The sequence below is a fragment of the Paenibacillus sp. FW126-R14 genome (assembly GCF_058789495.1).
On sequence record NZ_JBYTBS010000060.1, the window covers coordinates 1 to 45,447 of the forward strand.

General features: G+C 48.6%; 31 protein-coding genes, 1 pseudogene and 1 riboswitch. Of the genes and pseudogenes, 6 read left to right on the forward strand and 26 right to left on the reverse strand.

Annotation, left to right across the window (positions count from 1 at the left end; translation table 11 throughout):
• Positions 1–198: 198 nt before the first annotated feature.
• The 14 genes from AC3WRW_RS27475 to AC3WRW_RS27540 all read right to left on the reverse strand — a co-directional run bounded on the left by AC3WRW_RS27475 (position 199) and on the right by AC3WRW_RS27540 (position 24,131).
• Positions 199–1,002: a polysaccharide deacetylase family protein gene (locus AC3WRW_RS27475; protein ID WP_492549414.1), complete on the reverse strand. Its 804-nt coding sequence runs from the start codon at positions 1,000–1,002 to the stop codon at positions 199–201.
• 82 nt (positions 1,003–1,084) lie between these two features.
• Positions 1,085–6,001: a sugar-binding protein gene (locus AC3WRW_RS27480; RefSeq protein ID WP_492549442.1), complete on the reverse strand. Its 4,917-nt coding sequence runs from the start codon at positions 5,999–6,001 to the stop codon at positions 1,085–1,087.
• A gap of 158 nt (positions 6,002–6,159) precedes the next feature.
• On the reverse strand, positions 6,160–7,728 hold the full coding sequence (locus AC3WRW_RS27485) for an extracellular solute-binding protein (protein ID WP_492549415.1): 1,569 nt from the start codon (positions 7,726–7,728) through the stop codon (positions 6,160–6,162).
• Between the two features lie 207 nt (positions 7,729–7,935).
• Positions 7,936–10,233, reverse strand: a complete 2,298-nt coding sequence (locus tag AC3WRW_RS27490) for a helix-turn-helix domain-containing protein (protein ID WP_492549416.1) — start codon at positions 10,231–10,233, stop codon at positions 7,936–7,938.
• A gap of 93 nt (positions 10,234–10,326) precedes the next feature.
• Positions 10,327–11,193 carry a carbohydrate ABC transporter permease gene (locus AC3WRW_RS27495; protein WP_492549417.1) on the reverse strand — a complete coding sequence of 289 codons (867 nt, stop codon included), beginning with the start codon at positions 11,191–11,193 and terminating at the stop codon, positions 10,327–10,329.
• A gap of 21 nt (positions 11,194–11,214) precedes the next feature.
• Positions 11,215–12,132: an ABC transporter permease gene (locus AC3WRW_RS27500; RefSeq protein ID WP_492549443.1), complete on the reverse strand. Its 918-nt coding sequence runs from the start codon at positions 12,130–12,132 to the stop codon at positions 11,215–11,217.
• A gap of 52 nt (positions 12,133–12,184) precedes the next feature.
• The gene (locus tag AC3WRW_RS27505) at positions 12,185–15,478 is read right to left on the reverse strand and encodes a glycosyl hydrolase (protein ID WP_492549418.1); all 3,294 of its coding nucleotides are present in this window, start codon (positions 15,476–15,478) and stop codon (positions 12,185–12,187) included.
• 143 nt (positions 15,479–15,621) lie between these two features.
• Positions 15,622–16,527, reverse strand: coding sequence for a fumarylacetoacetate hydrolase family protein (locus AC3WRW_RS27510; RefSeq protein WP_492549419.1), 906 nt, complete (start codon positions 16,525–16,527; stop codon positions 15,622–15,624).
• 45 nt (positions 16,528–16,572) lie between these two features.
• Positions 16,573–17,337 (reverse strand): SDR family NAD(P)-dependent oxidoreductase, encoded by a 765-nt coding sequence (locus tag AC3WRW_RS27515; protein ID WP_492549420.1) that lies wholly within the window; start codon positions 17,335–17,337, stop codon positions 16,573–16,575.
• Between the two features lie 24 nt (positions 17,338–17,361).
• Complete coding sequence (ilvD, locus tag AC3WRW_RS27520; RefSeq protein ID WP_492549421.1) at positions 17,362–19,080, reverse strand: dihydroxy-acid dehydratase; 1,719 nt, start codon at positions 19,078–19,080, stop codon at positions 17,362–17,364.
• A gap of 18 nt (positions 19,081–19,098) precedes the next feature.
• Positions 19,099–20,586 (reverse strand): M81 family metallopeptidase, encoded by a 1,488-nt coding sequence (locus AC3WRW_RS27525; RefSeq protein ID WP_492549422.1) that lies wholly within the window; start codon positions 20,584–20,586, stop codon positions 19,099–19,101.
• 39 nt (positions 20,587–20,625) lie between these two features.
• Complete coding sequence (locus AC3WRW_RS27530; RefSeq protein ID WP_492549423.1) at positions 20,626–21,951, reverse strand: aspartate aminotransferase family protein; 1,326 nt, start codon at positions 21,949–21,951, stop codon at positions 20,626–20,628.
• Between the two features lie 91 nt (positions 21,952–22,042).
• Entirely contained in the window at positions 22,043–23,032 is a 990-nt protein-coding gene (locus AC3WRW_RS27535) for a sugar phosphate isomerase/epimerase family protein (RefSeq protein ID WP_492549424.1), read from the reverse strand.
• Positions 23,033–23,066: 34 nt separating this feature from the next.
• Positions 23,067–24,131: a Gfo/Idh/MocA family protein gene (locus AC3WRW_RS27540; protein ID WP_492549425.1), complete on the reverse strand. Its 1,065-nt coding sequence runs from the start codon at positions 24,129–24,131 to the stop codon at positions 23,067–23,069.
• Between the two features lie 180 nt (positions 24,132–24,311).
• Between AC3WRW_RS27540 and AC3WRW_RS27545 the strand changes: the two genes are divergently transcribed.
• Complete coding sequence (locus AC3WRW_RS27545) at positions 24,312–25,154, forward strand: helix-turn-helix transcriptional regulator (RefSeq protein ID WP_492549426.1); 843 nt, start codon at positions 24,312–24,314, stop codon at positions 25,152–25,154.
• A 332-nt stretch (positions 25,155–25,486) separates the two neighbouring features.
• On the opposite strand, the gene AC3WRW_RS27550 is transcribed toward AC3WRW_RS27545, so the two are convergent.
• From AC3WRW_RS27550 to AC3WRW_RS27580, 7 genes and pseudogenes are all read right to left on the reverse strand, one after another.
• On the reverse strand, positions 25,487–26,161 hold the full coding sequence (locus AC3WRW_RS27550) for an ABC transporter ATP-binding protein (protein WP_492549427.1): 675 nt from the start codon (positions 26,159–26,161) through the stop codon (positions 25,487–25,489).
• Positions 26,162–26,227: 66 nt separating this feature from the next.
• On the reverse strand, positions 26,228–26,929 hold the full coding sequence (sigK, locus tag AC3WRW_RS27555; protein WP_209856171.1) for an RNA polymerase sporulation sigma factor SigK: 702 nt from the start codon (positions 26,927–26,929) through the stop codon (positions 26,228–26,230).
• Between the two features lie 223 nt (positions 26,930–27,152).
• Positions 27,153–27,986: an aldo/keto reductase gene (locus AC3WRW_RS27560; protein ID WP_492549428.1), complete on the reverse strand. Its 834-nt coding sequence runs from the start codon at positions 27,984–27,986 to the stop codon at positions 27,153–27,155.
• A gap of 42 nt (positions 27,987–28,028) precedes the next feature.
• Positions 28,029–28,595: a TetR/AcrR family transcriptional regulator gene (locus tag AC3WRW_RS27565; RefSeq protein WP_492549429.1), complete on the reverse strand. Its 567-nt coding sequence runs from the start codon at positions 28,593–28,595 to the stop codon at positions 28,029–28,031.
• 143 nt (positions 28,596–28,738) lie between these two features.
• Entirely contained in the window at positions 28,739–31,663 is a 2,925-nt protein-coding gene (locus AC3WRW_RS27570) for a fibronectin type III domain-containing protein (RefSeq protein WP_492549430.1), read from the reverse strand.
• A gap of 15 nt (positions 31,664–31,678) precedes the next feature.
• Positions 31,679–34,156, reverse strand: a complete 2,478-nt coding sequence (locus tag AC3WRW_RS27575; RefSeq protein WP_492549431.1) for a DUF4832 domain-containing protein — start codon at positions 34,154–34,156, stop codon at positions 31,679–31,681.
• Between the two features lie 385 nt (positions 34,157–34,541).
• Positions 34,542–35,334 (reverse strand): annotated as a pseudogene (locus tag AC3WRW_RS27580) (Rpn family recombination-promoting nuclease/putative transposase).
• A gap of 314 nt (positions 35,335–35,648) precedes the next feature.
• Here AC3WRW_RS27580 and AC3WRW_RS27585 point away from each other — a divergent pair.
• A complete protein-coding gene (locus AC3WRW_RS27585) occupies positions 35,649–36,095 on the forward strand; it encodes a GNAT family N-acetyltransferase (RefSeq protein WP_492549432.1) in 447 nt (148 codons plus the stop codon).
• A 1-nt stretch (position 36,096) separates the two neighbouring features.
• Here AC3WRW_RS27585 and AC3WRW_RS27590 read toward each other — a convergent pair whose 3' ends face one another.
• Positions 36,097–36,351 (reverse strand): PQ-loop domain-containing transporter, encoded by a 255-nt coding sequence (locus tag AC3WRW_RS27590; RefSeq protein WP_492549433.1) that lies wholly within the window; start codon positions 36,349–36,351, stop codon positions 36,097–36,099.
• A gap of 201 nt (positions 36,352–36,552) precedes the next feature.
• Positions 36,553–36,954 carry an RrF2 family transcriptional regulator gene (locus AC3WRW_RS27595; protein WP_492549434.1) on the reverse strand — a complete coding sequence of 134 codons (402 nt, stop codon included), beginning with the start codon at positions 36,952–36,954 and terminating at the stop codon, positions 36,553–36,555.
• 112 nt (positions 36,955–37,066) lie between these two features.
• Positions 37,067–37,236: riboswitch (M-box (ykoK) riboswitch) on the forward strand.
• A 319-nt stretch (positions 37,237–37,555) separates the two neighbouring features.
• Here AC3WRW_RS27595 and AC3WRW_RS27600 point away from each other — a divergent pair.
• The 3 genes from AC3WRW_RS27600 to AC3WRW_RS27610 all read left to right on the forward strand — a co-directional run bounded on the left by AC3WRW_RS27600 (position 37,556) and on the right by AC3WRW_RS27610 (position 41,527).
• A complete protein-coding gene (locus AC3WRW_RS27600; RefSeq protein ID WP_492549435.1) occupies positions 37,556–39,280 on the forward strand; it encodes an ABC transporter permease in 1,725 nt (574 codons plus the stop codon).
• 12 nt (positions 39,281–39,292) lie between these two features.
• Entirely contained in the window at positions 39,293–40,591 is a 1,299-nt protein-coding gene (locus AC3WRW_RS27605; protein ID WP_492549436.1) for an ABC transporter ATP-binding protein, read from the forward strand.
• Positions 40,592–40,762: 171 nt separating this feature from the next.
• Complete coding sequence (locus AC3WRW_RS27610; protein WP_492549437.1) at positions 40,763–41,527, forward strand: polysaccharide lyase family 7 protein; 765 nt, start codon at positions 40,763–40,765, stop codon at positions 41,525–41,527.
• A 78-nt stretch (positions 41,528–41,605) separates the two neighbouring features.
• Here the strand turns inward: AC3WRW_RS27610 and AC3WRW_RS27615 are convergent, their stop codons facing one another.
• Positions 41,606–42,103 (reverse strand): hypothetical protein, encoded by a 498-nt coding sequence (locus AC3WRW_RS27615; protein WP_492549438.1) that lies wholly within the window; start codon positions 42,101–42,103, stop codon positions 41,606–41,608.
• Between the two features lie 265 nt (positions 42,104–42,368).
• Between AC3WRW_RS27615 and AC3WRW_RS27620 the strand changes: the two genes are divergently transcribed.
• Positions 42,369–42,836, forward strand: coding sequence for a cysteine hydrolase family protein (locus AC3WRW_RS27620; protein WP_492549439.1), 468 nt, complete (start codon positions 42,369–42,371; stop codon positions 42,834–42,836).
• A 258-nt stretch (positions 42,837–43,094) separates the two neighbouring features.
• Here the strand turns inward: AC3WRW_RS27620 and AC3WRW_RS27625 are convergent, their stop codons facing one another.
• Positions 43,095–44,336, reverse strand: a complete 1,242-nt coding sequence (locus AC3WRW_RS27625) for an MFS transporter (RefSeq protein WP_492549440.1) — start codon at positions 44,334–44,336, stop codon at positions 43,095–43,097.
• A 5-nt stretch (positions 44,337–44,341) separates the two neighbouring features.
• The gene (locus AC3WRW_RS27630; protein WP_492549441.1) at positions 44,342–45,256 is read right to left on the reverse strand and encodes an ArsR/SmtB family transcription factor; all 915 of its coding nucleotides are present in this window, start codon (positions 45,254–45,256) and stop codon (positions 44,342–44,344) included.
• Positions 45,257–45,447 lie beyond the last annotated feature (191 nt).

A 45,447-nucleotide genomic window follows, 5' to 3' on the forward strand; every position in this document is an offset into this window, starting at 1 on the left:
TTATAGAATATACCCCCTTATTTTTAGATCAGCTCCAAAAATATGGAAACCGCCACTGGTGTTATTGCACGTGTTGAGCATCCATCATCCTAATGATAACAACCGCCACTTCTGCACGGGCACTGAAAGCCTTTGGCTTCGCAGGAAGCACTGACGACTCACCTTAATAGATATAAATTTATCTATTCCAATCCAAACTTAACTCGTAAATGCGATTTGACTGCCGCCTTTGATTTCAACAATATGATTGTCGACTTGAAGCCATACGGATAAGGCGGAGGGATTATACACGAATTGACAGGAAGCTGAGAATTTAAGATTTTGAAATGCTTTTAGATAATCGACAATCTCAATATTCGTGGCATACCAGATATCCAACCTGTTCCCGATAAACTCACAAAAACTTTCTATCAAAGGCCAATTATGATCGTCATCGAACTCATAGCTGTGCCCCCATACATACATCATGTACAAATATTGCGTTTTATTTAAATTTACAAATATTTCCGCAAGATTCATCAAATCTGCCTTATGATGGCAGGTAGGCCCCCACTCCAACAAATCGTCAGGCATCGCAAATTGCCCCGTGCTGTGCACGGTTCTGGCATACTCGACTCCCAAATAAGGCAGCATCTCTTTAATGGCTTTGTTGTAAGAACCGTTAGGATAAGACATGCCTCTTACTGGATAACCAATCACTTTTTCCAACTTTTTCCTGTCTTCGAAAATTTCTTCTACGATTTGTTCCTTCGGACACCTGGCAATCGTAGGATGCGTCAACGTATGAGTGGAAACCTCATGTCCACGATACAGCGCTGCGACTTCCTGCTCCGATATGCGGTCACCTGAGCCAAGCATCCCCGAGTTGAGATGAAACGTTCCTTTCATGCCATACTTATTGAAAATTTCCACCAGCTTATAATCCGCCGTTTTACCGTCATCATAACTCATTGTCAACACTTTATGCTTTCCATGAGGAAAAGCCATCATGATTTTAGGCACTTCTCCAGCCCCTCCCCTTCATTATTTACTGCTATAAACACCTGCTCCCCATCAAGGGAGCAAGTGTTCAGGAATCTTTTTATCAACTGTTTACGATCACAATGAGTTTCCCGCTAACCGTAGCTCCAGCATAATTAGAGAGTTCAACTTGGTACTCATACGTACCTTTCGGTTTATTGCGGATCGCCTTTGTGACCGACTGCGCGCTCGGCGTATGATCGGCGAGCTGCTGCGTATCGATGAGTATGCCATTCTCATACAGGCGGTAATTCGTACCATTCGTACCCCACCACATATTCATACTGACGTTGAAGTTTCCGTCGCCATCCCAATTATCATGCGAAAGAACGGGCACCGCCGGTGCTGCTTGGGTAACCGTTACCGTATGCACATCGCTTCGTGTTGTACCCGATGCGTTGGAGAGCTCCGCATAATAACGGTAAGTACCATTGGGTCGGTACGTAACGGATGTGACGGTAGTTTGCGCATTCGGCGAATGCGCTGTGAGGGTCTGCGTATCGATCAGTACGTCATTCTCGAAAAGCTTATACGTACTGCCGTTATTTCCCCACCACATGTTCATCGTTACCGAGTACTTGCCGTCCAGAATTCCCGTATCGTACCCATTATCATCCGACAACACCGCTTTTCCAGGAGCATCCTGAGGATTCGGTTTCGGCGAAGGCTTCACCGTAACGCCCCCATTCCCCTCACTATGAAGGTAATATGTGGCATCATTCTGATTAAACGAAACTTGAACCGGATAAACCTTTTCCTGATTCTCGTTTGCTTGCAATTGGATGGTATAGTTTAGCAGCGCTATCCCATTCGCATCGGTAACAGCCGTTCCGATCGTATTCCCGTATACTGCAAAGGACACCGTTTCCCCGGCAATCCCTTGCCCATTCCTATCCTGCAGTGTAGCCCTTAATGCTACGGAATCGTTTAGCTTTCCTTCCGCGTTAGAAGCTGCCAATACCGTACTATCGTACAGTTTGAAAGGAATCGTTTGCTCAGCAAGATTCCCTGCCTGATCAACAGCTTGCACGTATAAGGTATGGTTCCCTTTGCTAGTCACGGGGGTGCCAGATGTCCAGACTTCCTCATCCAAAAGCGTGCGAACGGTTTGCAAGTCACCGTCTTCATCCTCGGCTCTCACGACTGGAATGACTTGATCCGTGTAGTTTCCCCCTGCCGTTACCCCTTCGATGGTGATGACGGGAGGCGTTGCCGCTTTGATCCATTGAACCGTTCTGAATTTCTTGGGATCTTTCGTTTCGCCAATGCCGGAGCCCCACTCGATATATCCTTTGCGACCAGCACCGTCGTTATCGTTAACAAGCAGCGAGAAGCTGAAGACTCCCTCTTTTTCCGGCTTGATCGGGGCAAGCTCTGACCATGGCAGCGCAAGCTCATAGACCGTAACCTTCTGCACGTCATCTCGCGAAATCTGCAAGGAACCGTTCGTTATAAGCTCCCTGACGCTGGTATTCGGCGAAAACCAACGAAAGATTTGCGGCCCTTGCGGGGTTTGGGATAGCCCAATTTCATACCACCCCGGATTCTCTCCAGGCAACCCTGCCATCAACGCAAACTGAACACTGTCGTTTTTCCAAATATCCGCTCCGCTTGCAGATGCGTAATTCACATCATCCATGATTTTCGCGGTCAAATAGAAATGATCGGCATCCCAGTTCACCCATACACTGCCGCTTAAATCCGAAGGGCCTGCATAATTTTGCATTTTTACCGTTCCTTGCGATAATTGGGCGACTGGCGGCGACGCAATGATCGCGGGGTCAGCCACGCCGTCAATCTGCAGGGTACCAGGAAGGATCGGATTGAAATCCAGCTTTCCGCCATAAACGAAAGATTCTTTTCCGTCGAATTGCACAGTCACTTGGGCTTGATTGCTGACGCCGTAATCAAACCCGCTGAGCCCAATGTCAAACGTCCTGGTCGTATCTGGAGGTACCACATCGTTCACATTCTGCATACCTGACTGCGTGCCAAACTGCCAATCGGCTTTCCTGACGGCTAGCCCTTGCTGCTTGGAATAGTTCTGAATTTGGATCCTCAATGCTTCCGCTTTCGTATCCACATCCTTAATAACAGGGATGATCCTTACACGATAGGAAGGGAGAGTCTGAACGGCATGCTTCAGTCTTCCGATTCGATTTCCATTCACGGTCAAGTCACCTGTTATATAGCGAGTGCCTTCCTTGCTGAGTCCAGGCAGGACGAATGGCTGCGACGTAATCTGACCCGCTCCCGCGTACAAAGCATACACGGAGCCTTCCACCGTAAATAAAGAAGTGATCGGCGATGCGGATGTATTATTCGTTTCCACTTTCAGCAGTACGGGCTCGCCAGTTACCGCCTCTGTCCCTGTCACAGCGAACGTCGCATTGGGCACGATGCCGTCAATGTCACTTTGGATATAGATGGGCTCCGAGGTTAATGTCATATACACTTTGCCGTTAAGCGGCGTAAAGGTTTCCGTATTCCCCATGATATCCGTGACTTGAATCGGCACATTGGTTTGAATCGCCGCCTGTATCGGGGTATTGGCCCAGACCACTCTAAGCTTCTGACCGTTTTTAACAAACTTGTAGCTGTATATATTCGAATCCGATGCCTCCCGCTCGACGAATGAGGCGCCTATCAATTGTCGGGTCATCGCCGCATAAGCCGCATAGGATGGCTTCGGCGCGAATTGACCTTTAGGATCGTCCTGGTACCGTATGAGACCAAAATTATTTTCACCATAATCAGCCTGCATGCCGTCGTTCATCAAATCGTACCAGAATATTTTCTCGACCCCAGCTCCCAGCGCCTGCACATAAGCCCGCACCAAATAATCCATTTGCGTTTTTTCGGGTACGCCTGTGCCCGTCGGCCAGCCGACTTCCGTAATCCAGACCGGTTTGTCTTGGCCTTGATTATATTGCCGGATCAAGTTCTTGGCATTAAGCACGTCTTGCAGCATGCCATCAGGTGTCTGATTGTACGGATGAATCGACACTGCGTCCATATATTGCAGCCCGCCTAGCCGGAATACCTCCTCCATCCAGGGGATGTCAACATTGGATGCCATGCCGACAACCGTAACGTCCGGTCTGGCGGCTTTCACCGTCTCATAAGTTTTCTTCAGCAGCTTGAAATAATAGTCGGGACGGGAGTCGGCAGGACCGTTTCCTCTGTCGCCGAAGCCACCGTTGAATTCATTATAGACTTCCACCCATTCCATCTGATTGCCGTACAAGTCCAATAAAGCCTTGCCGTAATTGGCAAATCCCTCACGGCCTTCATCCGAGTAAGGGGTGCTGTCCTGGTCATAGAAGGGATTCGTGAAATCGAACGTGATGAACGGCTTCAGTCCGTCTTGCTGTGTTTTCCGCATAAAAGCGTCACGGCCTGGCGGCTTCTGATATTTCCCTTTTTCGTATTCCACATCTACCCAGGTGATTTCGTCACGGAAATTTTTGGCCCCGGCACGTTTCAATAACTCGCTTAACTCCGGCGTCCATCCGTTGTTGGTTCTTGCCAGATGCGTAGACACGCCGAATGGAGAGTTGTTCACAAGGGTAGGGTCACCGGCGGGTAATCGAGCAAACGATATTTCCTGGTTTGTAATGATTTGACCCGCCTTTACAGCATCAACCGACAGCTTAAAATACCCTAACTGCTGAACGGGAATCGTCAAATTCAGCTGCCCGTCCTGCACCGCATTGCTGCCTTCCAATACGTTATGATCGAGATGATCGTATACACGCCAACTTACCGTGTCTCCCCTTGTTGCGAGCGGAAAGGATGCCGCCTCATTCGTCAGAAAGACATTCCCCATGCGGGACTGCTGGATCGACAAATCGGGGAAGGAGGATGTGGTCACAATGTTGTCCAAGCGAACCTCTCCGCTCGTTTTGCCCCCGACTAAGCCTGACTTCTCTGTGATAAAGCCGATGGCCTGGGCAGGACCATGCCACACACCGTCGTTCGCCCCGTTATAATGCAGATAGCCCGTGCCGCCGTTAAATTTATAAACATCAATTTTTTGCCAACTGCCATTCGGGGTCACGGCGATTTTCTGTTGATGCACCTGTCCCGTCGAATCCCTCATCAGCAGCAGGATGACAGAAGCATCCGTTGTCTTCACCCAGAATCCAAGCTTCTTAATCTCCCTCGGAGAAAAGCTTCTGCCCAGCGAAACCGCTTTGCCGTTAGGGCCAAAATCCATCGTCAGCTTGCCCGAAAAGCTTCCCTCCTTGAACGCCGACGAATCCCGGACGTAATCGACCTTGACCCCGGTCCCCGAGACTGCGCCTAATGTCCAAATATCAAAGGCGTTCTCAAAGTTGCCGATGGCGTCATCCCACAGCGGCTCTTGCGGCGGAGCGGTTGCGATCACATCGTCGATCCAGATATCCCCGCTCGTTTTGCCGCCAATCAAGTTGGACTTCTCCAGCAAAAAGGAGATGCCAGTAGCAGGGCCGTGCCATTTGCCGTCGTTGGCGCCACCGAAATACAGATAATTCGTGCCGATGTTGAAGGTGCTCATCTCGATCTTCTGCCAATTGGCGCCCGCTATCGCGATCTTGCGTTGATGCACCTGGCCAGTAGCATCAATCAACCGAAGCGTGACCGCGGAGGCATCCGCCGACTTCACCCAGAACCCCAGCTTGCTCATATCCACCGGCAGAAAATATTTACCGAAGCTCACATATTTGCCGCCCGCACTGAAATCGCCGTGCAGCTTTCCTGATGCGCTGCCGGATTTTGGAGATGACGTATCCCGAACATACGCACCTTGCGCTCCGGGAAACTCGGTGCCCAAGCTGAGACTCCAAGCCTCTTCCTCGCTTTCAAAATTGCCGATCGTGACGTCTTGCGAGATTTCCTCCGCTTGCGCCGTTGCCCCGTTTCCACTTGGCAAGAGTCCGTTCATAGGCCAGGCGGACAAGAGCAGAACCAGCAGCAGGCTTACCATCCACGTTTTCACTTTCAAATTCATTCACTCCTTCATTGTCATGTTTCATTCAAGGTCAACACACAAGAAAGCGCTTTCAATAAATGCCCCGATACGAACCTGATTCCCAAGGTCTCAACAACAAGAGGCAAAGCCAATGAATGAACCGTCACCGCCTTGCCCCGCCGGACTTACTTCTTGCCGCTGCGTGCCTTATAAGCTTCCGTCATTTCTTCGCTCATTTTGATCACATCAGCGTTGGTTTTCAGACTCGCTGCAAAACTATCCCATGCCGAGATCGGCTCCCGGCCCAAAATGACCTTGGTCTTCATGTCCTGCACTTTTTTATCCAGCTCGGCCAATACCTTCTGCGCGGTTGGCGAATACAGCCCGATACTGATGTCCGCTACGCTGGTCTTGGCGCGCTCGTCCTGAATCTTTTTATAAAGATCGTTAAGCTGCTGTGGGAAAAAAGGACTCGAGGTGCTGGCATACGGATCGGACACGTACACAATTTGATTAAAATCGGCTCCGTTATCCGCCTTCAGCTTCTCCGGATCGGTCACCTTGACGCCGTCCTTCATCGTATAGTGCTTGCCCTCGATACCGTAGCTTTGAATCGCAAATACATCATCGTTCATCCAGGTATCCACCAGCTTCAGAATTCGCTTCATCTTCTCCTCCGGCACCTTCTTCGGAATGGCCATGATGCCCGAGAAGCCCGGCCCTTTCGGATTGTAGCCGTTAATGCTCGTAACCGGATAGAAATCCTCCTGCTTGAAGTTCGGAGCAACCGACTTCAGCGGCTCATAGTAACTGAGCACCGTACCGGCTTTTTCAATCAGCATGCCCGCTTTGCCGGATTTGAACAGATCGCCCACCTGCGTCTGTTTCAGTGAAGCGAAATCTTCGGGAATCAACTTCTCCTTGTACGCTTTATTCAAATATTCAAGCGACTCGCGTGCTTCGGGCAGAAGCGGCGTGTAGACCAGCTTGTTGTCTACCAGTTTCCACTTGCCGTTCGCTTTGGTAAAGCTGCTCTCGAGCTGCCCCAATGTGCCCATCTTGTCCGCATCTACGAATGCCGCCAAGGGCACGGTATCGGTCTTGCCGCTTCGAGCCGGGTCCTTCTCTGCAAACGATTTCATGACGGTATACAATTCGTCCGTCGTCGTTGGCACCTTCAAGCCCAGATTGTCCAGCCAGTCCTTGCGGATCATGAAGAAGCTGTCCCCTTCCGAGGGGCGCGGACGCGGAATGCCGTAGTTGCCGCCATCCTGCATCTTCGTCAGTTCCCAGGCGGTAGCGGAAATTTTACCACTCAGATTTGGATAATTTTTGAAGTAAGGTGCAATGTCCCAGAACGCGCCTTGGCTAACCGCATTCCGGAATACCTGGCTGAACGGATCGTTGATAAAGATTAGCTCCGGAATATCGCCGGAAGCCAGCGTCACGTTCATCTTATCGGTATAGCTGTTGCCCGACACCCATTGAATTTTCAACTTCGAATTTGTCGCTTTCTCGATCGCTTGCTTGATTGGATTGTCGTCCGCAGCAGGCGTCGGCGACAACAGTGTCGTCATGATGCTGACCTCCAGCGGCGCTTCGTTGCCGCTGGCTGCCGTTGCTGCCGGTTTTCCTGTTTGGGTCTGTGCAGGCTTCTCCCCTGTGCCGCCGGAACAGCCCGCGATGGCGGTGCATAGTGCTGCAATGCCCGCTGTCGCCGCTGCCCTCTGGTTGAATGACTTTCTCGATTTCATGGTGATCCTCCCCTTCATCTCATTGGCTCAACCGCTGTTGCCCAGCATCTGCTTGTTGGCTCAGCCACTTTGAAATTAGGCCAACCGCGCCTTGCACGCAATAGGATTCTTTTGCAAACGCATAATCCGCATGCGTTGCACAACGTTGCAGGCTTTGCACAGCAAGATCAGCGGGAATTAGCGAAGCTGCGGCTTGCTGCCGTTGTCTCAGGAGCGATGCATATCCCGGAATTGGCCCGGGGTGCTTCCTTCGTATTTCTTGAATATGCGGTTGAAGTACGTATGCTGGTAACCGACGCGCTCGGCGATTTCGTTGATCTTGAGTTCCGTCTCGCGCAGCATGCTCTTGGCTTGATCGATGCGTATTTCCGTCAAATAGTCAATAAAGTTGATGCCCGTGACGGATTTGAAAGCGCGGCTTAACGTAAAGGGGCTGACTTCGAACTGGTCCGCGCACGAATCGAGGGAGATGGCGTCCATGTAACGTTCCCGTAAATAAAGGATGGACTTCTCCACAAGCTGCTTCAAATGGAAATCTTGTCTCCCGGTCAGCTCCCGAATAAACACGTTGACGACTTTCTGCTGAAGCCATGACCGCATTTCTTCAGGTTCCTTGATGAGCGCCAACTGTTCGAACAAATTGACGCCGCCGAACAAGTGAACCGGATTCATGCCCGATTGCAGCACCGCGTACCGAATGCTTCCAAGCAGTTGAAGCATGCCCTGCTGAACAGTTAATTCCGTCGGATTGCTGCCAGACAACGATTGCATGAATTGCCCGATCAGTTCCATCGCTTCGGCTTCCTGTCCGCTGCGCACGGCATGGACAATTTCCTTCTCCAACGCAAACGGGAAGCCAGCGTCCATCTGTGGGCTGGCTTTGAACAAGCGGTCCGTCTTAATGATTTGTTGTTCGTCAAGCAGATCGCGATAAACCAAAGCCTGTCTCGCCTCCTCGAACAATTGTGATAGTTGCTTCACCTGGTTCGTCCGCTTGCTGACAGCTATCGTAATCTGCATGTTCAGAATCCGTTTGATCGTTTGCATGGCTTCCTCGGCGAAAGCGTCCAACTCTTCTTCCAACGAGTGGGACGGGGAATCTTCCGGCAAGGACAGGAGCAGCCCGACCGAGAAGTTGTGAAAATTGATCGTCTCCGCCTGCTCGTAACGCGCACCCGTCAGTTCTTCAATAATATTCGTTGCTGCGAAGGTGACCAGTTCCTCGTCTCCGACCGAGAACCGGCCCCTCAAGTTGGCAAACCCTGTCAACTGAAACATAAGCACCACGTATTGCCGGTTCTCCGTGCTCCAGCCGTAATGTCGGAGCCGCTCGCGAAGATTGTTCTCCTGCAGCGAGTAGAAGTAGCCTTGCACCAGTTCCAGGAAAAAACTGTCGCGCAGCAAGGGCTGCTGTTCCTTTAATTTGACACGCAAGGATTCGCTTTCTTCGGACAAATGATGCCACCCCTGCTCCAATAAATCGAACTCGTCGTTCACCTCTTCGCCTTTGTCTCCCGAGATCAGCCGGACCAAACGTCCGACAGGCGAATAAATCCGCTTGGATAAAAACCAGGACACCAGTAAGGCAAGCAGCAGGCCGATGAAGCTGATGATTACAATCCACTTCGAAAGCAGCAAAACAGGCGCTGTGATTGACGTTAACGGTGCCGCGGAAATGTAGACCCAGGTGCTGCCGAGTCGTGACATTTCGCCGTAGGAGACGGAATACGTACTCTTGTCGTAATCGAACAAGAACGATTCCGATGTGCCGCTATGGCGGGCATACTCCTGCTGCAGGGCGTCAGCGAGGCCCGAAGGATTTCCCTTGTCGTGACCGGACAGCCGCCAACTGCCGTCCTTCGTCATTAGAAGAGTCGTGCCTTCATTGTATGGCGTCAGCGTGTCCAGAAGATTAATCAATTTATCCTCATTGATCGTCACCACGATGGCACCGAAAGGCTCCGAGCTTCCGCCGGGAATGGTATTGGCCAGCTTGAGCGTCTCGGCGCCACTGGCCTTGGCTTGGTTGGCAGGAATCCCTTGCCTCCAGAAGAGCGACTTCCGTTCATGGAGCAGCGATTCATAATGTTGCAGCTCCGGGGAATTGGATAAATACGCAAATTGGTCTTTATTAAACAAGACCGGACGTGGCTGGTCGAGAAATAAGTCAACCCGTTTCAGCAACGGATGCGTCCCTTCCATCACCAGCAGCGTCCGGTACAGGTCTTGAACCTTCTCGTAGTCGTGAGCGATGTTGAGCTCTCTCATCTTGTCATCAAATTTGGTGTCGAATGCCCAGTGGGAGATGGTCAACTCCAAATAAGCCAACTGGTCGGCGATATTGTCCGCACGTTGTGTAATCTGGCTCTGATGCAGTCGCTGCAGCTCGCTCGCCATCTTATTGGAGGCCAACTCGTAAATGCTGATCCCGATAATAAGGCCGGGAATACTTGCGGCCAGCAGCATCAAGGACAGGCTTTTACGAAAAAAACGTTTGTTGAACACGCGACTTCCCCTCCCAATCCCGCAAAATTCACTTAAAGTTCGACAGCGGTAGCCTTAATCTTGCATGATTCAGGCTATAGGTCAAGTGAAATTTTAGCCTTTGATCGAGCCGACCATCGCTCCTTTGGCAAAGTGCTTCTGCAGGAAAGGATACACTGCGAGTATCGGGACGGTGGCGATGAGGACAGCCGCCATCTTCAACGTCTGTGAGGGAGGCGTTACGGTAGACATCTCAGCCCGAAGCTCCGAGTTGTCCGCATTCAGCAGCATGTTTTGCAGCATCACCTGAATCGGCCATTTTGTCGCGTCGTTCAGATAGATCATCGCAGCGAAAAATTGGTTCCAATACTCAACGGCATAGAATAACCCAAACGCGGCAAGCGAAGGGAGCGACAGCGGCAAAATGATGCGGAACCAGATCGTCAGGTCGTTGCACCCGTCTATGGATGCGGACTCTTCAAGCTCGACCGGCACGCTGTCGAAAAATCCCTTCATTAATATCACGTTCCAGCCGCTTGCCAAAGCGGGCAAGATGAGCGCCCACAGGCTATTGATTAACCCGAATTGGCGAACGACCAAGTAGCTTGGAATGATGCCCGGACTGAACAGGATCGTCAGCAGAATGCCAAGCAGTATCACCCGTCTGCCCCGCAATCTCTTGCGGGAGAGCGCATAGGAGAGCGCGGCAGTCACGACCAGGCTGAACGCTGTGCCCACAATCGCGAGGTAGGCACTCACCCCGATCGAACGTGAGAAAGCTTTCGTAGACAGTAAATATTTATAAGATTCGAACGACCATTTCTCGGGAAAAAGAATAAAGCTCTTCCGTAGAAACTCGGACGGATCGGTGAACGATACGACGAATACATAATAAATTGGAAAAAAGGTAACAAGAGCAGCAAGCCCCAGCAGCGTGATATTCAAGACATTGAACAACCGTTCCCCGGTATTTGCTTTCACATCGAATCCTCCTTGTAGGCTTTAATATACGCCTTCCTCGCCCATTTTTTTGGCGAATCGGTTGGCCAGCACGACCAGCAGCAAGCCGATAACGGACTTGAACAGCCCCACGGCCGCACTGTAGCTGAACTGCCCCTGTTGAATGCCGACGCGATACACATACGTATCGAATACTTCCGCGACTTGCGACACAGCTCCGTTATACATCAGGAACACCTGCTCGAAGCCTACGTCCATCGCGCGTCCCAGCCGCAGAATCAACAGGATGATAATGACATTGCGAATCGCCGGAAGCGTAATGTGCCACATCTGGCGAAACCTGCCCGCTCCGTCTATTTTCGCTGCTTCATACACCTGAGGATCTATACCGGCCATCGCCGCCAGAAATAAAATCGTACCCCAACCGCATTCCTTCCAGATCGATTGCAAGGTCAGCATAATCCAGAACATATGCGGATTGGTCAACACATCGATGCGGCTAGCGCCTAGCATCTCCAATATTTTATTGACCAAGCCATCGCCCTTGCCAAATAACTGGAACGTAATCCCCGCAATAATGACCCACGACAAAAAATGCGGCATATAGACGATCGATTGCACCGTCCGCTTGAACACCACGCTTCGAAGCTCGTTCATGAGCAAGGACAGTGCGATCGGAAGCGGAAAAAAGAAAATGAGATTCATCAGGCTGATCGCCATCGTATTGCGAAACAGCAGCATGAAATCCGGCGTGGAGAAAAACCGCTGGAAATGCTCCAGCCCTATCCACTCACTCTTCCATATTCCAGCAAACGGAGAGTAATTTTGAAAGGCAATGACCACGCCCCCCATCGGCACATACTTAAATATGAAGAAAAAGACAAGACCGGGCAATGCCAGCAAGTACAAGTATTTGTCCCTGCGGAGATCTCGCCTCAGACCTCGAAGCCAGTTCGTCATCCCGCGACGGCGGCCTGTGGCGCCCTCAGCCTTCATGTGTAATGTCTGTATCTCATTCATGGTTCCACACCCTTTCTTGAACCGGTTTGCTAACGTGCTCGGCATAATCGAAATATCTGCCTTCCAGCAATCCGATTAACGTATTCGTCACGATGATCTCCACCGTATTTGTACCAGCATGCAGTAATTCCGTATTCCCCGTCCAACGGTAGGGCAGCCAGGGGCGGACCCCCAGAGATTGTCCGTTTACAACGACTTCGGCACAGTCATGAAAATGAGGGTCCCAGCCGCTTACGTTCAACTCAAATATCGATTCTTCCGGCAAGGCCGTGAGCTCGAACGTTCGTCTAAACGATAAATCGCCGGCATAGTAAGGATACCCTTGGTATGGCCCGCCTTGTACGGGCTGCCTAGATAACGATGCCGGACGGAGAACAGGCCGCTGCTTATCATCAAACACCACTTGAAAAGGGCCGGTTATATACAAGGCGTCGAGCAGACCGTCTCCGTCCCGACAGATTTCTATATCGACTTCCAGCAAATTGACGCCCACTTGCAGATAATCCTGAATGTCCTGGGAAATGTTTCTGTGGTCATAGAGAAATGTCGGTTGGAAGAGGTCCCGATCCAGCACATGCCCGTTCACTCGAATCGTCGCTGTGCCGGAAATTGTGCCCAAATCCATGAACAAACTGCTGTTCTCCAGCCATTCCTCGACGATAAACTCCGTCTCGTAATGAGCCCGCAGCGGGTAGTCCATGCACAATTTCATGGGTGTTCCGAATGTTTGCCACGTTGTAACCGGCAATGCGGCAGCTTCGGAGAGGTCAGATACTTGATCGATAAAGGTTTTGACCTGCACACGCGTTCCTTCCGTAACCCCTTCTTTCGAACCTGTCTTGCTGCTTATCGTCATTCGGAAGGTGTCAAAGCGAACCGTATTCGCGGACAAGGGACGCAGCTCCCATAGCAATGACGCATCAATATCTAATTTATAAGGGGGCGACTTTACCTTGTCGTCTGCCGGCAGCGTACCCCCGCCCCTTGTAATCTCAATCAGCCTGGCACTGTAAGGTTCCATCTGCAGATCCATGTGACATACGCGATCGAAGAACGCTTGATGCATTAGATCGCCAACGTCGCCATCATCGAGGGATAATTCCCGAAATCCCACAAATTGGCATCCTTCTCCTCCCCCCCATACATGAGAGTTCACCTGAAGCTTGACATCCCGCTGCGCTTCTTCCTGATTGCTTATAAAAACCAGAACCTTGTCGGCGGAAATACGTCTCACCTGCATAAGCAATCCCCATTCGCCGCAAACAGGTAGCAATTGAACGGGCAAAGGTTCGAGCTTATTTAGCTGCGCGGAGAGCATCTCCATGACTTGTTCCGTCTCATCTTCAGCATGAAACGGCAGATGGTAGGCAGTCCCACTGCCCTTTGACCAGGTAAGCTGATCTTGCCGCTGCTCGTGCGGGCTCCAAAATTTTGCTTCCCAGGTCCCGGTCACACCGAAGACTTGCTCCATTCCCGAACGATCCGCTCCCTGAGCCTCAATGGATTCATAAGGAAGCTGCCCCATGCTGATGACCGTGCCCCCTTGCTCTACAAATTGCTTGATTTTCTCCCAAGCGTTGTTTTCCAGATTTGTCATAGGAGGCAGCACTAGCAGTGAATAGCAAGCTTTACCCAGCTTGATCGTGCCGCACGCGACTTCCGCTTCCACAAGCAATTCCGGATCAAGATGATCGAAATCTCTGCCATCCTTTGTCATCCGGTTGCAAATGCTCATCCACCAACGCTTTATATGCGCCAACTGCGCTTTTTCTTCAGTACGTTCGCCGCTATAGGAGAAACCGTGAAACGGATTACCGAGTCGCGTCCACAACGATGTCACCGGCTCCAGAACCGCAGCCGAAATGACAGCTTCCCCGGTGCTCATCACATAGCTAATGCGGCCCACATAATCGCTAAGCTTGCGGAAATGCTTCCAGTACGGGTTTTGCAAAAACTGCGAGGGCGGCGCATCATGCTGGGCAAGCCCGTCGATCGTGTAGAAAAAAGCATGGAAATTAAACATATTCGTTCCCTGCGCAGCCATGCGGTCGATCATCCAGCGAGCATCCTGCAAGGTCATCGACCAGCCCACGCTGTGAAAGCATTCAATCAGATTCCGTTCCCGATTCAATTGTCTGGCCAACGAACTGATCATTTTGGGATTGCAGCGAAAATGCTCCGCTTGCGCATTCAAAATCCAGTCCAGTGACCTTCCAAGCTTCTCGTGAGAGCTGTCGCCCGCCGGAATATGACTGAATAGTTGCGTCGTATGCCGAACAGACGGCACTTCAGCTACATATTGCAGTCCATACCGCTCGCACCAATCATGAACTTGCTGATGATACGATTCCCGCAGCAGCAAATGAACGGATTGATAGTAATCGTACTTGATTTTAACTCCTTCAGCTGTATCCGGGTGAATCAGAGCGTGTAAATGCTCCACCAAATCATAGCCGCAGCGCTCCTTGAAATAAGCCGGCAATTGAGGAGACCACGGCATATCACCTAATAATCCGATTTCATCCGTAAACATCCCTTTGATTGTCGTCCCCAAGTGTTCGCCCAAATAAGCCACATATTTATCATGCGTCAACCGAATAAACGTTGCCATCGCTTCCTTGTTGCAAGGATCTACGAAGGTGCCATAATATTTGAAATCCTCCAATTCCTTTTCCTGTACGATTAATACTTCCCATTCTCCGGGCGGAACCTGCCAATCCAGCTTCTGAATAGTTCGGTACGTAAAAAATCGTTTTTGATTATAGGCCGTCAACCCGGCCTTTTGAAAAATTTGATCGGCCTGATGGTTGCCAATCATAGCGCGAATAGACATCGCCTGATTCCATTGCGGCTTGCCATTTGTCACCGGGGCGGCTTTGGCATATAGAATTCGCGCCCAAGGCAGCTCCAATGACAGATGCTCGCCTCCTCTAGCACGATGTGACGTGCGGGCTAACGTATAGTGTTTAGCCTCCGGATGCTCCAAAATCACTTCCCCGCCGGCAATCCCGCTTGGGTAAGGGTACTCGTCATATAACCAAACGTGCAGCCCACATGCTTTAGCCGTCTCTACAGCAACCCGCACTTTCTGGAACCAGGCATCGGATAAATAGGGGATTTTCAGCCCCTGTCTCGCGCAAATGAAGAACCCTCCCAAACCTTGCCTAGCCATTTCATGGATTTGGCAGATGAGCTGCTCGTCCTCCAGTTCCCCGTTCCAGAACCAGAAAGGGTGGATGCGGTCATCCGCTGTAGGATTCTTGAATCTTTCCATATCGAATAACATGGCGGTAACCTCCTGATTGAACAATTGATGCCTAAGATGTTCTAACTATAGAATGCAGCTTTTCTATCCACAATAAGATTCTCTTGCGTTTTAGCCTTTCTCCAGCTTAGACATTCTTGCATGCATTCGACATCCTTGCATACCTATTCAGCGACCATACGATTGGTCAGTATGCCCAGCTTTTCAATTTCGATCGTGACGACGTCTCCATGCTGCAGATACACTTGCTTTTCCGGAGGATATCCCATTACAACACCTTGCGGAGTCCCCGTTAAAATAATATCGCCGGGAACGAGAGTCATATGCTGGGAAATGTAACTGACAATCTCATTGCACCCGAAGATCATATCTGACGTATTCGAGTTCTGGCGAACCTCGCCATTTACTCTGCAAGTGATTTGGAGTTGATTCGGGTCACCCACTTCATCAGACGTTACTAAGTACGGACCCAGAGGAGAAAATTTATCACAAGATTTGCCTAGCAGCCATTGCTGTGTGCGCATTTGTAAATCACGAGCGGACAAGTCGTTGACATTGCAATATCCAAACACATGGGAAGGCGCTTCATCCTTGGTTATGTATTTAGCTGTTTTACCAATCACTATTCCTAGTTCCGCCTCATAATCGACTTTTTGCGAAACGCTGGGAAGCGGTACTTCCTGACCATGACCTGTCAATGTATTATTAAATTTATTAAACAAAATTGGGAATTGTGGAATCGGCGAATTCGTTTCTTCCGCATGTTTGCGATAATTCAGACCTACACAAATGATTTTGCCCGGATGCGTCACACAAGGTCCAAGAGTTAAGGTAGATTCTTGAAGCAGGTAGTCTTTCTTTTCATTCAATAAACGCAAGGTAACATCCACGTGTTGACGAAGAATTTCTAAAGATCTGCTCCCCCCATCAATGACTTCATGTATGGTCGTAGGAATTCGTTTTTCTGTCGATCCGTCAGATAATAATGTCGCTGCTACATCCAATACCCCATGCGCTGTCTTTACACCTAGTCGAAATTGGTTATTTTGAATAAAAGTTAATAGTTTCATAGCTTCTTACCTCCCTGATGATTACAAAAAAAGGGGATAGGCATGCTAATGCATGACCCATCCACCATCTACATTGAGTGTTTGTCCCGTGATTGCATCGCTATCTGTGGAGGCCAAGAACACAAACGCCCCTTCCATATCTGCTCCAACTATCCTTCGCTTGATGGACTGTTCGTTCATCAGATACGCCGATCCTTGCTGCTGCGCTTCTACAGAACCGACTTTTTCGAGTTCGGTTTCAGTCAAGATCGCACCTGGTGTAAGGCAATTGACAGTAATGCCATGTTCGCCTACTTCTCTTGCCAACGCGCGGGTCAGACCAACAATGGCTCCTTTGGAGGTGACATAGTGGGCGAAATTTTTCTGCCCGGTAAAAAAAGTAACCGAAGAAACATTGATGATCTTCCCATAATTCTGCGCTTGCATATAAGGAAATACAGCTTTGGCCCCAATAAATTGCGACCTCACATTGACGGCCATCACATGGTCCCATTCCTCCATACTAATTTCGAGCCAGTTTTTTCTGGGGTCGATGGCGGCATTGTTGACCAAGATGTCAACAGTTCCATACTGCTTCACTGTTTCCTCAACCAGCCGCTGGAATTCATTTTCCTTGGAAACATCCGCACCGCATGCAAACGCAGTTCCTCCATTGGCTTTTATTTCGTCAACTACCCCTTCAGCTAACTGCGGATTGCTTACATAGTTGACGACCACCTTGGCGCCTTCCGCAGCATAACGAAGGGCGACCGCTTTACCGATCGACCTGGCCGCTCCTGTAATGATGGCCACTTTACCCTCTAATTTCATTCAAACTCCTCCTTGTACGCATGGTTAAATCATCGATCCGCCTTCTAGTGCTGAACGAGCCGTACGCGTATATTGCGCCAAAGCACCGCGATGGTTCATCACCGGAGCCACCCATTGCGATTGCCTGATGCGAAGCATCTCCTCGATTGCTTCCGGCGATCTGTGCGAGCCATCTGTTCCTACGATGGAAATGCTGCGACTAGGAATATCGATGCAAACGAGATCCCCGCTTTCGATGAAGGCAATCGGTCCTCCATCCAATGCTTCCGGACATACATAACCTACACAAGGCCCGCGCGTAGCTCCAGAAAATCGTCCGTCAGTAACAAGCGCTGTCGTTTTAGATAAGATAGGATCAGAGGCGATCAATTCAGAGATAAAAAACATTTCAGGCATTCCGACAGCTTTCGGACCTTGATACCTAATCACGATGACGTCGCCAGGTTGGATGGTTTTACGAACCAAAGCGTCCACCGCATCGGCTTCGGCTTCAAACACCTTGGCTTTTCCTGTGTGGATCTGCATGTCATCGACGACAGCAAATTTCTTGATAGTCGACCCGTTAGGCGCCAGATTGCCTTTTAACACGGCAAGCGCACCTTCTGGCTTTAATGGTTTCTTGATGGAGTAGACCAGGTCCCGACGGTTTAATTTATAATTGGCTAGAAACATTTCCGCAAAACGGGGCATTTCGTTCAATCGGAAATCCTCAAGGTTTTCACCTACTGTTTTTCCCGTCACCGTAAGCACATCTAAATGCAAATAGTCCCTTAACTCTTCCATCACAAAAGGAACGCCTCCCGCATACCAGAACAGCTCCGTAGGGTAATGTCCAGCGGTCTTGGTGTCGACAAGAACAGGAATTTTCTTATGGATGCGATCAAATTCGTCTACGGAAAGTGTAATCCCGATTTCCCTGGCAATCGCAATGAGATGCATCACCGCATTTAAAGAGCCACCAATGGCGGAATGAATCATAATCGCATTCTCGAAGGCTTCTTTAGTTAGAATAGCCGAAGGCGTTATATTTTTTTCCGTAAGATACATGATCTGTCGACCAACCGATCTGGCCGCTTTGCGAATTTCCGCATTCGTCGCTGGAATTAATGCCGTCCAGGGAAGCGCCAGGCCCAGCGCTTCGGACATCACCTGCATCGTTGCCGCTGTGCCCATGTATTGACAGGCGCCGCAAGTCGGGCAGCACGCACGCTGGAACGCCAGAAACTCCTCTTTCGTCATTTTATTCTCCGACACTTCAACACTCATGTGCCACAGTTCCTCATTGGAACGCATGCATGGCCCCGCTCCCATCGCGCCGCCGGGCAAGTGAATCGCAGGAATGTTCAACCGGGCAATGGCCATCAAATGAGCGGGAACCGCTTTGTCACCTGCGGAAGTTAAAACCATTGCGTCAAAAGGGGTGGCCAACGCATGAATTTCAACCATGGAAGCAATTAAGTCTCTGGACGCTAAGGAATAATGCATGCCATTATGCGCTTGTGCAATGCCGTCGCATATATCCGTTGCGGTGTACACCGCTGGCTTGCCTCCACTTTGCAAAACGCCTTTTTCCATTTCATTTACCAATTCACCCAAATGATAGGAACTGGGATGGCTGGACCCCTGTGTGCTCTCCACAAGCACCTGAACTTTGTCCAAATCCTCGACGGTCCAATCCATCGACATGCGCAGCGCATCGCCCTCAAAACTGATTTTTCTTATCTGTTGACTTTTTAACTCCATACAATCCACCTTCTCGGTTTAAGTTAGTTGCCAGTTAAAATCATCGTCGAATGGATAAAAAGGGCGCTCAATTTTCCAAAAGTGCAGCGTTTTCAAATTAGCCGTGCTAACCCCCGGCGTATCTATAATGAAAATGTGATTAGAGATTTTCTCGTAATCGGCGCGGAACTGATTAGCCGACTTCACGAGGATTAGATCTGCCTCCAGCGGTTCCAAACCAACAGAGCGATACATGGCGGGATCGCCTGTGAAAACCGGATTTTCTGTGATTAGCAGCGAAATCTTCTCGATCTGCAAGACAACACAGCGCCCCATCTTCCCTTGCGTATTCGCAGCAAATCCACCCTTGAAAGTAAAAATGCCGTCGCTGATCCTTTTCACGATACCTTCAACCTTCATCGGCTGGCCTTGTTCCGTATTCACCGTGTATCCGATGGTTAGTTCAACGGTGCGGCCTACTCCCTTTTCAATCGCTTTCGCAACTGCTGGAGCGTCGACTACGGTAAGCAGACAATGAAGCTGCTTCTGGGCACCTGCCTTCAGCAGCTCGGCGAGTACATAATTGCTATCCCCCGTTGCCCCGGCGCCTGGACTGTCAGCAGAATCCGAAATCACGATCGGCCGTAGGCTCTTGTCCTCTAGTGCCATACGGATCACTTGATCCGTTTCATACAGCTCAATGTCAAATTCATGCCGTTTCGCCCAAGCCATCTCGCATAATCGTTCTACTTCATGACGGCCTTCTTCGGGATTCTCGCAAACAACGACAACGCCAAAACCCAATTCATCGACATCGATCCACGGTTGTACCGGAAACAAGGAAGTAACCATCGAGCGGCCTGCTTGCTCTCCTTTTTGAGCCTCCATAAATAGGTCAGCCATAGGGCCGTGGGTAGTTTGCATATTCTCAGCTGGAACAATCATCGGTATTTTTTTGAAAATAAGATGTGGACGAATGTTCGTGTCAATGATTGAAAAAAGCAGCTTTGCCGCATCATAAGCCGTCTCAAAAAAATCAATGTGCGGATACGTTTTGTAGCCGACGACTCCATCGATATTGTCGATCATTTTGTTCGTGACGTTGGCATGATGATCCAGCGTAATGACAATGGGCACATCACTTCCCACTTCACGCCGGATATCATTTAACATATCCCCTTCCACATCGTCGCAATCTTCACCGACCATGGACCCATGGAAAGCTAACAGAATACCGTCGCATTTCCCTGCTTGTTTGATTTGCTCCAGTAATATCGCTTTCAACTGCCGCCTGGATTCCGTCTCAATAGCCCCCCAGGATACCGCATTGGCATACATGCTGGGTACGATTTCAACTCCCTGTTCCTTACACGACTGAATAAATCCGCTAATTTCGTTTTGGCTTCCAGCTAATTTCAAGACATCTTGACCGATTAAATAACTATGAGTGTGAAAATGCTCAATTTTACTTTTAATAGGACTCCATGTATTACTCTCTTGCATAATTCCGCCAATTACGATTCTCATCGGAGTTCCTCCATTAACTTCAAAGTCTGCGACACACGATTAGATCTTTTCCTTTGAACGCAAGTGAACCAAAACGCGATCTACAGAACGCAATGTTTCTTCAATGTCAGATTGTTGGTGTGCGGTGGAAATGTACCACAGACCATTCGGACGGAGTAAGATTCCTTCGTCGAGCATCAACTCTGCGAAGCGGGCATATTTGGCAGCGTCGCGTTGGTTAAAGGTCTCGAAATCATTAACCTCCAACGTGTCGATAAATATCATGTTAAGCACAGGGCCGATGTGGTTAACTACGCCAGAAATATTGTGTTTGACGAACAAGGAGCGGATGCCATTAGCCAGCTCGTTAAAAAGCTCTTCCATTTGGTTATAAGCAGCTCCGTTGTTTAGGGAGAGGTGGCTTATCGTAGCGATAGCTGCAGCAGTAGCAACGCAGTTGCCATTCAGTGTTCCGAGATGGCTCACTTTGCCCTCATCCACGAGCTTCATAATCTCAGCTTTACCAGCTACTGCACTGATGGCGATTCCGCCCCCCATCGCCTTACCGACAACAACTAAATCTGGCAGGATACCGAATCTTCCGTGAGCGCCGCCCAAGCCAAGTCTGAAACCGGTGATCACCTCATCCATAATCATGACGATATTGAGCTCTTCGGTCAGCTTGCGGATCCCTTCAAGATAGCCTGGCATCGGCTGTATGCAGCCGGAATTGCACATGACCGGTTCAGTAATAACGGCTGCGATTTCATGACTGCGGGTACGTAGGATCGATTCTAATGCCGCAGGATCATTCCACGGCAGAAGAATGATATCATCCAGACTGTTTTCACTTTGCCCGAATGTCCCTGGAGGGATACGGGATACCTCGACGTCGGCAGCTTTTTGACTCATGTCTGAGCTGGGGAAAGAAGTGAAAATCGAATCCGACCAACCATGGTAATGGCCATGGAAGCGAACGACCTTTGTTTTGTTCGTGAATGCGCGAGACAATCGCAGCGCCAGCATGACGGCTTCCGTGCCGGAGCCGCTGAGTGCTACTTTTTCAGCGCAAGGAAGCACGGTTGTCAGCAATGCAGCCAGCTCAATTTCACCTTCATGCTGTAGACCGAAGGTATACCCATTGCGTAAGGCTTGATGTACGCTTTCAGTCAGACCGTCATGCGCATGACCTAGAATTAAGGGGCCGTACGCAAGCAAATAGTCAATGTACTCATTTCCGTCCACATCCCGGATGCGAGCCCCTTTCGCTGACTTTGCATACAAGGGAGTTGGTTTCATCGACGCCCGTAAAGAACTGGCTACTCCGCCTGCAAGATGGTTTTTGGCTGCTTGAAGCTTGGTTATGGATTTCTCATAGGCTCTCATTGGGATAACTCCTTGTCAGCAAATTAGACTATGACGTTCTTAGACACGTACAACGCAGGCCCGTCATACTTGGTGTATGGCGGGCCATCTTTTACTTGCCGCTTTGTAAATTCAATTTTTGCAGAATCCCCCGCAAATGCTCCGCACCGCTTGCAATCCTTTCTTCCATTTGCGCCACATAAGGTATTGCTTCGTAGGCATCGATTGTTGGCAGCTCCCCGGAGGCAAGCTTCTGCTCTACTTCCTTTACGAGCTTGATATATTGTCCGAATTCATAGGGCGTCAAGCCAGGGTTTGGAGTAAACCAATCCTGCTCGAACACCGGGAATTCAAAAATCCACTTGTGATCTTCGATCGACAAAGTCAAATCCGGGTTATATTCACCCAGAATGGCAATGATGCTCGCGAGATCGACAATCCCTTGGCCGGGCGCCTTTCCTTGCCTGCTGACGCCATTCTCCGAGAAGAAGACAATGCCATCCTTGATGTGGGTCAAGTGTGTATAGGGAGCGACCCGTCTGGCCGCCAGTACAGGGTCTTCCGCATTCACGAGCGTATTCCCGGTATCGAGATTTACGCCGCATATATCCGCACCGACGGCTTCAACGACATGCAAAATATCGAAAGTGGAGTCGCCGTGATTCTCGAGATTGATTCGGCTGCCGCACTCCTCCAGCACCGGTCTCAAGCTTCGCACGAAATCCGCACTCTTCGATAAATGCGTGTTCCATGGAACGGGGTGTTTGTATCGTTCGTCATTGCGGCTGATTATCCCCGCCAACTCATGCCAGCCAACCTTAGCGAAGGCTTGAATATCCTGGATCATCGTGGTTCTCACTTCATCTTCCGATTGCTGGAACAAAAGCGGGTTGCACATCCCTACGGAAACGTGAATATACATCCCAAGTGAATCGGCGTAATCCTTTAATTTCAATAGTTCACCCACATCGCGCGTACTGCTTAATCCGCTCATGCCGCCAAACTGCACGCCTTCCAATCCTCGTTTGTGGGCATAATCCAGACACTGATAAGGATCCAGGTTCAATTCCCGAAGTGTAAAGCTGTCGATTCCTATCCTCAAGGCCAGTCCTCCTTTAATCGTCTGACTACCGCTTTCAACGTGCCGGTTGCAGGGGAAGGCTGACTACCGCCTTCGTTTCCTCAGCCCGATAAGCGGCTTCCGCCACTTCAACCGTTTTACGACTGTCTGTCCCGTCGGTCAAAATTACCGCCTGTTCGCCTCTGAGGCTCCTCACCCATTGCTCGATACAGCGCTGATGGCCTGTCAATTCTTTCTTGACGTTAACCTTGACGAAGCTTCCTTCGCCTTTCATGTCATAGTGAAACTGCTTGGAGGATCCGTCATGAATTTTGACATATGTGCCTTTGCCGCTCATAAAATACGCTTCACCCTTCGTACCCGTGACATGATTGAATTCGTACCATAATCCGTCAGGAGCGTGATGCGATTGTGTGTACCAGTTTATGGAAAGCAGGGCCAATGCGCCCGATTTCATTTTGGCCATGACAGTTCCGATGGTTTCCCCTTCCATGCGATTTGGTTCCGTCTTCGTCATGCAAGTCACCTGATCCACTTCGCCTTCATACCATCTGAGCGAGTCGATCTGATGGGTGAGACAGCTCATGATAGCACCGCCGCCAAGCATTTCCTTCGATCGCACCCAGCTTCGCTCAGGGAAAACAACATTCTGATTGTGCTCTAATTTCCAAAACAATATCTCCCCCAGTTCGCCGGAATCGACCACCTGCTTAAGCGCCTGCCAATCGGAATCATAACGCCGGTCATGGCAGACTGTCAGCGATACGCCGGCTTTCTCGCAAGCCTGGATCATTCGATCGCACTCTTCCACATTGCGAGCCATCACTTTCTCGGTCAGCACATGCTTGCCCGCTTCCGCAGCCGCAATTGCCGCAGGTGCGTGCAAATAATGCGGAAGCAGAATATCAACTGCATCCACGTCCTTGTCGGCCAGAATCTCGGTATAATCACCTACAATGACAACATCTTCGCCCAGCAGTCTTCGGATCTCACTGTGGCGGCTTGCGTCAGACTCGGCCACAACGACTTCGCAAAGATCCGAAAGACGTGTAAACCCCGGGGCATGCGCCTTCAAAATACCTCCTCCGCCCAGAATGCCGATCTTCAGTTTAGCGCTCATTTCCGCTTCAACTCCCTCATAATTTCTTTCACGGGAACATTATCTCACCGCGGGATGGAAGGTTGAAATGACAAATCGTCTGATTTTATACACTCATTGTTCGAAGCCTGCTTCATTCCGCTTGATTCGATTGCGCAATCCACTATAATAAGTGTAATTACACGAAGAGGCGGAAGAAGTATGGATGACTCCCAATTTTTGATCACGATCCTGAATTCGCTTGATTTCACTTATTTCAGGGGCAATACAACGCGATTTGACGTGAAGGAATCTCAAAGTTTCGATCAGCCGTTCTCACTTGTTTCCCAAATTACGGACGGCCCGTTGCTTCTTCATATTGGGAATGCGAGCTATAAGGTAGAGCCCGGTCAAGGGTTGATTATCCCGCCGAATAACAAATATGAAGTCACCATGTTAGGACCTCAATACGTTACGCATTGGCTGAATCTGGACATCACGCTTTTTGGCCATTTTCAACTGTTCGACTTTATAGAAACTCCTTATGTCATCTCCGAAGACGTCGGAAATAGCATCGGTCGGCTTCAATCCGAAATAACCGCTTTGATGAATGCTGATCCGATCGACGCCAGCACATCCTTGTACAAGGCGGCGCAAGTCAAGCAGCGACTTTTCACGCTACTGGAAATTATTCTTTCCGTTTCCCGGTACAAAATCGGCAGCTTCGAGGATATGAGGAACCTCCAACGGTTTCAACCGGTGTTCGATTACATGGAGAAACATCTTGCCGAGAAAATAAAGGTGGCACAGCTCGCCGAGCTGATGTACTTGTCCACCTCCCATTTTCACAAAGAATTCAAACAAGCTTTCCAAGTTTCTCCGATGCAATATATCCAAACACAGAGATTGAAGAAGGCACAATATTTGTTGGCTACGACGGATTTGACGATGGGGGAAATCGCGAATCGGATCGGCTATGATCATACGTATCCGTTCATCCGATTTTTTAAATCGATGTACGGCAGCAGTCCCGGCAAATACAAAAAAGCTCTGACCCGCCTATAGTCTTGGTCGCATGATTAAAATGATGTACGGCAGAAATCATGCTGCTCTGAACGGCTGTTCTAATATTTGTTTCACAAATTTAGACACCAAATGAAAGGTGGGATATAACGACACTTGTCCAGCGTTGCGAGGGGGATCATGGAAGGGGGGCTGCGTAATTGCGCGTCATGAATACTGGAAATTATGATTTTCCACATAATAACTGCTTCTTACTTCGGCTGCGGCACTTTAAAGGGTAAAGTTATCGAGTGGATTTGAACCACCTAGACTGTTCGACTGCGAGGCTAACCAAACCAACCGGCACTCCATCGGAGTCCCGGTCATAAACACACCTATCCAACCTCAGAGAGCCGCCCATCCCGAAAATGCACAATCCGCTTCGCCTGCTTTGCAATCGCCAGATCATGCGTAATCAAAACAATCGTCCTGCCCTGCTCATTCAATCTCTTAAAAATCTCCAAAATCTCCACACCCGTCTTGGAATCCAGCGCTCCCGTCGGCTCATCCGCGAGAATAATCGCCGGATCTCCCGCTAGTGTCCGGGCAATCGCAACCCGCTGCTGCTGACCGCCGGATAGCTCCGAAGGCAAATGCCGCCTTCGGTCTACCAAATCGACCGCTTCCAACGCCTGCATAACAAGCGGCTCCCTTTCACGCCGACTCATACCGCGATAAATGAGCGGCAGCTCCACATTCGCATACGCATTAAGCCGTGGCAGCAAATTAAAACTCTGAAAAACGAATCCGATCTTCCGATTTCTTATTTCAGCCAACTGCGAATCCTTCAGCCGATTAATGGCCTTCCCATCCAACACATAATCCCCACGATCTGCAACATCCAGGCAGCCAATAATGTTCATCAGCGTCGACTTCCCCGAGCCCGACGGGCCCATAATTGCCACAAACTCGCCATGATCGATTTCCAGGGAAATATCATCTAATGCCCGAATCATTTCCCCGCCCATCACATAGTTCTTACTGACATGTTCGATCTGGATTAAGGTCATACCCTTCGCCTCCATTACTTGATCCCAAATAAATGAAGTATGCGACTCATCAACCTCTAACCAACCTTACCGCTTCGCCTTATAAAACTCATGATACAGCTTCATCAACGCCCGCTTCTCAATCCGCGACACATAGGAACGGCTAATTCCCAGTTCCTTCGCAATCTCCCGCTGCGTTCGCTCTTCCCCGCCAAGCTCCAGCCCAAACCGTCCAACGACGACTTCCTTCTCGCGATCGTCCAAGATCTCTAAGTTCCGGTAAATCTTGCTCTTTTCTATCTTGAGCTGCACCTTATCCACGACATCGTCCGCTTCCGTGCCGAGGATGTCGATCAACGTAATTTCATTCCCTTCTTTATCCGTTCCGATGGGATCATGCAAGGACACATCTTTGCGTGTTTTTTTTAACGAACGTAGATGCATAAGGATCTCGTTCTCAATACAGCGAGCCGCAAAAGTCGCGAGCTTCGTGCCCTTATTCGGCGAGAACGACTCGATCGCCTTGATCAATCCGATCGTTCCGATCGAGATCAAATCCTCCAGATCTTCACCTGTGTTATCGAATTTTTTTACTATATGCGCGACAAGTCTCAAATTGTGTTCAATCAGTTTATTTCTTGAATGATCATTGCCTTCGGCCATCAGTCTAAGATGTTTTTCTTCTTCTTCCTCGGTTAAAGGCTGTGGAAACGCATTATTTTTGACATAGGATACAAGTAAGGTTAACTGTTTGATTAATACTGCAATTGCACTGAAAATCCCAGGCATTCCAGCCACCCCCTCATATGATTGCGGATCTTAGCTGTTTCGGAAGCCTCCGCTACAAAGATTAGTATTAGTGTATGTGGGTTTGTGCCTAGAAGTGCCTGTACGGAATAAGTTACTTGAAGTCCCCTGCGTTAGGGAAGGTGTTTCTATTATGCAAAAGACAACCGCCGCGGGTTGTCCTCTTCTTTGCAGTAAGCCCGGCATGGGCTTCATCTTTATAAATTTATCGAATATACTGGGTTACCCATAACAACAGCTTGTTGTTTGGATTAACAAATCCCCTTTTGTTTGTATCCAAGGATGCTATTCTTCCCATTTCCTCCTGGGATAAACGGAAATCAACGATGTCCAGATTTGCCTTTAACCGTTCAGGATTAATTGATTTTGGAATGACGGCAATACCGCGCTCCAGATTCCACCTTAGCATGACTTGCGCTGTCGTTTTGCCGTACTTCTCCGCAATTTCCTTCAGTACAGGATGATGAAACAACTGCTGATTTCCATGTCCAAAAGGGCTCCAAGCCACATGCTGAATCTGGTTCTTCACTAAATACTGATGCAGTTCCTCCTGCTGTAGGAAAACGTTCGTATGAATCTGATCGACCGCAGGCACAATAGTTCCATGCTTCAAAACATCCTCCAGATGATTACGTTCAAAGTTAGATACGCCAATCGCTCTGATCTTACCCTCTTTATATAATTGCTCCATCACTTCCCAGCTCTCTATATACTTAGGGGATGGCCAATGAATCAAATAAAGATCGAGATAATCCGTTTGCAGCTTCTTTAAGCTGGTTTCAAACGCTTGCTTTGTTTTTTTGCCATGATCTGAATTCCATAGCTTCGTTGTAATAAATATATCCTTACGATCTACCCCCGACTTCTGAATCGCACGGGCAACAAGTTCCTCATTATGATAGAAGGCTGCAGTATCTATGTGTCTGTAGCCATTTCTCAATGCCCAAACGATTGCATCCTCATGTTGATTTTTCATTTGATATACGCCCAAACCAACCTTAGGCATCAAAACCCCATTATTCAAAACGTAATTTTCCATATAACCATCCTCCCACTCATTCTTGTTATAGATTGAAGTGATTCAGTCAGCTCGAATTGCATTCCAGCAGCTTTTTTCAATACCGGCAATAAGCTCCGGACTCTCCTCTAATTTCCCGTGCTGAATTTCCTTGAAGAAGCTGACAAATGCCCCATAAACTACACATATCAATGCATTTGCAGGCAGTGGGCTTATTACCCCCTGCTCTTTTCCCTTTTCTACAATAACTATCAAAAAACTCAAAAAATCTTGAAACTCCTTCTGGCTCTGTTCATTCAAGTAGTAGGCATCAGCGTGTGAATCAATAAAAAGCAGCGAATATGCATTGTTTTTCACAAATGCAACCATTTGATAAAATACGTGTCGGAACTGCTCCCGGATCGTGCTGGAGAACGGAAAATCATTTTTTATGGTCTCTGAAAATTGTGCAACTACTTTTTGAAACAACGAGTTGACCAGCGCCTCTTTATTTTCGAAATAGCGATAAATCGTACCCGCTCCTACGGCTGCCTTCTCCGCAATCATAGGTACCGTCGTTCCGTCATAGCCTCTTTCTGCAAACAGCTTTAAAGCCGCATCATATATTTCCTCTTGTTTATTGCTGGACAAATATTTGCACCTCATTTTCGGAATGAATATTCATTCCTTTTCATTATAAAGCTAACTTTTCTTTAAATCAAACGTAAAAAAATGTGCAAAAAGGGCCGAGCCTACGGTTAAAAAACCGCAGATCGACCCTATTCATATAAAGTTTAATTCACGCTAATCGCGTCAATGAGCAATACCGCATACGTGCTATCTCTGTGTACGAGCCTGATGTATTTGGCATTAGCCAGATTTGCCCCAAAGGCGCTAAGCGGGATTGTGATGTCGCTATAGCTTCCTCCGACTGTTCCGTAGCTGCTGACCGGCCCGACCGTATGATCTGTTCCGTCATTCAACACGACGTCCCAATGCTGTGACGTGTCGGAAGGATTCCAGTCCCTCATCCGCAGCACCAGGTTCGTATTGCCGGCCAAACTACTATTGATGTTTTCCTGGAAGTATTGCCCTGTTCCGCTGGAGTTAAGGACGATATTGCCGCTGCTGTCGGAACCATAGTAAGCGCTGTCGATGACCCAGCTAATACTTTGACCTAAGTCATTTACTTTATTGTTGAAGTTCGTTGCGTTCCCGAACGAATCGATCGTCACCGTACCGGTCGATGCCGCTGGCGTCGCGCTCGCCTGGTTGGAATTACCGCTCGTTCCCGCCGAGTTGACCGCTTGCACGACGTAGTAGTACGTCGTACCATTGGTCAGACCCGTGTTCGTGTACGACGTCGCCGTCACTCCGGTGGCGACCTGTGCGTAACCCGAACCGCTCGTCGTCGAGCGCAGTACGTTATAGCTGGTCGCACCGGATGAAGCGGTCCAGCTCAGCGACACTTGCGCGTTGCCGGCTGTCGCCGCCAAGTTCGTCGGCGCCGCCGGTGCGGTCGGCGGAATGACCGGCGTCGCGCTCGCTTGATTGGAGTTGCCGCTCGTTCCCGCCGAGTTGACCGCTTGCACGACGTAGTAGTACGTCGTACCATTGGTCAGACCCGTGTTCGTGTACGATGTCGCCGTCACTCCGGTGGCGACCTGTGCGTAACCCGAACCGCTCGTCGTCGAGCGCAGTACGTTATAGCTGGTCGCACCGGATGAGGCGGTCCAGCTCAGCGACACTTGCGCATTGCCGGCTGTCGCCGCCAAGTTCGTCGGTGCCGCCGGAGCGCTCTGCGAGACAACCGGCGTCGCACTCGATTGGTTGGAATTGCTGCTCGTTCCCACCGAGTTGACTGCCTGCACGACATAGTAGTACGTCGTACCATTGGTCAGACCCGTGTTCGTGTAAGACGTCGCTGTCACTCCGGTAGCGACCTGTGCGTAACCCGAGCCATTAGTCGTCGAGCGCAGTACGTTATAGCTGGTCGCACCGGATGAGGCGCTCCAGCTCAGCGATACTTGCGCGTTGCCTGCTGTCGCCGTCAAGTTCGTCGGTGCCGCAGGCGCTGTAGGATTAGAGGCAATGGAGATTTGCCCCAAATTGATCCAACCGTCCGTATTTTGTTCCGCATTGGCGAAACGAACTTTCTTGGCCGGCAGGAACGGCTGCCACGATTCGATGCTGCCTCTGCTTCTTACATCGGCTTCGCTGACGCTTTCCAGCGGATTGACTACACGCATAACCAGATTGAAATTGCCGTTCACGCCAGGATTACCGACGTTGTAATCAAAATAATAGGGGCTGCCGAAATTCAAATAATTGCTTGAAGTATTCCAATCCGGGAACGTGCGGATTTGCAGCGGTTGGACTTTCGATAAATCCCAGTTCGTCTCCCACGTCCGAACCACGTTTCCAGCGGAATCCTTTAATCCGACCAGCACTTTCCAAGGATACGGGAACGGAGCCACACCTCTGTTTTCGATGCGAACCCCGACTTTCAACGGACTTCCCGACGATACGTTGTTATAGTAGGATTCTTTTACGGACAATTCGTAGCCCATTTTGCGTATCGCTTCGGCCACTTTCGTATCGCCGCTATTGTAGCTGGTAATGCCTTGCTGATTAATCATCCAAGAGATGTGGGTCAACTCAATGCTATCCAGCAAGTTGGATACTTGCCCTCCGCCAGTCGGCCAATTCGAGAACATCGATCCTTGAATCTCAGGCCGGGCTTCCCCGCCAATCGACTCGCTGATCCATCTGTTTTCCCCGCCTACATCCAAAGCAAGCTGCAGGAAAGCGTCGGACCACCCGCCCATAGAAACCGGCAGCGTCATACTTTTCGGCTCGGTCGATCCCGATCTGAATTCTTTGTAAGGCCATGAATCGTCGGCGAATCCGATATTGGCCTGTACAGCATGCCCGCCGCCCAAACTGTGGTATCTGATGACAAGTTTGGTTTTGTTGAACGCATTGTCATATGCGTCAATAACTTTATTTATTGATGCGTCTGTCGGAAAAAGGTTCGGATAACCGTCGGAGGTATCCCTGTCGAACGGCCAAGTGTGCCACTCTCCCCATAGCCCGATCAATCCCATATGGACATATGAAATTCTGGGATCCCCGTCATATTTTGCACCGAAGGCTTGAATAAAATTCGAAAGCGCCTGCAGCAAAAACGGGCTGTCATAATCCGGACTTGTCGTTCCCCAGTACGTATTTTGACGCATGGTCACATTTCCGTTAAAGCACGCAGGAATGCCGTTTCCGGGATGAGTGCCCGTTCCGCCCGGATATTCCATGTAGAGACGGATGGCCGCCTGATTCCCGCGCGAAGCCACCTCATCCAGCACTTGTTCGATCATTGCCCAATTATACGAACCGCAATTGGACGGGTTGGTCATGATCTCGCTCAGGGCAAAATAAGACCATTCCATGCTGTGCGGATACCCGGTGGCGTAATCGGTTTTCGAAAAGAAGAAAGGAAGGAAACCTTTCAGCGGATTGTCGAGCGGACCGGGCGCATAAGTTAAAGCATGACTTTGCAGAGCCGGGTCCGCCGACGGACTGACCGGCGTGGAAGGCGGTCCTGCGGGAGCCGCACTCACAACTGCAGGGATAGCGCTCGTCAATAGAATGAATATCAAGACAAACAGAAGCTGTCGTTTTGCGAGCTGTTTGTAGAATTTGCTTTTTACCGTTCTCCTCATCCACAATACCTCCTCTTAATTCACGCTGATCGCGTCAATGAGCAGTACCGCATACGTGCTGTCACTATGCACGAGCTTGATGTATTTGGCGTTGGCCAGCGACGCCCCGAAGGCACTGAGCGGTATTGTGATGTCGCTGTAGCTTCCTCCGGCCGTTCCGTAGTTGCTGATCGGCCCGACGGTATGGTCCGTTCCGTCATTCAGCACGACATTCCAATGCTGTAAGGTGTCGGAAGGATTCCAGTCCCTCATCCGCAGCACCAGATTCGTTTTCCCGGCCAGACTCCGGTTGATGTTTTCCTGGAAATATTGCCCCGCTCCGCTAGAATTAAGGACAATATTGCCGCTACTGTCGGAGCCATAGTAAGCGCTGTCAATAACCCAACTGATGCTTTGACCCAAGTCATTCACTTTATTGTTAAAGTTCGTTGCGTTCGCGAACGAATCGATCGTCACAGTGGATACCTCCGGCATCGCACTCGCCTGATTGGAGTTGCCGCTCGTGCCCGCCGAATTCACCGCTTGAACAACATAGTAATAGGTGGTTCCGTTGGTCAGACCCGTGTTCGTGAATGACACCGCCGTCACTCCGCTTGCGACTTGGGCGTATCCCGAACCGTTTGTCGTTGAGCGCAGTACATTATAGCTGGTCGCGCCGGTCGATGCTGTCCAGTTCAAAGCCACCTGTGCGTTGCCGGCCGTCGCCGTCAAATTCGTCGGCGCTGCCGGTAAAGTCGGTGCTGCCGGCGTCGCGCTCGCCTGGTTGGAGTTGCCGCTCGTGCCCACGGAATTGACCGCTTGAACAACATAGTAATACGTCGTACCGTTAGTCAGGCCCGTGTTTGTATAAGATGTCGCCGTGATGCCGCTAGCGACTTGGATATACCCCGAACCGCTCGTTGTCGAACGCAGTACGTTGTAGCTGGTCGCGCCAGATGAAGCGGTCCAACTCAGCGACGCTTGCGCGTTGCCGGCCGTCGCCGCCAAGTTCGTCGGCGCTGCTGGAGCGGTCGGCGGACCACTGCTTATGGCAACCGAATTGGACAACACGTTATACCCGGCAGCAGCGTCCCAGGTGTTCTGATTCGCCAGGCGGATCGAGTAATCCGGGCGAGAGCGCAGGCTGCTTGCGTTATCCGGCAGCCACAGCGCAAGCTTGTAAGTTCCGCCAGGCATGTTGGAAGGAAGGGTGACGGTCTGTGTGGATACATTCACTGAACCGCTCTTCCACAGCCGCACATCAATGTTGTTCAATTGAACATTAAAGCGATTCGTTCCATTATCGAAAACAAGGAAGACCGGCCTCGGTTTAATCGGACCGGCGTACCCGGCGTTGTTTAAATTGGCTGAGAACGCGAAGCTTGCGCCGGCGTTGGCCGACGTTGGAAAAGTGGCGTCAACGAGGCTAAGCCGGTAGCCCAGCTTCCGTTTGATTCTCGTAAATGCCGTCTCGGCCGGATCGTTGCCCGCTGCCGGCAGATTCGCGTTTTTCCAGATGTTAGTGTTGACTTGCGCATAGTCCTCATTAATTTCCGTGAAATGCAGCTTGCCCATTTCGACCTGTACGTTCACGCCTGCGGAGTCGTTGGATCCCGAGGAATCGCAAGTTTCTCCGCCTACCATTTTGTTAGCACCGGTCGAGGTCGCAAGGTCATACATCCACTGTTTCTTTTGCTCTACATAGAACCAGCCCATCCAGGAATTATTGTCGTACGTGCCCATATCCGCACTGTCAGACAGGAAACAATCGTTATGGAATCCGATACGGTCCTTCTCCTCTTGTGTGAGCGGGCTGCTCCCAGATGGCGTCGGCAGTTCCAAAACTTCTTTGATAAAAATCGGATAACGAATGACGACCGGTATCGATGCAGGCGTCGTACCCAGAATGCTTTTAATAATGCGATAGCGCGTATCCGCCTGTGTGCGATTAAAAGGATCCGTAAAAGAACTTGTATGCCATTCGCCCCAAGGCCCAAGATAACCGGCCTCCAGATGGTTGATCACATCAGCATTAGCTGTAAAAATAGCACCCAACTGCTCAGTGTGGCGGATTATTTGACTTTCAGGGACGGACGGCGATTCGGACCAGGCGTATGCCGGACGCAGTACGATTTTCAATCCGGCCTGACGTATGGCGGCAAGTCCCGAGCTAAGATTGTCGAGCAAAGCCTGGGGAAGGTCCTGATTTTTGTATTTATCCAAATGAATATAACTATGGATGAGCGTATTGCTGTTTTGCTTAGCGCGCGCAAACGTCCGGTCCAGCATATCCGGGTTAAAGCCTGCGATGCTTGTTGCCGCACTTGCGTAATCGTTGACGGCAGGGTCGTTAATAATCTCGTAACGATTATGGAAGCCCCTTTCCGGATTGGCAAAAGCGGTCGCAGAATCACCGGTATACTGGAATGTTGCGCCGAATGCCTGCGTTACCGGCAGTGCCCCAAACAGTACGACAGCAATAAGAAGCATTGCCCACACTTTTCTTCTCAGCATCATTTTTCACCCCATCATTCAATTTTTGTAATCGCTTTCGTTTGTAATTTTGATCTCCTCTCTAGCTGTACAAATATAGGAATGACCGGCACCACCTCTTTCCCAAAATCTGCTTGCTTCTCCATCACCTCCTTTAAAAAATATGCACCAATAAAAAAATCCCGTTGAGAGGGATCTTGGATGCCGATTCTTATGCCTGATGTGCTCTATGGGCTCTATTATATGACATTCAAAATGAGTAATCAACAAATATTTGCGCAAATATTTTCCGCGTCATTATGCAAAAAAGTTAAAGCCGCGAAAAAAAAGAAGACCAGAGCGGCGGCTCTGATCCTCTTGGGAAAAACAGTATGGTATGTGTTTTTTTGTTGCGGTTTTTTTGCTGCTAATGCAACTGTTTATTTAGCGCCTCAATCTCCGCTTCGGACAAGCCGGTTACTTCTGCAATAAATGATATCGACAATCCTTTTTGCAACATGCTAACCACAATTTCTTTGTCCCTTTCCGCCTTGCCTTCCAGCCTTCCCTCGTACCTTCCTTCCTGCCTGCCTTCCTCTTTACCCCTGGACTTTGCGTAGTCTAAAGCAGACTGCTCATCCAGCAGCGCTTTTTTCCGCATCTCATACAGCATCCGCGCTTCTTTGTCTTGGCTCAAAAACTCCAATGTCGTCATCGCTTTTTTCAAACCCGGTGTTTCCATCGCTAATTCCTCCCATCGATCCTGATTCGTGCCGTTAATGAACATCAGCCAATTAACGAGTCGGCTGTCCATTTCGTGGGCTTTGATCCCCAACTTGGGCAGTTCCATAAAGTGAATTTCAATATCGTCGATTAACAGTTCGCCAGTATGGTCTTCCCTCATGTGAAATATGTTATGAAAACGATCATTTGGGATACAAACTGCGCTTTGCCATATCGTACTTGTTGCTCACCTGGATCTCCAGATTCACCTGTTTGCCGTCCCCGGTTTTGGCCCGGACATCCAGAATGGACTGTTTGTCGGTCACGGCATTTTTATCGATATGCGGATCGAGTATCGTCAAACTGACGAACGGCTTCGGTTCCGTTTCCCGCAGCGCTTCATTCAGGAAATTGAGCAACACTTCATCTTTATTTTCTTCGCTGCCAAAGATTTTTTTGAATACAAAATCGACAGACGGCTTTAACAATTCAGTCATCTTTTCAACTCCAACGGCTTGCAATTGCCAGAGATTTTTCTATTCCCATTATACCACAAATAGGTAGCGCGCAGACGGGAAAGACGCGTACTGTTTGTCGCGGCTAGTGGTGCCGCTGTACGGTATGATTCCTCACATTCTTCTTGGGCAGAGCTGCCAATCCTGCTTTCATGATCATACCAGCCAAGGTCTAGCGATTAGAAAAATCCAAACAAAATGTTCAAGAAATTGCGCAAATTCTGCGCAATCATAAAATTGCATAAAAATTCAATATATCGTATACTTATGCATACTAAATAATGGGAGGCTCTATCATGTCACTTGTCATAAGAAATGCTGAACCCGATGATTTGGACGGTTTGACCGAGTTAATGTATGAATACATCGTTGGTTTTTATAAGAAACCCAGACCCGCCACTGAAAAAATTCATCAGTTGATTCAGATGCTTTTAGAAAAGCAAAATGGCATACAGTTTGTTGCATTACAAAACGGAAAGTTAGTTGGTTTTGCCACACTATTTTTTACATTCAGCACGATGAAAGCAGATAAATGTACCGTAATGAACGACCTTTTTGTTATTGAGCAGTACCGCGATACAGAAGTGGAATTGCAACTATTTTTAGCATGTCAAAAATATACGCAGGAGCATGGATTTGCCCACATGTCTTGGATAACGGGGACGGATAATACACGAGCTCAACGTTTTTTTGATAAAATGGGCAGCATGAAAGGGGATTGGATTAATTATTCAATGATCTAAGCTAGAGCGATCGATACTTCAAAATTAAAATGATAACGAATACCACAACGCCTAAAGATAATGTGTTTGTTATCAAAAAAGCTAAGCCGGCACCCGTGACAGCCAAGCTTATTGCATAAGCTTCCATAAGGCTAATTCCTAAAAGCATAAGCAAATACGCCTTTAAACTTAAGTCTGCTACAGATTTCGTTTTCAAAATTTGAATGATTTGAGGAAGCCAACCCAATGAAAGAATAACGCCGCCGATCAACTGCATGACAGAAAAAAACATCAAACGCACCTCATTTATTTCTATATGCGAACATGGCAAATCCAACGGCCCTCATGAGAAAGTTCATTCCCGCACCCGCACCGATCACGGGCAATGATGCCGCTTAATCTTCTTCACGTATCATATGTCGGAATGGGGATTCGAGTGTATTTTCTGCATGAAAAAAGAGGCAAGCATCGCCTGCCCCTACTCCATCTTCCGCACATTCGCCAAATCCGCTATTTTCTTGCTTTCCAGATACTCCTCCATCTGTCGTTCGGCGTCAATCACGACCTGCTGGATCAGACACTCGGTTCCGTGGTTAAAGCTGCATTCGAACAAGGAGGCAGTCCCTTCGATCGCACGAATGATATCGAGAAAGGAGATATCCTCCTGCTTATGCTTGAGGCGATATCCGCCGTTGGCGCCCGGTGAGGACTGAATCAGTCCGGCCTTGACAAGCTTGGTCATTAACTTGGATAGATAGGTTTGAGAAACGCCTAGCTTCTCAGCCAGCAATTGCACGCCAACAACAGGCTTATCGGGCGCTGACGTTACCAGATAAAGCATCGCGTGAAGCGCGTAGTCGGTTGCCTGGGAATATTTCATTCAGCACCTCCATCAAAGATTACGTGAATCCATAATAACGTTAGCTCAACGAAAAATCAATTTCATCATTGACAAATAAATGTATTTGGGAGTAAGCTTTCAATGTAATTGAATATGTCCTCGTTAGGTGAGGCTCCTATACGAACATAGGCCACTGCCCGGAAATATCGAAAGATGCCAATGGGTAGAACAGGAACTGCCGGATTAAGGCTTTTCATAAGGTGGCTAAGAGCAACGCTCTTTACGTTGTATAGTGCTAAAACTGGACTAGGGGGAACCGGCTTATTTCACTGTGAACTTATGCCCCCTGGGACCAAACCCGGGGGGCTTTCATATTATATGTACAAAGGGGGGAAACTGGAAATGGACAGTAGTAGTCGAATGCGACAGTTGAACAATTCAAAAAATGCTTTGCTGCCACGGAATTCGTATTTCCATCTGCCAGTATGCCCTCAGCAATCCTTAAGCAAATCAAACCCTTTCTTGCAAAGGGTTCATTTGCTGAGCCGTTGAACCTGATTGCAAACTGAACAATGGAATGTTTACGCTCTCCTCATGCAATGCTGAGGAGAGCTTTTTATTTGCAAAGGGGGTTTTCACGATGAAATGGAACGGTTTTCTCACTATTAGCAACAAATATAAATTCGGATTGGCAGACGTTATGGTCATTCTCATGCTCTTATCCATTCTGTATTTAACGGCCCATCTTGGTGCCGGCATGGAAGTGCCTTTATCCGAAAGCGATCAGCCGACAATGAACCTTGACCCGCATCTGCTTCCTTACTACGCGGGACGATCGCTGCTCAGAATGTTTATTGCCTTCGGGGCTTCACTATTATTTACATTCGTGTACGGACGTATCGCCGCATACAACCGCATGGCTGAAAAAATCATGATTCCTGCGATAGACATCTTACAGTCCGTTCCGGTGCTTGGGTTCCTTTCGGCCACTGTGATGATGTTCATGGCGCTCTTTCCCGGGAGTCTGCTCGGTGTTGAATGTGCTTCGATTTTTGCCATTTTTACCGGTCAAGTATGGAACATGACGTTCAGTTTCTATCATTCCCTTACGACGATTCCACGCCCGCTAAACGAAGCGGCCAATATTCATCGGCTCGGCGTGTGGTCTCGTTTTACCAAGCTTGAAGTGCCTTTTTCTATGATCGGATTAGTTTGGAACAGCATGATGTCATTCGGCGGAGGCTGGTTCTTTCTCGCGGCGAGCGAGTCAATCAGTGTGCTGAATCAAGACATTCATTTGCCTGGAATCGGCTCCTATATGGCAATGGCTGCCGACCAAGGGAATGTAAGGGCCATTATCTATTCAATCATTACCATGATCATTATGATCTGCCTTGTGGACCAGTTGTTTTGGCGGCCGCTTGTCGCTTGGTCACAAAAGTTTAAGAACGAGCACTCGGAGGCAGCGGAAGTTCCGCAATCGTGGGTTTATGACATTTTAAAACGCGCGCAATTCATTCGTTATGTGAATCATACCGCTGCCATTTTCTTTCATGACTTAACAAACCGGTTCAAACAACGGAGTTCCTCCATCCAATGGCCTAAACCGCCGTCTTTCGTGTCCAAAAGTGTGACCTCGATCATTTGGTTCATCGTTATCCTCTTCGTTGCCAAATATGTCTATGAAGCTGTTCTAGAAATCATGCAGTTGACATGGAGCGAATTAATCAGAGTGGTTATGCTCGGAATGAAAACCGCTCTGCGCGTATTCGTATCAACCGTTCTCGCTGTCGTCTGGACCGTTCCTGTAGGCGTCATGATCGGCATGAATCCCAAGCTTTCAAGAATTGCTCAGCCCATTGTTCAGGTACTTGCTTCTTTTCCCGCAAATATGGCATTCCCCTTGTTTACAATTCTGTACTTGAAGCTAGGAGTAAGTATGAACATAGGTTCTATTCCGCTCATGATGTTGGGGACGCAGTGGTACATCTTGTTTAACGTCATTGCCGGAGCGATGGCTATTCCTTCCGATTTGAAGGAAGCAGCGTCGATTTTGCGATTGACCCGGGTACAAACGTGGTTGAAGTTAATATTGCCTAGCGTGTTTCCGTTTCTCGTTACGGGGTGTATTACAGCAAGCGGAGGAGCCTGGAACGCAAGTATCGTCTCCGAGCTTGTATCTTGGAAAGACAGCACTTTACAAGCATCTGGATTAGGTTCTTTTATCGCTCAAGCAACAACAAAGGGAGATTGGCCGCAAATCATCTGGGGCATTATTGTGATGTGTTTGATGGTTGTGCTTGTAAACCGGCTGGTGTGGCGTAAGCTGTACGCGATCTCAGAAAAAAAATATCATCTGGAATAGAGGTGTGTGATCATGAAAAATACATTAATCCAACTTCAAAAAGTAAGCAAACGTTATGATATGCCCAATACGACGAATGTCAGCATTCTGGAAGATATCCAGTTGAATATTACAGAGGGTGAGTTTGTATCTATTCTGGGGCCTTCCGGCTCGGGCAAGTCCACCCTGCTTCGGATTATTGCCGGGCTTGTGCCTCCTTCTCAAGGCACCGTTTTGTATAACGGGAACGAAATACAGGGAACCAATCCCGGAGTGGGGATGGTGTTTCAATCCTTTGCCTTATTTCCTTGGCTTACGGTACTTGAGAACGTAAAGCTAGGGCTTGAAAACAAACCATTAACGGAAACAGAAAAAATGCGCAAAGCCCTCTCCATTATTGATATGGTGGGACTCGACGGATTCGAAGGCGCATACCCCAAAGAACTGTCAGGCGGTATGAAACAACGTGTCGGCATCGGCCGCGCACTGGTGATGGAACCGGATATTCTGTTGATGGATGAGCCTTTTTCGGCCTTGGACGTACTAACAGCGGAAAACCTTAAGCGGGATTTACTTGAATTGTGGACAGAAAAAAAAATCCCTACAAAATCAATCATTATGGTCACACACAGTATTGAAGAAGCGGTGTACATGTCCGATCGGGCGATTGTCTTATCTCGAGACCCGGCCCGTGTCATATCGGATATTGTCATTCCTATGCCTCATTGGCGCGACAAACAAGCAGCACAATTCACGGGGCTTGTCGATAAAATTTATTCCATATTGACCAAACGCGAAATCAAGCATAATGAGCACGTTGAAGAACAGAAGAAAAAGATCGAAAAAGTTCAAGAAGTACCTGCGGGTGCGCTAACAGGATTTATTGAGTTGATTGATGATCTAGGCAAAACGGTCGATTTATACAAGTTGGCGGATCAATTAAGCCTGAATTTGGAGGATTTTTTGCCAATTGTGGAAGCAGCCCAGATGCTTGGTTTTGCCTGCATCCAGCATGGCGACATTGAATTAACGGAAATCGGCCGTCATTTTGCTGATGCAAGTGTTTTGGACAGGAAAGATATTTTCAAAAAGCAAGTGCTTCAGCACGTCCCTATGATCGAGAAAATTATCTGGATTCTGCATTCTAAATCGAACAATAAAATGGAACGGGAATTTTTCTTGGAAATCTTCGAAAAACATTTCGGATTGGAAGAGGCCGGTCATCAGCTGGATATTTTGATTGATTGGGGAAGATATTCGGAATTGCTGGCCTACGACGAAAAAGCAAAATATCTCTATATTGAACACGAAACAGCCGCTGCATCGGAATAACGAATTGCGCAAGCCGCGGAATCGTTGAGAAGTGGCAGCCGCTCTACCTAGACCGGCTGCCTCCACTCAAAGTAAGCAATACAACATAACTTTTGAGCAATACTGTGAAACAAAAGTGTTGGAAATTCGATTAAAGTTATATTTGTAAACGCTTGCAAAGAGAGGATGAGGATGATGACATTTGTTTCTTCAGGTAAGGCCAAAAAAATAGGTTTAGCGCTTGGTTTGACCGTTTTGTTGAATGTCCCTGCATTGTCGTTAGTAAGTGCTGCGCCAAGTATTGATTACCATATTTGGTCCTTGCAGCAGCCGGACGGCTCGACGATTAGTTCGTCGCAGCTGGTTTCGGGATATTCCAGTAAATATTTCTATACAGCTTCCGACGGAGGTCAAGCGTTCATGGACCCTCAGACTGGAAGTACAACATCGGGCTCCGCTCATCCCCGTACTGAAATGAGGGAACAAACGACCAGCGGAAGCAATGCAGCGTGGAGCTGGAGCGGTACTAACACCATGACGAATACAGCGGCAGTGACATTACAAGGCGGAGGCTCGAGCGGCTCAACGACGATTGGGCAGATTTTCAATAGTACCGATTCAATACCATTGGTGGAATTGGAATATGAAGCAACCCCCAACTCCCAAGGCGGCAATTTCAGATTATTATATGAAGAGGCAAAAGGAGCCGGTACCTACACCGATTTAAGCACCAAAGCTGCTCTAGGTTCAAAATTCACTTATGAAATGTCGCTTACTGGTGGCGTCGCGACCGTTAAAATCAATGGTACGCAGGTTTTTTCCAAAAAACCAAGCTTCTCGGGAAAAACGTTCTACTTCAAGGCCGGCAATTACGATCAAACTGCGACATCAGGTTCGGTTAGCACTACGCCGTATACGATTGTTGAGCTTTATTCCGTCAGTGTCGTACATCAATAAACAAAATAAAAAAACAAGGAGCCCTTGCCGCGTGCAAGCGGCTCCTTTGTGCTTAACTCATCCTCTGTTAGCATTCTTTTATTCAAAATAAGTTCCACTATGCATCATCGAAATGATCAAGCGTCTTTTATTCTCGCAGTAAAGGTACATGCTTGAACCGATTGAACTGCATATCCATGTCTCTACAATGTTCACATTGAAAAGATTATAAATGCCAAGAATAGCCAATGCATAAGCAATAAACATACATACTTGCATTTGCCTTAACGCTTTTTTGGAACTTTCTTTTCCAATCAGCGCCTTCACAAAATCAGAAATCGTATAAAATCCATTGTATACGTGAGTTTGGAGAATAGCATCGTCAACAGGTAAGTTTATGGCCTTCGCGGATTCGATGAGTATACCTTCAATTTCAATACCACAGCGAGCGAATTCTTTTAATAATGTATGAGAATTGATTTCTATTTTTAATTCGGATTTTGAGTGACAAAGACTCTGGATAAAACTAATGAATTGCTTTTCTCTTTCCGTATTCTTCAACATTTTTCTTCTATCAAAATAACTCTGTTTTGCCATTCGATCCTCTCCTACCAATCATGTGGTACCCGCTATACGCACTCCAAGTATAAAAGAGTGGCTCCCAGATACCTAGGGTGGAAAGTACATAACTTTCGGATACTGTGAGGCGAGCAGAAAAACCGTCAGTTCACCCTGACGGCCTTTTCATACGGATATGTCACCTTCGCCTAACCATTACATAACATATATGACAGTATTGAGATGTATCTAACCACCTGCGCCTGAACTGCACGCCATCACAGTTGACCCGAAAACCAGCGCATTGCTAATTTTAGATATGGAGACGACGATATGCAATCATCCTCGCTGTGTAGCCTCCATCTCCAAGATTAACAAGTTACTGACGAAGTCCCGCGATGCAGGCATGCTCGTTGTCTATAGTCTTACACATATGGGAAAACCTTCGGATATTTCCTGGCAGTTAGCTCCCTTGCCCTGCGATCCTATTGTAAAATCAAACGTTGATAAATTTTACAACACCAATTTAGAATACATCTTACAAGCCCATTGTATAAAGACGGTTCTTATTACTGGTTACGCCGCTAACGGTGCAGTCCTTCACACAGCAACCAGCGCTGCTTTCCGGGGATACGATGTGGTTATTCCAGTTGATGGCATGTCTGCAAACAATCCTTATGCCGAACAGTATACGGCGTGGCATATGCTGAACAGTCCCGGAACTCGCAATCGGGCCACTTTAACAAAAACCAGTCTGATTACTACTCATTAACGGACCTCGCTGCACTATTTGGGAGCAATGAGCTTAATCTCATCAATAACGGACTCCAGAGTCGTTATTTGACCACTAGAGGACTTAAATTCGCACAGATTTCGCGAATAACTGCTTTGGCGTCCGTTAGATTTATAAGTGGCTGATTATCTTCGAATAAAGCCTACTCTGTCCTTTAGCGCAAGGAAAGCCAAAGGCGCATTTTTGCGGTTGCCTTCGAAATTATCTTCCACCCGGAAGCGAATTATTCCTGCTTTATCACGCTTCCAATCCTATTGTCTCAACACGAATCGGTCCTAACTCCCCATCAATGCCTTTCATAACAGGCGCAAAATAGGCTGCGACAGCCGTCAATATCGGAATGCTGCCCGCAATAACAAGCAGAACAGGAATTCCATATGAATTAGCTATAATTCCACCCATGTAACTTCCAGCAGGCTGTAAAGAGCCTCCTACCATAAGCCGTGCCGACATAACGCGACCCCGTAGTTCGCTTGGAACCAGCTGAGCGTAAAGGGACGAGCTGAAAGTGCCAAAGAATGGCCCGCAAACGCCAAGCAAAACGATCCAGCATAAAGCCAGCATGAACGAACTTGTTTGACTAAGCGCCAAATAAAGCAAGCCATGTGCGAAAATGCTCCCAAGCATCGGAATCCGACGCCGTTTGAAATTATTTATCATCGAGACAAGCAAGGAACCCAGGCAAATGCCACCCGCCATAGCGGAGCTCAGCAGACCAATTTGCGAAGCACTGGCATGCAGATGCTGCATTGCAAAGGGAATCATCATGCCGCCTACGGCAACCGAGCACATATTTTTCATCGCGACACAGATCATGATCCCTAACAGGGCAGGTGCTTTTTTGAAAAAAGTAATGCCGTCCCAAAGCTCCCGATAATAGAAGCCTGATGCCGGTGGCGCGTATTCGTTGACATCCGCCAATCGGGTCGGGATAAGGAAAATGAAGAGCGCTGAGATCGCAAAACTAACCGCATCTATGGCCATAGCCGACGCCGCCCCTAAAGACGAAATGACGAATCCCGCAATAGCCGGTCCTAGAATGACGGCCGCATATTGGGAGGCCTCGATGAGCGAATAGCCGCGTACCAATGACTTTTTAGGAATAAAAGATGGGAGAACGGCCATGCTTGCCGGTTGAAAAAGAGCAGACGCCGCTGCGTTGACGACCGCCATTGCAAATAGAACCCACAGATGTACCATGCCTATGGAACTTAGGACAACTGTGATACCGGTTGCTGTAAAACGTATCGCATCAAGAAGAGCCATTAAACGTAAGCGCTGAATGCGATCTATTAAAGGCGCTCCGATAAAGCGGACAACCAGCTCGACGACCCCGGCCGTCATCGCGAGAGTGCCCATGATGACCAGGGAGCCTGTCGTTGTGTAAACGAACCATTGCAGTGCAAACAGACCGAAACAGTCACCCAGAGTACTTACAATTTGAGCTGCAAACAGCTTCCAAAAAGGCCCGTTTTTCAACGACCTCACTCCTCGCCGATAAATTTTTTCAACTTAGCTGTCAATTGATCCAGCGTTTCATCGCGAAGAGAGTACGCAACGTGGCTCGTTCCCTCAGCTGTTACCCGGATGAGACCGGATGCTCTGAGCGCAACCAGATGGTGATGAACCGTGCTTTTGGCCAATCCGCTGAATTGAACAAGCTCGGTAAAACTTCTCGATTGTTTGCTCATATATTTGAGCATTGATAACCGATTATCGTCAGCAAGGCTGCTCAACAATCGACTTAACGACGGATGCGGCTGGTGTGAAGGGACTGGATTTACATCGCAAGCGTAGAAACACACGATCATGTTCTTGTAATGGTTGGACGTGTTCGTTGGCTGCAGGTGATATTGTGGGACAAGCAGTATGACCTCCAGATCTGGAGTGGGGAGCTGCCGAATCCCATTCGTTGCCTCTTCGAACAAAGCCTCCGGCGACATCGTCGCCATCCAGGTTCGTTTTGTTTCAGCGTCTTGCAGTAAGCCTTCCATCAGTCGAGCTTCGAGCTTCGAGAAATACTCTTGATCCCATCTGCGGAGCAAATGCAAGCATCGATTTTTTCTATCCAGAATGTTAGAAGGCAGTGAATCTACATGTGGGGAAAGCAAGTTAAGCAATTCCGCTGGCTGTAGGAGTTCTAACCAATTGAGAAACGAGCTGGTCGTAGCTTTCTCATGATCTGGACAGACAGCAATCAATAAATCCATTCCATTAAAGTCGTCGAGATCTGCTGCATCGAGTTCTTGGGAAAGCGAAACCGAAAGGGAGCTTTTCACTGATTTTCTCCAGTCAGATCCTAATGCCGTGCCTTTCATGACATTTTTTTTGGCGTACGCAAATAAACTGATGACTAATTCAAAGGCAGGGTTGCAGGCGATTTCAATCCGATAGCTCATGTTTTGTTCTACTCCAATCGAACTAATTTTAATTCTATTTTAACAAAACTTATGAGCGTGTCAATAAAAAAACAGGGAGACTGAGAAAAAAAACTACAGCGGAATAACCAACACACTGTGCTTGTTTTCAAGGTTTTGTAGGTATGCTAGGGGATCTTTTCTAAATCTTCTTCGCAGTACACTTTCGTTTA

Coding starts and splice junctions, on each gene's coding strand:
- sigK (WP_209856171.1), bottom strand. CDS start 26,929: ATGCCTGGGATTTTCAGTGCAATTGCAGTATTAATCAAACAGTTAACC.
- AC3WRW_RS27585 (WP_492549432.1), top strand. CDS start 35,649: ATGTCACTTGTCATAAGAAATGCTGAACCCGATGATTTGGACGGTTTG.
- AC3WRW_RS27540 (WP_492549425.1), bottom strand. CDS start 24,131: ATGAGCGCTAAACTGAAGATCGGCATTCTGGGCGGAGGAGGTATTTTG.
- AC3WRW_RS27500 (WP_492549443.1), bottom strand. CDS start 12,132: ATGACGAACTGGCTTCGAGGTCTGAGGCGAGATCTCCGCAGGGACAAA.
- AC3WRW_RS27525 (WP_492549422.1), bottom strand. CDS start 20,586: ATGAGAATCGTAATTGGCGGAATTATGCAAGAGAGTAATACATGGAGT.
- AC3WRW_RS27510 (WP_492549419.1), bottom strand. CDS start 16,527: ATGAAACTATTAACTTTTATTCAAAATAACCAATTTCGACTAGGTGTA.
- AC3WRW_RS27610 (WP_492549437.1), top strand. CDS start 40,763: ATGATGACATTTGTTTCTTCAGGTAAGGCCAAAAAAATAGGTTTAGCG.
- AC3WRW_RS27600 (WP_492549435.1), top strand. CDS start 37,556: ATGAAATGGAACGGTTTTCTCACTATTAGCAACAAATATAAATTCGGA.
- AC3WRW_RS27595 (WP_492549434.1), bottom strand. CDS start 36,954: ATGAAATATTCCCAGGCAACCGACTACGCGCTTCACGCGATGCTTTAT.
- AC3WRW_RS27545 (WP_492549426.1), top strand. CDS start 24,312: ATGGATGACTCCCAATTTTTGATCACGATCCTGAATTCGCTTGATTTC.
- AC3WRW_RS27615 (WP_492549438.1), bottom strand. CDS start 42,103: ATGGCAAAACAGAGTTATTTTGATAGAAGAAAAATGTTGAAGAATACG.
- AC3WRW_RS27485 (WP_492549415.1), bottom strand. CDS start 7,728: ATGAAATCGAGAAAGTCATTCAACCAGAGGGCAGCGGCGACAGCGGGC.
- ilvD (WP_492549421.1), bottom strand. CDS start 19,080: ATGGAGTTAAAAAGTCAACAGATAAGAAAAATCAGTTTTGAGGGCGAT.
- AC3WRW_RS27505 (WP_492549418.1), bottom strand. CDS start 15,478: ATGTTATTCGATATGGAAAGATTCAAGAATCCTACAGCGGATGACCGC.
- AC3WRW_RS27590 (WP_492549433.1), bottom strand. CDS start 36,351: ATGCAGTTGATCGGCGGCGTTATTCTTTCATTGGGTTGGCTTCCTCAA.
- AC3WRW_RS27515 (WP_492549420.1), bottom strand. CDS start 17,337: ATGAAATTAGAGGGTAAAGTGGCCATCATTACAGGAGCGGCCAGGTCG.
- AC3WRW_RS27530 (WP_492549423.1), bottom strand. CDS start 21,951: ATGAGAGCCTATGAGAAATCCATAACCAAGCTTCAAGCAGCCAAAAAC.
- AC3WRW_RS27550 (WP_492549427.1), bottom strand. CDS start 26,161: ATGACCTTAATCCAGATCGAACATGTCAGTAAGAACTATGTGATGGGC.
- AC3WRW_RS27570 (WP_492549430.1), bottom strand. CDS start 31,663: ATGAGGAGAACGGTAAAAAGCAAATTCTACAAACAGCTCGCAAAACGA.
- AC3WRW_RS27575 (WP_492549431.1), bottom strand. CDS start 34,156: ATGCTGAGAAGAAAAGTGTGGGCAATGCTTCTTATTGCTGTCGTACTG.
- AC3WRW_RS27630 (WP_492549441.1), bottom strand. CDS start 45,256: ATGAGCTATCGGATTGAAATCGCCTGCAACCCTGCCTTTGAATTAGTC.
- AC3WRW_RS27605 (WP_492549436.1), top strand. CDS start 39,293: ATGAAAAATACATTAATCCAACTTCAAAAAGTAAGCAAACGTTATGAT.
- AC3WRW_RS27560 (WP_492549428.1), bottom strand. CDS start 27,986: ATGGAAAATTACGTTTTGAATAATGGGGTTTTGATGCCTAAGGTTGGT.